Source organism: Microbaculum marinum (assembly GCF_037855135.1).
Classification (GTDB): Bacteria; Pseudomonadota; Alphaproteobacteria; order Rhizobiales; family Tepidamorphaceae; genus Microbaculum; species Microbaculum marinum.
The window spans coordinates 636,304-692,320 of sequence record NZ_JAZHOF010000002.1 but is presented as its reverse complement, the minus strand read 5'-3'; the positions used below and the strand labels follow the sequence as shown (position 1 = coordinate 692,320).

53 protein-coding genes (1 of these 53 cut by a window edge) are annotated in these 56,017 nt (G+C 68.5%); 27 read left to right on the top strand and 26 right to left on the bottom strand.

Annotation, left to right across the window (positions count from 1 at the left end):
- Positions 1-1,337, bottom strand: the 5' portion of a protein-coding gene (locus V3328_RS06785) for a L,D-transpeptidase family protein (protein WP_340328853.1). It extends 343 nt beyond the left edge of the window; only the first 1,337 of its 1,680 coding nucleotides appear in the window; its start codon is at positions 1,335-1,337; its stop codon lies beyond the left edge, outside the window.
- A gap of 149 nt (positions 1,338-1,486) precedes the next feature.
- On the opposite strand from V3328_RS06785, the gene V3328_RS06780 reads away from it, so the two are divergent.
- Complete coding sequence (locus V3328_RS06780) at positions 1,487-2,104, top strand: thioredoxin family protein (protein WP_340328852.1); 618 nt, start codon at positions 1,487-1,489, stop codon at positions 2,102-2,104.
- Entirely contained in the window at positions 2,101-2,730 is a 630-nt protein-coding gene (locus V3328_RS06775; RefSeq protein ID WP_340328851.1) for a hypothetical protein, read from the top strand. The genes V3328_RS06780 and V3328_RS06775 overlap by 4 nt, the downstream gene beginning before the upstream one ends.
- On the opposite strand, the gene V3328_RS06770 is transcribed toward V3328_RS06775, so the two are convergent.
- From V3328_RS06770 to V3328_RS06760, 3 genes are all read right to left on the bottom strand, one after another.
- Positions 2,727-4,823, bottom strand: coding sequence for a putative bifunctional diguanylate cyclase/phosphodiesterase (locus V3328_RS06770; protein ID WP_340328850.1), 2,097 nt, complete (start codon positions 4,821-4,823; stop codon positions 2,727-2,729). The two genes, V3328_RS06775 and V3328_RS06770, sit on opposite strands and share 4 nt — an antisense overlap.
- Positions 4,824-4,931: 108 nt before the next feature.
- Complete coding sequence (locus tag V3328_RS06765; RefSeq protein ID WP_340328849.1) at positions 4,932-5,861, bottom strand: DMT family transporter; 930 nt, start codon at positions 5,859-5,861, stop codon at positions 4,932-4,934.
- A gap of 94 nt (positions 5,862-5,955) precedes the next feature.
- Positions 5,956-6,891, bottom strand: coding sequence for a DMT family transporter (locus V3328_RS06760; RefSeq protein WP_340328848.1), 936 nt, complete (start codon positions 6,889-6,891; stop codon positions 5,956-5,958).
- 111 nt (positions 6,892-7,002) lie between these two features.
- Between V3328_RS06760 and V3328_RS06755 the strand changes: the two genes are divergently transcribed.
- Positions 7,003-7,200, top strand: a complete 198-nt coding sequence (locus tag V3328_RS06755; RefSeq protein ID WP_340328847.1) for a hypothetical protein — start codon at positions 7,003-7,005, stop codon at positions 7,198-7,200.
- A gap of 115 nt (positions 7,201-7,315) precedes the next feature.
- Positions 7,316-8,464 carry an acyl-CoA dehydrogenase family protein gene (locus V3328_RS06750; protein WP_340328846.1) on the top strand — a complete coding sequence of 383 codons (1,149 nt, stop codon included), beginning with the start codon at positions 7,316-7,318 and terminating at the stop codon, positions 8,462-8,464.
- Here the strand turns inward: V3328_RS06750 and V3328_RS06745 are convergent.
- The 3 genes from V3328_RS06745 to V3328_RS06735 all read right to left on the bottom strand — a co-directional run bounded on the left by V3328_RS06745 (position 8,461) and on the right by V3328_RS06735 (position 11,797).
- Entirely contained in the window at positions 8,461-9,180 is a 720-nt protein-coding gene (locus V3328_RS06745) for a polyamine aminopropyltransferase (RefSeq protein ID WP_340328845.1), read from the bottom strand. The genes V3328_RS06750 and V3328_RS06745 overlap by 4 nt on opposite strands.
- Positions 9,181-9,244: 64 nt before the next feature.
- Positions 9,245-10,759, bottom strand: coding sequence for a choline-sulfatase (gene betC / locus V3328_RS06740; RefSeq protein ID WP_340328844.1), 1,515 nt, complete (start codon positions 10,757-10,759; stop codon positions 9,245-9,247).
- A gap of 96 nt (positions 10,760-10,855) precedes the next feature.
- Complete coding sequence (locus V3328_RS06735) at positions 10,856-11,797, bottom strand: choline ABC transporter substrate-binding protein (RefSeq protein WP_340328843.1); 942 nt, start codon at positions 11,795-11,797, stop codon at positions 10,856-10,858.
- A gap of 167 nt (positions 11,798-11,964) precedes the next feature.
- Between V3328_RS06735 and V3328_RS06730 the strand changes: the two genes are divergently transcribed.
- From V3328_RS06730 to V3328_RS06705, 6 genes are all read left to right on the top strand, one after another.
- Positions 11,965-12,897 carry a choline sulfate utilization transcriptional regulator gene (locus V3328_RS06730; RefSeq protein ID WP_340328842.1) on the top strand — a complete coding sequence of 311 codons (933 nt, stop codon included), beginning with the start codon at positions 11,965-11,967 and terminating at the stop codon, positions 12,895-12,897.
- Between the two features lie 68 nt (positions 12,898-12,965).
- Positions 12,966-13,418 (top strand): host attachment protein, encoded by a 453-nt coding sequence (locus V3328_RS06725; protein ID WP_340328841.1) that lies wholly within the window; start codon positions 12,966-12,968, stop codon positions 13,416-13,418.
- Positions 13,419-13,519: 101 nt separating this feature from the next.
- The gene (locus tag V3328_RS06720; RefSeq protein ID WP_340328840.1) at positions 13,520-14,365 is read left to right on the top strand and encodes a universal stress protein; all 846 of its coding nucleotides are present in this window, start codon (positions 13,520-13,522) and stop codon (positions 14,363-14,365) included.
- 150 nt (positions 14,366-14,515) lie between these two features.
- On the top strand, positions 14,516-17,215 hold the full coding sequence (locus V3328_RS06715; RefSeq protein WP_340328839.1) for a bifunctional acetate--CoA ligase family protein/GNAT family N-acetyltransferase: 2,700 nt from the start codon (positions 14,516-14,518) through the stop codon (positions 17,213-17,215).
- 199 nt (positions 17,216-17,414) lie between these two features.
- Positions 17,415-18,158 carry a sulfite exporter TauE/SafE family protein gene (locus V3328_RS06710; protein ID WP_340328838.1) on the top strand — a complete coding sequence of 248 codons (744 nt, stop codon included), beginning with the start codon at positions 17,415-17,417 and terminating at the stop codon, positions 18,156-18,158.
- A 229-nt stretch (positions 18,159-18,387) separates the two neighbouring features.
- The gene (locus V3328_RS06705; protein ID WP_340328899.1) at positions 18,388-19,644 is read left to right on the top strand and encodes a mechanosensitive ion channel family protein; all 1,257 of its coding nucleotides are present in this window, start codon (positions 18,388-18,390) and stop codon (positions 19,642-19,644) included.
- Between the two features lie 45 nt (positions 19,645-19,689).
- Here V3328_RS06705 and V3328_RS06700 read toward each other — a convergent pair whose 3' ends face one another.
- Both V3328_RS06700 and V3328_RS06695 read right to left on the bottom strand, forming a co-directional pair.
- Positions 19,690-21,375: a thiamine pyrophosphate-binding protein gene (locus V3328_RS06700; protein WP_340328837.1), complete on the bottom strand. Its 1,686-nt coding sequence runs from the start codon at positions 21,373-21,375 to the stop codon at positions 19,690-19,692.
- 159 nt (positions 21,376-21,534) lie between these two features.
- Positions 21,535-21,924, bottom strand: coding sequence for a hypothetical protein (locus V3328_RS06695; protein ID WP_340328836.1), 390 nt, complete (start codon positions 21,922-21,924; stop codon positions 21,535-21,537).
- A 175-nt stretch (positions 21,925-22,099) separates the two neighbouring features.
- Between V3328_RS06695 and V3328_RS06690 the strand changes: the two genes are divergently transcribed.
- Together V3328_RS06690 and V3328_RS06685 are read left to right on the top strand one after the other, a co-directional pair.
- A complete protein-coding gene (locus tag V3328_RS06690) occupies positions 22,100-23,722 on the top strand; it encodes a bifunctional aminoglycoside phosphotransferase/ATP-binding protein (RefSeq protein ID WP_340328835.1) in 1,623 nt (540 codons plus the stop codon).
- Between the two features lie 4 nt (positions 23,723-23,726).
- Positions 23,727-24,047, top strand: coding sequence for an MliC family protein (locus V3328_RS06685; RefSeq protein WP_340328834.1), 321 nt, complete (start codon positions 23,727-23,729; stop codon positions 24,045-24,047).
- Between the two features lie 359 nt (positions 24,048-24,406).
- Here the strand turns inward: V3328_RS06685 and V3328_RS06680 are convergent, their stop codons facing one another.
- The 4 genes from V3328_RS06680 to V3328_RS06665 form a co-directional block, all read right to left on the bottom strand.
- The gene (locus tag V3328_RS06680) at positions 24,407-24,865 is read right to left on the bottom strand and encodes a GNAT family N-acetyltransferase (protein ID WP_340328833.1); all 459 of its coding nucleotides are present in this window, start codon (positions 24,863-24,865) and stop codon (positions 24,407-24,409) included.
- Between the two features lie 47 nt (positions 24,866-24,912).
- Positions 24,913-26,145 carry a CaiB/BaiF CoA transferase family protein gene (locus tag V3328_RS06675; RefSeq protein ID WP_340328832.1) on the bottom strand — a complete coding sequence of 411 codons (1,233 nt, stop codon included), beginning with the start codon at positions 26,143-26,145 and terminating at the stop codon, positions 24,913-24,915.
- Position 26,146: 1 nt separating this feature from the next.
- A complete protein-coding gene (locus V3328_RS06670; protein WP_340328831.1) occupies positions 26,147-26,932 on the bottom strand; it encodes an enoyl-CoA hydratase/isomerase family protein in 786 nt (261 codons plus the stop codon).
- 96 nt (positions 26,933-27,028) lie between these two features.
- A complete protein-coding gene (locus tag V3328_RS06665) occupies positions 27,029-28,024 on the bottom strand; it encodes a zinc-dependent alcohol dehydrogenase family protein (RefSeq protein WP_340328898.1) in 996 nt (331 codons plus the stop codon).
- A 197-nt stretch (positions 28,025-28,221) separates the two neighbouring features.
- On the opposite strand from V3328_RS06665, the gene V3328_RS06660 reads away from it, so the two are divergent.
- From V3328_RS06660 to otnI, 3 genes are all read left to right on the top strand, one after another.
- Positions 28,222-28,482, top strand: a complete 261-nt coding sequence (locus tag V3328_RS06660; RefSeq protein ID WP_340328830.1) for a hypothetical protein — start codon at positions 28,222-28,224, stop codon at positions 28,480-28,482.
- Positions 28,483-28,674: 192 nt separating this feature from the next.
- Positions 28,675-29,898 (top strand): APC family permease, encoded by a 1,224-nt coding sequence (locus V3328_RS06655; RefSeq protein ID WP_340328829.1) that lies wholly within the window; start codon positions 28,675-28,677, stop codon positions 29,896-29,898.
- Between the two features lie 74 nt (positions 29,899-29,972).
- Positions 29,973-30,761 (top strand): 2-oxo-tetronate isomerase, encoded by a 789-nt coding sequence (gene otnI, locus V3328_RS06650; protein ID WP_340328828.1) that lies wholly within the window; start codon positions 29,973-29,975, stop codon positions 30,759-30,761.
- 10 nt (positions 30,762-30,771) lie between these two features.
- On the opposite strand, the gene V3328_RS06645 is transcribed toward otnI, so the two are convergent.
- Together V3328_RS06645 and V3328_RS06640 are read right to left on the bottom strand one after the other, a co-directional pair.
- Positions 30,772-31,509, bottom strand: a complete 738-nt coding sequence (locus tag V3328_RS06645) for a hypothetical protein (RefSeq protein WP_340328827.1) — start codon at positions 31,507-31,509, stop codon at positions 30,772-30,774.
- Between the two features lie 659 nt (positions 31,510-32,168).
- Positions 32,169-32,636, bottom strand: a complete 468-nt coding sequence (locus tag V3328_RS06640; protein WP_340328826.1) for an Lrp/AsnC family transcriptional regulator — start codon at positions 32,634-32,636, stop codon at positions 32,169-32,171.
- Positions 32,637-32,766: 130 nt separating this feature from the next.
- Here V3328_RS06640 and hppD point away from each other — a divergent pair, with 130 nt between their 5' ends.
- Positions 32,767-33,885, top strand: coding sequence for a 4-hydroxyphenylpyruvate dioxygenase (hppD, locus tag V3328_RS06635; protein ID WP_340328825.1), 1,119 nt, complete (start codon positions 32,767-32,769; stop codon positions 33,883-33,885).
- A gap of 155 nt (positions 33,886-34,040) precedes the next feature.
- Positions 34,041-34,220 (top strand): hypothetical protein, encoded by a 180-nt coding sequence (locus V3328_RS06630; RefSeq protein WP_340328824.1) that lies wholly within the window; start codon positions 34,041-34,043, stop codon positions 34,218-34,220.
- Here the strand turns inward: V3328_RS06630 and V3328_RS06625 are convergent.
- On the bottom strand, positions 34,217-35,005 hold the full coding sequence (locus V3328_RS06625) for a crotonase/enoyl-CoA hydratase family protein (RefSeq protein ID WP_340328823.1): 789 nt from the start codon (positions 35,003-35,005) through the stop codon (positions 34,217-34,219). The genes V3328_RS06630 and V3328_RS06625 overlap by 4 nt on opposite strands.
- A gap of 94 nt (positions 35,006-35,099) precedes the next feature.
- Between V3328_RS06625 and V3328_RS06620 the strand changes: the two genes are divergently transcribed.
- The 3 genes from V3328_RS06620 to V3328_RS06610 all read left to right on the top strand — a co-directional run bounded on the left by V3328_RS06620 (position 35,100) and on the right by V3328_RS06610 (position 38,520).
- On the top strand, positions 35,100-35,672 hold the full coding sequence (locus V3328_RS06620; protein ID WP_340328822.1) for a TetR/AcrR family transcriptional regulator: 573 nt from the start codon (positions 35,100-35,102) through the stop codon (positions 35,670-35,672).
- A 996-nt stretch (positions 35,673-36,668) separates the two neighbouring features.
- Positions 36,669-38,138, top strand: coding sequence for an aldehyde dehydrogenase family protein (locus tag V3328_RS06615; protein WP_340328821.1), 1,470 nt, complete (start codon positions 36,669-36,671; stop codon positions 38,136-38,138).
- Between the two features lie 16 nt (positions 38,139-38,154).
- Complete coding sequence (locus V3328_RS06610; RefSeq protein ID WP_340328820.1) at positions 38,155-38,520, top strand: hypothetical protein; 366 nt, start codon at positions 38,155-38,157, stop codon at positions 38,518-38,520.
- 55 nt (positions 38,521-38,575) lie between these two features.
- Here the strand turns inward: V3328_RS06610 and V3328_RS06605 are convergent, their stop codons facing one another.
- Positions 38,576-39,319: a YrhK family protein gene (locus tag V3328_RS06605; protein WP_340328819.1), complete on the bottom strand. Its 744-nt coding sequence runs from the start codon at positions 39,317-39,319 to the stop codon at positions 38,576-38,578.
- Between the two features lie 198 nt (positions 39,320-39,517).
- Here V3328_RS06605 and V3328_RS06600 point away from each other — a divergent pair, with 198 nt between their 5' ends.
- On the top strand, positions 39,518-40,129 hold the full coding sequence (locus tag V3328_RS06600; protein ID WP_340328818.1) for a DJ-1/PfpI family protein: 612 nt from the start codon (positions 39,518-39,520) through the stop codon (positions 40,127-40,129).
- 206 nt (positions 40,130-40,335) lie between these two features.
- Here the strand turns inward: V3328_RS06600 and V3328_RS06595 are convergent, their stop codons facing one another.
- From V3328_RS06595 to clpS, 3 genes are all read right to left on the bottom strand, one after another.
- Positions 40,336-41,463: a serine hydrolase domain-containing protein gene (locus tag V3328_RS06595; RefSeq protein ID WP_378758946.1), complete on the bottom strand. Its 1,128-nt coding sequence runs from the start codon at positions 41,461-41,463 to the stop codon at positions 40,336-40,338.
- A gap of 100 nt (positions 41,464-41,563) precedes the next feature.
- Entirely contained in the window at positions 41,564-42,031 is a 468-nt protein-coding gene (locus V3328_RS06590) for a DUF6790 family protein (protein ID WP_340328816.1), read from the bottom strand.
- Positions 42,032-42,164: 133 nt separating this feature from the next.
- A complete protein-coding gene (gene clpS / locus V3328_RS06585) occupies positions 42,165-42,476 on the bottom strand; it encodes an ATP-dependent Clp protease adapter ClpS (RefSeq protein ID WP_340328815.1) in 312 nt (103 codons plus the stop codon).
- 492 nt (positions 42,477-42,968) lie between these two features.
- Between clpS and V3328_RS06580 the strand changes: the two genes are divergently transcribed.
- From V3328_RS06580 to V3328_RS06565, 4 genes are all read left to right on the top strand, one after another.
- Complete coding sequence (locus V3328_RS06580) at positions 42,969-43,445, top strand: mobile mystery protein A (RefSeq protein ID WP_340328814.1); 477 nt, start codon at positions 42,969-42,971, stop codon at positions 43,443-43,445.
- Complete coding sequence (locus V3328_RS06575; RefSeq protein ID WP_340328813.1) at positions 43,442-44,047, top strand: mobile mystery protein B; 606 nt, start codon at positions 43,442-43,444, stop codon at positions 44,045-44,047. The genes V3328_RS06580 and V3328_RS06575 overlap by 4 nt, the downstream gene beginning before the upstream one ends.
- A gap of 884 nt (positions 44,048-44,931) precedes the next feature.
- Positions 44,932-45,411, top strand: a complete 480-nt coding sequence (locus V3328_RS06570) for a pyridoxamine 5'-phosphate oxidase family protein (protein ID WP_340328812.1) — start codon at positions 44,932-44,934, stop codon at positions 45,409-45,411.
- A 111-nt stretch (positions 45,412-45,522) separates the two neighbouring features.
- Positions 45,523-47,283, top strand: coding sequence for an FAD-dependent oxidoreductase (locus tag V3328_RS06565; RefSeq protein ID WP_340328811.1), 1,761 nt, complete (start codon positions 45,523-45,525; stop codon positions 47,281-47,283).
- A gap of 229 nt (positions 47,284-47,512) precedes the next feature.
- Here V3328_RS06565 and V3328_RS06560 read toward each other — a convergent pair whose 3' ends face one another.
- Positions 47,513-48,634 (bottom strand): alkene reductase, encoded by a 1,122-nt coding sequence (locus V3328_RS06560; protein ID WP_340328810.1) that lies wholly within the window; start codon positions 48,632-48,634, stop codon positions 47,513-47,515.
- Between the two features lie 31 nt (positions 48,635-48,665).
- Positions 48,666-49,763 carry an LLM class flavin-dependent oxidoreductase gene (locus tag V3328_RS06555; RefSeq protein ID WP_340328809.1) on the bottom strand — a complete coding sequence of 366 codons (1,098 nt, stop codon included), beginning with the start codon at positions 49,761-49,763 and terminating at the stop codon, positions 48,666-48,668.
- A 115-nt stretch (positions 49,764-49,878) separates the two neighbouring features.
- Between V3328_RS06555 and V3328_RS06550 the strand changes: the two genes are divergently transcribed.
- Positions 49,879-50,451: a winged helix DNA-binding protein gene (locus V3328_RS06550; RefSeq protein WP_340328808.1), complete on the top strand. Its 573-nt coding sequence runs from the start codon at positions 49,879-49,881 to the stop codon at positions 50,449-50,451.
- A gap of 35 nt (positions 50,452-50,486) precedes the next feature.
- On the opposite strand, the gene V3328_RS06545 is transcribed toward V3328_RS06550, so the two are convergent.
- The 3 genes from V3328_RS06545 to V3328_RS06535 form a co-directional block, all read right to left on the bottom strand.
- On the bottom strand, positions 50,487-51,005 hold the full coding sequence (locus tag V3328_RS06545) for a DUF6790 family protein (protein WP_340328807.1): 519 nt from the start codon (positions 51,003-51,005) through the stop codon (positions 50,487-50,489).
- A gap of 891 nt (positions 51,006-51,896) precedes the next feature.
- On the bottom strand, positions 51,897-52,280 hold the full coding sequence (locus V3328_RS06540) for a DUF1428 domain-containing protein (protein ID WP_340328806.1): 384 nt from the start codon (positions 52,278-52,280) through the stop codon (positions 51,897-51,899).
- Positions 52,281-52,304: 24 nt separating this feature from the next.
- On the bottom strand, positions 52,305-52,943 hold the full coding sequence (locus V3328_RS06535) for a TetR/AcrR family transcriptional regulator (RefSeq protein ID WP_340328805.1): 639 nt from the start codon (positions 52,941-52,943) through the stop codon (positions 52,305-52,307).
- A gap of 429 nt (positions 52,944-53,372) precedes the next feature.
- Between V3328_RS06535 and V3328_RS06530 the strand changes: the two genes are divergently transcribed.
- Positions 53,373-54,473, top strand: a complete 1,101-nt coding sequence (locus V3328_RS06530; protein ID WP_340328804.1) for a linear amide C-N hydrolase — start codon at positions 53,373-53,375, stop codon at positions 54,471-54,473.
- 259 nt (positions 54,474-54,732) lie between these two features.
- Here the strand turns inward: V3328_RS06530 and V3328_RS06525 are convergent, their stop codons facing one another.
- Positions 54,733-55,866, bottom strand: coding sequence for an ABC transporter permease (locus tag V3328_RS06525; protein ID WP_340328803.1), 1,134 nt, complete (start codon positions 55,864-55,866; stop codon positions 54,733-54,735).
- Between the last annotated feature and the right edge of the window lie 151 nt (positions 55,867-56,017).

Sequence of the window (56,017 nt, the reverse complement as noted above, 5' to 3'; positions counted from 1 at the left end):
AACATGAACTTGATCTGGCCGAGCGCGTTGCCGGGGCCGGGATCCTGCCGCAGCGTGTAGCGGAAGTTCGACGGGGAGATCGCGTTCCAGTCCACCGAATAGGGATCGATCCGGCCGTTGCCCGCGTAGACGTGGATGTTCTGAGCGGCGAGCGCCCCGGGAGACTTCCTGAGCTTCGGAAGATATTCGTTGCGGGCGATCGAGTTCGGTACCGTCCAGTCGGGGTTGATCACCACGTACTGCATGATCTCGTCGAAGACCGGCGTGCGCGTATAGGGCTTGCCGACCACGGTGCGGGCGGTGTGGATGGTCCGGCCGTTGTCGACGACCTTGAGGACCTGGTCGGCGAGATTGACGAAGACGTAGCGCTCTCCCAGGTCGTCCACCATCCAGCGGCGGCGCTCCATGTTGAGCTCCATCGTCTCGATGCGCTCCTCGATCGGCGTGTTCATTTCCGCCAGCGTCGCCGGGCCCACGGCGCCGTCGACGTCGATGCCGTGACGTTCCTGGAAGCGGTTGACCGACGCCTCCAGTTCCTCGTCGAACAGTGTCGATGGGTCGTCGGGATCGCCGAGATAGTCGCCGACAGCCGAGAGATACTGACGCAGCGCCGGCACGCGCGGATCGTCCATGCCGGGCTTCAGCGTCTCGCCGTCCGGAACGGTTGGCCAGCCGCCGAGCGCCGCCATCTCGCGGTACTCCGCCAGCATCGTCGCCAGCCGCAGGTACTCATCGGTCTGCGGCGCCAGCGTGTGCACGTAGGGGCCGATGTCGTCGGCTCCCTCCGCCCCGTGGATCAGCTTCCCCGCGTCGATCGGGTCGGGATTCATGTGGACTTCCGAATCCACGGAATTCGGCTCGACCCGGCCGGCGCTCAGGTCGCGGCCATAGTCGAGGAAGGCGCGGGTCAGCAGCAGTTCGAGCCGCGCCAGGCTGCGCACGTCCGACTGCTCCATGAGTTCGGAAAGACGGCCGACATGGTAGTCGTTCGGCTCGAGTCCGTCCGCAGAGGCGTTCTGCAGCACCGCCAGCAGTTCCCGGCCCTTGGTCTTCGGGCCGTCGTCGCGCACCCAGATCGGCGTGAACGAGCGTAAGTGATAGTAGGCATAGACTTGGAACAGGCGCTCGTCCTCGAGGTCGGAGCCGAACGGCGCCTCCCCGTCGCGGACGATCTGGGCAATCTCGCGCGCCACCTGCTTGGGTTCCTGGGCGGCGGCGGACTGGATGGCTGCCGGCTGGAGGCCCCACCCGACCCCGAAGGCCATCAGCGCCAGAACCAGAAATCTTCTCGTCGTTGCCATCGTTTCCTGCTCCACCGGAATCAGCGTGCCGTTCACCCTCGCCCTCACTACCGCATTTACGGCACGTAACCCGCGAACTCAACAAACCGTGCGCGACGGAATTCCTCCGCGCTCGCCTTGTGCCCCGACCCGGCAGGGCCCACAATCCGCCCTCCCCCACAAACCGGCCCCCAGGGAGGAGTGCCATGACGATCACGCGCAGGACGGTTCTCGGGGCGGCGGCCATTCAGGGTCTGCTGTGGCTCGCGATGCCGGCAGCGCTTGCCTCCGACGAGCCCGCCGTCGCCGACAACGGACTGTTCACGCAGCCCTTCTTCATCGAGACCTTCCTCGAATTTGCCGACGATCACGCCGAGGCGGCCGCCGAGGGCAAGGGACTCGTCGTCATCTTCGAGCAGCGCGGTTGCCCGTACTGCCGGGAGATGCACCGGGTGAATTTCGCCGATCCGCAGATCGCCGACTTCGTCAGCGACCATTTCAACGTCATCCAGCTCGACATGTGGGGATCGCGCGAGGTCACGGACTTCGACGGCGAGCAGATGGAGGAAAAGGCGCTGGCGCGCAAATGGGGCGTCAACTTCACACCCACGCTGGTGTTCTTCGCAGCCGACGCCGATGTGGCGGGAAAGCCCGGGAACACCGTCGAGTCGGCCCGCCTGCCCGGATATTTCAAGCCGTTCCACTTCCTGTCTATGTTCGAGTTCGTCGACAGCGGCGCCTGGCGGGACGAGCCCTTCCAGCGCTTCCTGCAGCAGAAGGGCGAGCGGCTGCGCGAACAGGGCAAGGAGGTCGATCTCTGGTGAGATCGCCGCTGCAGAACCGGGTGACGCCCTCCGGCGAACTGGTTGCCGCAGACGCGCGCGGAACCGTGTTCGGCAACCGCGGCGGCCGGTTTCACGACCCTGCGACCCGCACCGTCGGCCGTCGCCGCTGGGCGTCGCGACAATGGATCGTCTGCGTGCTCGAGTTCAGGAACCGCCGCCGGGCGGTCTGGGGCGACGGCTATACCGAGCTGTTCTTCCTGGACGAGGTGACGGCCCTGGCAGCCGGCCACCGGCCATGCTTCGAGTGCCGCCGCAGCGACGCCGTGTCCTTCGCGGAAGCCTTCGCCGCGGGCTCCGGCCGCACGATGCGGCTGCGCGCCCCGGAGATGGACGCCGTCCTGCACGCCCAGCGGCTCGACGGTCGCGCCAAGCGGCGTCACGCGGCGGACGTCGCAGCGTTGCCGGCCGGCGCCGTAATCGAGATCGGCGAGCAGGCATTCGCGCTGGGCGAAGACCGGCTGCTGCCGTGGTCGCTCGGGGGATACGGCCCTTCGCTGCCGCGGCCCGCCGGCGGTCCGGCCGTCGTCGTCACCCCGCCTGCGACGATCGCCGCGCTTGCGGCCGGCTACCGCCCGATCTGGCACCCGAGCGCCACGGTTGCCTAGGCCGCGGCGCCGACCATGTCGCCGGAATTGACCAGCAGGGTGCGGATCTCGTCGAGCGGCACCGGCCGGCTGAACAGGAACCCCTGCACCTCGGTGACGCCCTCGTCGATCAGCGCGCGAAGCTGCTCTTTCGTCTCGACGCCTTCCGCGGTCGTATCGATGCCGAGGTCGGTGCCGAGCGAGGATACGGCCCGGATGATCGCGCGGCAGTCGGCCTGCGCCTCGACGCCCTGGATGAAGGAGCGGTCGATCTTGATGCGGTCGAACGGGAAGCGGCGCAGGTAGCTCAGCGAGGAGTAGCCGGTCCCGAAATCGTCCATGGAGATGCGCACCCCGATGTCGCGGAGCTGGTGAAGGGCGTCCAGCGTCTCCTCGCTCTCCAGCAGCAGCACGGATTCGGTGATCTCCAGTTCCAGCCGCGCCGGATCGAGATTGGCATGGCTCAAGGCCTGGGTAACCGTCGAGACGATGCCGTGCTGCTTGAACTGGACCGAAGACAGGTTGATGGCGATACCCAGATGGTCCGACAGCCAGGCGACGTCGCGGCACGCCTGGCGCACGACCCAGTCGCCAAGCGGCACGATCAGGCCGATCTCCTCGCACAGCGGCACGAAGCTGCCCGGCAGCTTCAGCCCCTCGCGCGGATGACGCCAGCGCAACAGGGCCTCCACGCCGCTGATGTGGCCCGTCGCGAGGCTGACGATCGGCTGGTAGAAGATCTCGAATTCGCCCGTCACCATCGCCTGGCGCAGATCGACCTCGAGTTCGCGGCGGTTCCTGAGCCGCGATTCCATCTCGGTCTCGAAGAAGCGGTAGGCCCGGCGGCCTGCGTCCTTGGCGCGGTACAGGGCCAGGTCTGCATGCTTTAGAAGCTGCTCGGCCACCTCGCCGTGATCGGGGGCAAGGGCAATCCCGATGCTGGCGCCGACGAGCACCTGCTGGCCGTCGAGGGTGAAGGCGGCGCTCAGGACCTCGATGATCCGGCGCGCTAGGATGCTGGCCGACTCCGGGCCCTGGCAGCTCGACTGCAGGATCGCGAACTCGTCGCCGCCCAGCCGGGCGATCATGTCGGTGTCGCGGACGCAGACCTGCAGGCGGCGGGTCACCGCCTGCAGCAGCGCGTCGCCGGCCGGATGGCCGAGTGAGTCGTTCACCGCCTTGAAATTGTCGAGGTCCAGGCACAGCAGGGCGAACCCGTCGCCGTCGCGCGCCCGCTCCAGCGCCACCTCGAGCTGCTCGCTGAGCAGCAGCCGGTTCGGCAGCCCTGTCAGGTTGTCGTGACGGGCCATGTGGGCGATCTTCTGCTCCGCGCGGCGCCGGGCGGTTATGTCTTCGTGCGTCGCCACCGAGCCGCCGCTGGGAATTCGCGTGTGCGAGACGCGATAGACGGTGCCGTCGGCGAACTCGTCGATCGACTCCCACCGGTCCCGGCCGACCGCCACCTGCCGTTCGTGCAGAAACCTGTCGGGATCGGTGCCGTGGTACCGGCCGGACGAGACCCGGTACTCGAGAATATCCTCCAGCGCGGTGCCCGGCTGGGTGAGTTCCTCGGGAAGGGCATACATCTCCGCGTAGCGGCGATTGCAGACGATCAGGCGGAAGTTCTCGTCGAACATCGACAGGCCCAGCGACATGTTGTCAATGGCCGTGCCGAAGCGGGTGTTCTGGGCTTCGAGGCGATTGTTGGCCTGGCGCAGGTCCTCGAGCGCCTGGGACAGCTTCTGATGGGCTTCATGCTCGGCGGTGACATCGGCGCCTACGCCGCGATAGCCGCGAAACGTACCGTCCGCCTCGAAGATCGGCTCGCCGCTCACCCGGAACCAGCGGACGGCGCCGTCGTTGCGCTGGAAGGGATATACCAGGTCGCGAAACGGCCGCTTGGCCAGCAGATCATCGATGTGAGCCTGCCAGAATTCGCGGTTCTCGGCATTCAGGGCGATTTCCAGCCGGCTTTTCCCGATCCCCTCGTGCGGCGACACGCCGGTGGCGGTGATCAGGTTTGCCGAGAAATAGGAGAAGCGATAGTCTTGGTCCATTTCCCAGAACCAATCCGACATAAGTTCCGCAAAGTCCTCGAGAAGACGTTCCGGCAAGGCATTCCCTCAGGCAAAGGCACCGGGCCGTCCGCCGCGGCCCGCAAACCATGCTCGAACTATATTGACTAAGTAAAAGCTAATCCAGCGCGTCTGGTTCGATCCTGCTTAGCTGCGGCTTCCCCGCAACCCGCGCCTCAGCATCGCCGCCGGCCGGCCGTCGATCGCCGCCAGCCCCAGCCCGATCAGGCCGGCGCCGGCAAAGACGCGCGGATCGAGCCGCTCGCCGAGCAGCATGTAGCCAAGCACGACGGCCGTCACCGGCAGCAGAAACGTCACCAGCGAAAAGTTCGTGGCGCCGGCGCTGCGCAGGATCCGGAACACCAGCAGGTATCCGAAGGCCGTCGACAGCACGCCCAGGCACAGGATGGCCGCGATCGAGGCCGGGCCGGGAACGGCCTGCGCCCAGGGCGGCGCGAACGCCAGCACGGGCGGCACCATGAGGACCGTCGAGCAGATCATCTGGCCGGCTGCCGAGGCGACCGGCGGCCGATCATGGAAGCGCCGGGCGAAGACGCTGGACATCGCATAGGGGAAGCTCGCCAGCAGCATGGCGACCTGCGCCAGGATCGCCGTTCCCAGCCCCTGCAGCGCGTCCGGGCCGATCAGCACGACGACGCCGGCGATGCCGATGGCAATACCTGCGATCTTGCCGGGCGTGAGCTTCTCGTCGGCGGTGAACCTGTTCGCCAGAACGACGGTGAACAGAGGCGTCGTCGCGTTGAGGATCGCGGCAAGCCCGCTGGCGATTTCGGTCTGCCCCCAGGTGATCAGCGTCCAGGGAACGATGTTGTTGAGGATCGACATCATGAAGAGCGGCCGCCAGTAGGCGACCGTCATCGGCATCCGCACCCCCGCCAGGCGCACCGCGCAGCCCAGCACCAGGGCCCCGATCGCCACCCGGCCGAAGACGATCAGGAACGGATTGATGTCCGCGACCGCCACACCGACGAAGAAGTAGGATCCGCCCCACAGGATCGAGAGCATCACGATGCTCGCCCAGTCGGTCAGCCCCATCTCCCGGGAGATCGTCGTCACGGCCCTGCCCGCAGTCCTGTCGCGCCCACGCACCGGCCAGCCCGATACCCGCATCCGGGTGTGCTGTCCATTGCTCGGGCGCAAATGTCGCCTGTCAGCGCGCCCGGACGCGGCGGCCGGCGGCGACAGCGCGAATGGCGCTGAAAGGGCGGCCATCGATCGCGGCCAGCCCGATGCCGATCAGCACCATTCCCGCAAGGTTCGAGGCCGTGACCGTCTCGCCGAGCAGCAGGGCGCCGAGCGCCAGGGCGCTTACGGGGATCAGGAAGGTCACCAGCGACAGATTGGTGGACCCGGCCGTCTGCAGTATGCGGAAGTAGATCAGGTAGGCGAGTGCGGTGGCGGCCAGCGCCAGCGCCAGGATCGCCCCGGCCGTCGCGGCGGACGGCGCCGAAAGCCGCCACGGCGTATCGACGACGAGGATGATCGGCAGCAGCAGGATGCTCGACGACGTCACCTGTCCCGCGGCGACGACCAGCGGCGGCCGGCCGGACAGGCGCCGGCCCCAGATCGTCGCGAACGCATAGGAAACCGCTGCGCCGACGCAGGCGAGCTGCGCCAGCACGTCGAGGCCTAGTCCGGACAGCGTGTCGAGGCCGATCATGACCGCCACCCCGCCCAGTCCGATCAGCACGCCGGCGAGCTTTTGCGGGGTCATTCTTTCGTCCGCCGTCAGGACATGCGCGCAAAGCACGGTGAAGAGCGGCGTCGTCGCGTTCAGGATCGCCGCCAGGCCGCTCGTCACCTGCGTCATCGCCCAGAACAGCAACCCGAAGGGGATCACGTTGTTGATCGTCCCCATCACCAGGAACGGCAGCCACTCCCGCCCCGACGGCATGCCGAGCCCGCGAATGCGCACGATCGCCACCAGCGTTGCCGCCGCGATCGACACGCGGAGAAACGCCACCGTGAGCGGCGGCAGCTCCCCGACCGCCACCTTGGCGAACAGGAACGAGCCGCCCCACAAGAGAGACAGGACAAGAAGCAGCGCCCATTCGACGGCTCCCATCGGGGCCGAGATTTTGTTCATGCCAGGCGAACCTTATTGGTGAGCGGCGCGTTTCTAGTCGGTTGTGCCGGCGGCACCCACCCGGTTCTTGCGAAACGGTGACTCCGGCACGATGATGCCGGGACGAGGCCGATGAAGGAGACTGACATGAAGGATATCGAGCGCCTGACCAGGAAGAGCGAGAAGGACCGCCTCAAGGACCAGAAGAAGCGAGCGGAAGACCGGGATCTGGACGAGGAACTCGATGATACCTTTCCCGCCAGCGACCCGCCGTCGATCACCCAGCCCGTCCACGAGGACGATGACGAGAAAGACGACGGCAAGAAGTAGCGCTTCGTCGCGCGACGAAGCGCGCAGCATGTGTCGGACGGTTGCCGACGCACCGCTTCCAAACTAGAACGCGGCATCCCGAGACCGGGTACGATCCTTGTACCAGGACGCCGCAATGGACCTGCAACCCACGGAAGACAAGCGCCTGATTCGCGATACGGCGCGCCGTATCGCCGCCGACCGTCTCGCACCGCTGGCGGAGCGGCTCGATCGCGGCGAAGGGCGGAAGGAGTTCCTCTCCAATCTCAAGCTCTTGGCGGAAAACGGCTTCTGCGGCCTGAACGTGCGCGCCGACTACGGCGGCTCGGAGGCCGGTCCGGTCGGCTTCGCACTGGCCATCGAAGCCCTGGCCGAAGGCTGCGCCTCGACGGCGGTGACCCTGTCGGTGACCAACATGGTCGGCGAGATCATCCAGGCCTGCGGCTCCGAGGAACAGCGCGCCGAATACCTGCCGAAGATCTGCGACGGCACCTGGCCCGCGGCGGGATTCTGCCTGACCGAGTCGGGGGCCGGCTCCGATCCCGCCGGCATGCGCACGTCTGCGCGCATGGACGGCAACGGATGGGTGCTGAACGGCTCGAAGCTCTACATAACCAGCGGCGAGATCGCGGGCCTGTTCGTGGTCTGGGCCGTGACCGATCCCGACGCGCCGAAGGGCAAGGGCATTTCCTGCTTTCTGGTTGAGGCGGACACGCCGGGCGTCATCGTCGGCCCCGCCGAAAAGAAGATGGGCCAGACCGGCTCGGCCACCAACGCGGTGACCTTCGAGGACTGTCGCATCCCGGCGTCGGCCATCATGGGAGACGTAAACGACGGCTTCCGCATCGCCGTCGGCGAGCTGGCCGGCGGGCGCATCGGCATCGCCTCGGTGGCGCTCGGCATCGCCCGCGCCGCGATGGATCTGGCCATCGGCTACGTCAGGGAGCGCGAGCAGTTCGGGCGCAAGATCGCCGACATGCAGGGCGTCCAGTGGATGATCGCCGACCGCGAGACCGAACTCGAGGCGGCGCGGCTGCTGATTCTCCAGGCGGCGGCGCTGAAGGCGTCAGGCGCGCCGTTCGCCAAGGCCGCCTCCATGGCGAAGCTCTATGCCACCGAAGCTGCGCAGCGCGCCACCTATACGGCTCTGCAGCTTCACGGCGGCGCCGGATACATCCGCGACTATCCGCTCGAACGCCTCGCCCGCGACGTCCGCATCACCACGATCTACGAGGGCACCTCCGAGATCCAGCGCATGATCATCGCGCGGGAGACGCTTCGCTAGGCCGCGACTGTCGCCAGGTAGACGGTCTGCGTGAACGGCTTGTCCTGCAGCGGATTGTCGAAGGTCACTTCTTCGGCGCGCGCCTCGGCGAAAACCGATGCAAGCTTCGTGCGGAAGGTTTCGTCCGGCCGGTCGTTGGACCAGAGCCCGAATACGCCGCCGGGCTTCAGATGCGCCGCGAGCCGATTTAGCCCTTCCTGCGCGTAGAACCGAGCGTTCTGCGCATCGAGCAGGAACTCCGGCGAATGGTCGATGTCGAGCAGGATCGCATCGAAGACCCGGCCGGGCGACCGGGAATCGAAACCGGCCTCGCCCGTCGCCAGCGCGAAGAAGTCGCCATGGACAAAACGGCACCGCGCATCGCCGGTCAGTTCCGGCCCGAGCGGCACCAGGCCCTCGTTGTGCCAGTCGATCACCGCCTGCAGGTAGTCGACGACCAGCAGCGAGGATACGCGGCCGTCTTCCAGAACGGCCTTGGCGGTATGGCCGAGTCCGAGCCCGCCGACGACCACGTCGAACCCGTCGCCCGAAAGGCCTGCGAGGCCCAGCCGGGCGAGCGCGATCTCCGAGGCCGTAAAGCGGCTCGACATCAGGTACTCGTCGCCGAGCTTGATCTCGAACACGTCGACGCCAAGCTTCGGGTCGCGCCGGCGACGCAGGCTCAGCGCGCCGATCGGCGTCGGCCGGTAGTCGAGTTCCTCGAACAGTGCGCTCATGGCCCCTCTTACCCCCCGTGGAGGACGAAGGCCACGGCAAACGGCGAGAGATCCGTTCGCGCCGCTATTCGCCGCGCGGAAAGCGCTGGGACTCCTCGAGCACGTTCAGGTCCATGTGATTGCGCATGTAGCGCTCCGAGGCGCGGCGCAGCGGCTGGTAGTCCCAGGGATAGTAGGCGCCGTTGCGCAGCGCCTCGTAAACGACGTGCCGGCGGGCCTGGCTGGCGCGGACCTCGCGGTCGAAGCGGGCGAGGTCCCAGCGTTCCAGCGCCGTTGTGGTCATCGAGGCGACCGTTTCGACATGGTCGGGGTCCGCGGCAAGGTTGGTCAGTTCGTCGGGATCGGCGTCGAGGTCGAACAGCTGCGGCGGATCGAGTTCGCACAGCACCAGCTTGAAGCGACCGTCGCGCAGCGCCACCAGCGGTGCCTCGGAACCTTCCGCGGCGTATTCCATCGGCACGACGCCGCGCGACGCGGTCCCGCCGGCCAGGCCGACCACGCTCTCCCCGTCGGTCCAGGGACTGACCTGCCCGAGATCGACGCCGGCCAGTTCGGCGAGCGTCGGCACAACGTCCAGCGTCGACACCGGGTCGGCGATCCGCTTCGCCGGCATGCCGGGCGCGGCGATCATCAGCGGCACGCGCGCGGAGCCCTCGAAGAAGCTCATCTTGAACCACAGCCCGCGGGCGCCGAGCATGTCGCCGTGGTCGGAGGCGAAGACCACGATCGTGTCGTCCTCCATCCGGCAGCGCTTCAGCACGTCGAGGATCTCGCCGATCTTGTCGTCGACATAGGAAATGTTGGCGAAGTAGCCGCGCCGCGCGCGGCGGATGTTCTCCGCGGTGATCTCGAAGGAGGCGTAGTCGCTCGCCCTCATCAGCCGCTGCGAATGCGGGTCCTGGTCGTCGAACGGAATGGCGGGCACGGCCGGCTCGAGGGCGCCGCACTGCTCGTAGAGATCCCAGTAGCGCCGGCGCGCGACGTAGGGATCGTGAGGATGGGTGAAGCTGACGGTCAGGCACCAAGGCCGCTCGTCGTGGCCGCGCGCCAGGTCGTAGAGCTTGTTGACGGCGTTGTAGGCGACCTCGTCGTCGTATTCGAGCTGGTTGGTGATCTCCGCGACCCCCGCGCCGGTGACCGAGCCGAGATTGTGGTACCACCAGTCGATCCGCTCGCCCGGCCGGCCGTAGTCGGGCGTCCAGCCGAAATCTGCCGGATAGATGTCCGTCGTCAGCCGCTCCTCCAGCCCGTGCAGCTGGTCGGGGCCGACGAAATGCATCTTGCCGGACAGGCAGGTGTGATAGCCGGCGCGGCGCAGGTGATGCGCGTAGGTCGGGATGTCGGAGCCGAATTCCGCCGCGTTGTCGTAGACGCGGGTGCGTGACGGCAGCTGGCCCGACATGAACGACGCCCGCCCCGGCGCGCACAGCGGGCTCGCGGTATACGCATTGGCGAACCGCGTCGACCGCTCCGCCAGCGCGGCGAGGTTCGGCGCGTGCAGGAAATCGGCCGGGCCGTCCGGAAACAGGGTTCCGTTGAGCTGGTCGACCATCAGGATGAGGATGTTGGGGCGGGTCACTCTGTGCAGTCCCGTTCAGGCCGAATGTCCGCGGTCCGCGTGTCGGGGAGAGCGGCCGCGACCCCGTCGCGACCGGTCCGTCCCCTTGGAATGGCCCTACAGGCCGAGCGCGTCCTTGACCGCCGGCAGGCCGGGCTGGCCGTCCAGCGTCGTGACGTTCTCGAGCCACGGCTCGATGACCTGCGGATGCGCCTTCAGCCAGTCCCTGGCCGCGGCGTCCGGCTCCTGGCCGTCGTCGAGGATCTTGCCCATGAGTTCGTTCTCCATGGAGACCTCGAACTGGAGGTTCCTGAAGAGCTGCGCGGCGTTCGGGCATTTCTCCGCCCATCCCGTACGCGCCAGCGTGTAGACTTCGGCGCCGCCGTAGTTCGGGCCGAAGTAGTCGTCGCCGCCCGACAGGTACTCGATGTCGAAACGGCTGTTCATCGGGTGCGGTGCCCAGGCCAGGAAGACGATCCACTTCTCGTCGTCCTGGTTGCGCGCCACCTGGGCGAGCATCGCCTGCTCGCCGGATTCCACGACGCTCCAGTCGCCGAGGTCGAAATCGTTGGCGTCGATCATCTTCTGGATGTTGGAGTTGGCCGGCGCCCCGGGCTCGATGCCGTAGATCTCCCTGCCGAACTTGTCGGCATTGGCATTGAGATCCTTGAAGTCCTTGACCCCCGCCTCGGCCACGTAGGACGGCACCGCGAGGGTGAACTTCGCGCCCGTGAGGTTCTTGGCCAGGACGTCGACGGCCTTGGCCTCGTTCAGGTCGTCCATGAACTTCTGCTGCGCCGGCATCCAGTTGCCGAGGAAGACGTCGATGTCGCCGTTCTTCATCGACTGATAGCCAATCGGCACCGACAGCGTCTTGATGTCCGGCTCGTAGCCGAGCGCTTCGAGCAGCACCGTGGCGACGCCGTTGGTGGCATTGATGTCCGTCCAGCCGGGATCGGACATGAGAATGGTCTCGCAGCTGGCATCGTCCGCGGCCAGCACCGGCGTGCTATAGACGGCGGCGATGGCGAGAGCGAATGTAAGGCATGTGCGCTTCATATCGGTGTTCCCCTTGGTCACGGCCGGGCGAGGCGGCGCAGTTTTCCGGTCGGCAGATCTTTTTTTGCGGTATTCTGGGTCTGGTGCCGGGATCCGGTCCTATTGAACGCCGAAATCGGGATGAATTTGCACCCCCTGAATCTGGATCGCTGCCATAGGCACAGTCTATGACGGAAAGGAAGCTGGACCTCGGCTGGCTGCGCACCTTCGAAGCCGTCGGCCGACTCGGCAACCTGACGCGCGCCGCCGGCGAGCTCGGCCTGTCGCAGCCCTCCGTCAGCTACCAGATCCGCCGGCTGGAGGAGGAGATCGGCGCGCCGCTGCTGCGCCGCCTGCACCGTGGCATCGAGCTCACCGAGGAAGGCCGCATCTTCCACGAGGCGGCGGCCGCGGGCGTCTCCCGCGTCGACGAGGCGGCGCGGCGGATCCGGCAGCAGGTCCGCAAGCCGGCGGTCCGCCTCTATACCGATTACGGCTTCGCCTCGTTGTGGCTGATGCCGCGCGTGCCGGAGTTCCGCCGGCTCAACCCTGACATCGAGGTCCATATCGTCGCCTCCCAGGCGCTCGAGAGCGACCTGGAGGGCGTCGCCGACATCGCCGTGATGTTCGGCGAGGCGGGCGACTTCGGCGCCGACGCCCGTCTGCTCATGCCCGAGCGGGTGGTGCCGATCTGCGCGCCGGGCTTCCTGCAGCGGTTCGGGCCGGTGCGGGAGGCCGCCGACATCGCCGCGGCCCCGCTCCTGCACCTGGACACCGAGGCGAAGCCGCGCTGGGTCACCTGGCCGAGCTGGCTCGCCGAGCACGGCATTGCCAGGGATCCCGGACAGGCCGACCTCGGGCTGAACACCTACGAGCTCGTCATCCAGGCGGCGATCGCCGAGCAGGGCATCGCGCTCGGCTGGATCGGCCTCGTGGACGCCTTTCTCGAGCGCGGGACGCTGGTCCCGGTCGCCGCCGAGTTGGAGCGGCCCCGGTGGGGCTACTGGCTGGTGCCGACGACATCGCGGAACCCGGCGATGCGGGCGCTCCACGACTGGCTCCTGTTGCCGGATCGGAACGCGCCCGAAACGGAAACCGGCGGCGGGATGCCGGGGCGTTGACCCCGATCAAGGTTCGGGGGCACTCTCACTGCCATGTTGCGGGGCTCGAAGTTCCAGGGAGAGACCGCATGGTCCGCAAGATCGTGACATGGGTGGTCGTCGCCGACGGTGCCCGCGCCCGGGTGTTCGTCAACGAAGGCGTCGGCAAGGGGGTCCACGAGCTGGAAGACCGCGCCTTCATCGGCGACCGCCGCCAGAACCGGGACATCCAGTCGGACCGGCCCGGCCGCAGCTTCGACAGCGGCGGACAGGGCCGCCACGCCATGGAGCCGCGCACCGACCCCCACAAGCACGAGGAGCACAGGTTCCTCGGGGACGTGGTCGACTGGCTGACCGGGCACGCCCGGCAGGACGAGTTCGAGCGGCTCGTCCTGATCGCGGCGCCGCGCGCGCTCGGCGAGCTCCGTTCGCTCATGTCGAAGCCGCTGGCGGCCAGGGTGGTGGCGGAGATAGACAAGGATCTCACGCAGGCCGGCCCTGCCGAGATCGAATCGCATCTCGGCGACGTGCTCGCTGTCTGATAACACCTTGCCCGGTCGCCGGACTGGCCGGGACTGACCAGATACGGGGCGCGGGCGGATAGCCGGTCGGGCCGACAAGCAGACGCACAATGGAGGTCGTCATGGGGTTGAAGGACATTCTGGTTCACATCGATGCCGAGGAAAGCGGCGCCAACACCAAACGGCGTGACTTTGCCCTGGCGCTGGCGGCCGAGCACGACGCGCACCTGACCGCGATCATTTTCGCCCTGGAGCCGACGATCCCGCCGATGATCATGGGCGAAGTGCCGGGCTCGCTGCTGGAATCGCAGCGCGAGCGTTCGGTTTCGGGCGCCCAGACCGCCGCGGAGGCGTTCACCGCAGCAGCCGATCGCGCCGGCGTCCGCTCCGACGTGCGCGTCATCAACTGCACCGAGGCCGCCGCCGCGCCGACGCTCGCCGTCCACGGGCGCACCGCCGACATGATCGTGGTCGGGCAGGAGGAACCGGACGACGACCTGGCGATCCGTGCGCTGCTGATCGAGGCGGCCCTGTTCGAATCCGGCCGCGCGGTGCTGGTTGTGCCCTATATCGGCATACCGGAGCCGAGGTTCCATCATGTCATGGTCGCCTGGGACGGCCGCCGCGAGGCCAGCCGCGCCGCCAACGAGGCCCTGCCGCTGCTGAAGAACGCGGAAGACGTATCGGTGGTCATCGTCGGCAAGGACGCACCGTCGGCGCACGGCGGAGAGGCCGGCGCCGACCTGGCGCTGCACCTCGCCCGGCACGACCTCGAGGTCAACGTCAAGCGCATCGGCGATTCCGGCATCGACATCGGCAACGCGCTGCTCTCGCACGCGGCCGACACCGAGGCGGACCTTCTGGTCATGGGCGGCTACGGTCACTCCCGCTTCCGCCAGTTCGTCTTCGGCGGCACGACGAGCGACATCCTGTCGAGCATGACGATCCCGGTGCTGATGGCGCACTGACGTCCGGCGCCGTCGGTCCGGCTGCCGCAGCCATCGCGAGAGTGCGCCCCGGGGAACACCACTCCGGGTCGCGGCCGGTCACGGCGGCCCGTCATCGCGTCTTTTCGCCGGTGCGATACATACCCGTGACCCGAGAGTAGCGGCAGTATCATGACCATTCGGAATCTCGAGGCCGCCTTCACGCCCAGGTCGGTGGCGCTGGTGGGGGCCAGTCCGCGACCGGGCTCCGTCAGCCATGTGGTAATGAAGAACCTGCGCGCGGCAGGCTTCTCCGGCCCGATCCGCCTGATCAACCCGAAATACGCCGAGATCGACGGTGAGCCCTGCTATCCCGACGCATCCTCGCTGCCCGGGCCCGTGGACCTCGCCGTCGTCGTCACGCCGCCGCAGACCGTTCCCGGCATCGTCGCCGAACTCGGCGCAAGCGGCACCGGCGCGGCCGTGGTCATCACCGCGGGTCTCGGATCCGGCCCGGGCTCGCTGCGCCAGCAGATGCTGGATGCGGCACGGTCGCATACGCTGCGGGTGTTCGGCCCGAACTGCGTCGGCCTGCTGGTCCCCACCGTCGGCCTGAACGGCAGCTTCGCCCACGCAACGCCTCTGAAGGGCGATCTCGCCCTGATCTCCCAGTCCGGCGCCATCATCACCACCGTCATCGACTGGGCAAACGACCGGAACATCGGCTTCTCGTCGATGGTGTCGCTCGGCGACATGGCCGATGTCGATTTCGGCGACCTGCTCGACTGGTTCGCAGGCGACGTCCACACCCGCGCCATCCTGCTCTATGTGGAGGGCATCACTCATCCCAAGAAGTTCATGTCGGCGGCGCGCGCGGCCGCTCGCGTCAAGCCGGTCGTCGTGATCAAGTCCGGCCGCCACGCCGAGGCCGCGAAGGCTGCCGCCTCGCATACCGGCGCGCTGGCGGGCGTGGACGAGGTCTATGACGCCGCCTTCCGCCGGGCCGGCCTGCTGCGCGTCTTCGACCTCGACGAACTGTTCGACGCCGTGGAGACGCTGAGCCGCGTGAAGCCGTTCCGGGGCCGCGACCTGGCGGTGCTGACCAACGGCGGCGGCCTCGGCGTGCTGGCGGTCGACCGCCTGGTCGACCTTGACGGATCGCTTGCCGACCTCACGCCGGAGACGATCGCCCGGCTCGACGAGGCACTGCCCCCGACCTGGTCGCACGGCAATCCCGTCGACATCATCGGCGATGCCCCGCCGGAGCGCTACGCGGCGGCGCTGGAAGCCCTGCTCGACGACGAGGCCACCGACGCGCTTCTCGTCCTCAACTGCCCGACGGCGCTCTCCTCCAGCGAAGAGGCCGCAGGCGCCGTCGCCGATACCGTGCGCACGCATGTCTCCAGGGTCTGGCCGAAGAAGCCCGTCTTCGCCGCCTGGCTCGGCGGCGCGCAGGCCGAACTCGTCCGCGAGACCTTCGACCCTGCCGGCGTCCCGGTCTTCTCCTCCCTCACCGCCGCGGTCCGCGGCATTACCCATCTCGTCCGCTACTCGGAGGCGCAGAACGCCTTGATGCGGACGCCGCCCAGCCTGCCGGAGGATTTCACCCCCGATGTCGACGCCGCCAGGCAGGTGGTCGCCGAGGCACTGGCCGCCGGGCGCGAGTGGCTGAAGGCGCCGGAAGTGGCGCGGCTGATGAGCGCCTATCAGATACCGATCGCGACCGCCGAACCGGTCGCCGGACCGGAAGAGGCCCGCCAGGTCGCCGAGCGCGTCATTGCCGAGCACGGCGCCTGCGCGATCAAGATCTTCTCGCCCGACATCCAGCACAAGACCGACGTCGGCGGCGTGCGCCTCGACCTGACGTCCCCGGAAGCGGCCGAACAGGCGGCCCGCGAGATCATCGCCTCGGCCCGCAAGGCCCGTCCCGACGCGCGGATCGAGGGCGTTACCGTCGAGCCGATGATCCACAGGCCCGGCGCCCGCGAACTGATCATCGGCCTGATCGACGACCAGATATTCGGTCCCGTCGTCCTGTTCGGCCAGGGCGGAACGGCCGTCGAGGTGATCCGCGACAAGGCGCTGATGCTGCCGCCGCTCGACCTGCATCTGGCCGATCAGCTGATGCGCCGCACCCGCATCAACCGGCTGCTCCAGGCGTTCCGCTCGGAGCCGGAGGCGGACCGGGGCGCGGTCGCGCTCGCCCTCGTCAAGATCGCCCAGATGGCCGCCGACGTGCCCGAGGTCCGCGAACTCGACATCAATCCGCTGCTGGCCGACGACAAGGGCATCGTTTCCGTCGACGCGCGGGTCCGCGTCGCGGCCGAGCCCGAAAAGGATACCCACGGCGTCAATCCGCGGTTTGCGATACGCCCGTATCCGGCGGAGTGGGAGCGTACGCTGGTAACGAAGGGCGGCGACCCGATCTTCGTGCGTCCGGTGCGGCCCGAGGACGAGGCGCTCTACGACGACTTCTTCGCCAGGGTCGAGCCGCAGGACCTGCGCCTGCGCTTCTTCACCCCGAAGCCCGACCTGTCGCACCGCTTTCTCGCGCGGCTGACCCAGATCGACTACGCCCGGGCCATGGCCTTCGTCGCTCTCGAACCGCAGACCGGCGAACTGCTCGGCGTCGTCCGCATCCATTCGGATCCCGACCACGAGAAGGCCGAGTACGCGATCATGGTCCGCTCCGACCTGAAGGGGCGCGGCATCGGCTGGGCGCTGATGGAACTGATCATCGAGTACGCCCGCGCCGACGGCCTCAGGCAGATCCACGGCGAGGTCCTGCGCGGCAACCCGATGATGCTGCAGATGTGCCGCCAGCTGGGTTTCGCGGAGGTCCAGTCCGAAGGCGACCCCGCCGTCGTGACGGTGACGCTGTCGCTGCGGTGAGGCGGCAGCCCCGAGCGGATGTCGCTTGATTGGCGGGACCGGTTCGGCGAACGTTGCGGCGATCACCGAAGGGGGCGTCGCCGCAATGCCTGGTCTGGAGCTTCACTCACCGACGTTCCGGCCCGTCGTCTTGTCGATCGCCTCGAGGCGCTGAGGCGCCGTCTTTTCGCAGATCTCATCCCCGCCAGGCGCACCCGCCATGCCCGACACCTCCCTGCTCGTCTTCGTCGCCCTCGCCTACCTGCTCGCGGGAACCGTCAAGGGGATCATCGGCCTCGGCCTGCCGACGGTGTCGATCGGGCTGCTGAGCCTGGTCATGCCGCCGGCGCAGGCCGCCGCGCTGATGGTGATCCCCTCTTACGCGACCAATACCTGGCAGATGCTGCACGGCCCCTACTTCCTCAGCTGCCTGCGCCGGTTCTGGTCGCTCTATCTGGGATCGGTCGCCGGCGCCTTCACCACGGCGGGCATCCTGACCAACGAACAGTCCGGCACCGCCGCCACCGCGCTCGGCCTGGCGCTGGCGGCCTATGCGGTGTTCGGCCTGTCGGCGGTGCGCTTTCATGTCCCAAGGCGCGCCGAAACCTGGCTGTCGCCGGTCATCGGCGTGGCGACCGGCGCGGTGCTGGGGGCGACCGGCGTGTTCGTGATGCCGGCGATCCCCTATCTGCAGGCGCTGGAACTCGACCGGGACGAATTCGTGCAGGCGATGGGTCTGTCGTTCACCGTCGGGACCGTGATCCTCACCGCCGTCCTGCTGTTCAACGGCGTCTTCGTGCTCGCCGTCGCCGGCCTCTCCGCGTTCGCCGTCCTGCCGGCCGTCGTGGGCATGGTGATCGGGCGGCGGATCCGCGCCCGCGTCGACGCCGCGACCTTCCGCAAGCTGTTCTTCATCGGCATGCTGGTGCTGGGCCTCAACCTCGCCGCCCGCAGCTTCTATTGAGGCCCGGTCCGGGCTCGCCGCCGCGGCGCCAGCCGCCCCTCTCCGGAACCGGCAGGCCCGCGCGTCCGTTAACGGCATTGCCTGGCGCGCGCACCGGCGCGATCATGTCCCGTGGCGTCTTGAACCGGAGGAACTCCTGGACCCGGTCGAACTGACCGTCGAAACCGCTTTCGACTGGATCAACTACGTCGCCGTCCTGATCGCCCGGCCGTCGACGCTGTTGCAGCTCGTGCTCATCGCGCTGGCGCTCGGCGCCGCTTATCTGGGCGAGCGCATATTCGAGCCGAGGATCGAGGCGCGGGTCCGGCAGATCCGCGACCGACGCGACCTCGTCCGCTTCCTCGCCATCCTGATGCGGCGCCTGACCTGGATTTTCTTCCCGATCCTGCTGTGGGCCGAATTCCTGGTGATGCGCGCGCTCACCTGGCCGAGCCGCAGCTACCTGATCGGCATCGCGGCGACGCTGGCGACATCCTGGATCGTGATCGTGATCGTCGGGCGGACGATCCGCAACCGGTTCCTGGCGCGGATCGCCACGGCGTTCGGCATCTTCCTTGCGACGATCGTCATTCTCGGACTGTACGACGAGACCACGGCCACCCTCGGCAGCATCGGCATCTCGATCGGCGCCCTGCGCCTCACCCTGCTGACGCTCATCAAGGCGGCGCTGCTGCTCGGCCTGTTCCTGTGGATCGCCCGGATCGCCAGCGGCAGCGCCGAACGCTGGATCCGCACCAACGAGGACCTGACCCCGTCGCTGCAGGTGCTGCTGTCGAAGCTGGTGCGCATCGCGCTGGTGACGATCGCGCTGTTGGCCGTGCTCACCTCGATCGGCATCGACCTGACGGCGCTGACGGTCTTCTCCGGCGCCGTCGGCGTCGGCATCGGCTTCGGGCTGCAGAAGGTCGTTTCGAACTTCGTCAGCGGCATCATCATCCTGATGGACAAGTCGATCAAACCCGGCGACGTCATCTCGCTGGGCGAGACCTTCGGCTGGATCCGGCTCCTGAAGGGCCGCTACGTGTCCGTCGTCACGCGCGACGGCCGCGAGTACCTGATCCCCAACGACGACTTCATCACCGGCCAGGTGGTCAACTGGTCGTTCACCGACAGGCTGATCCGCCTCGACGTGCCGTTCGGGGTCAGCTACGCCAGCGACCCGCACCAGGTCAGGCGGATCACGGTGGAGGCCTGCGCCGCCGTCGACCGGGTGGCAGGCGAGCCTGCCCCTGTCTGTCACCTCACGGCGTTCGGCGAGTCTTCGCTCGATTTCCTGCTGCGGTTCTGGATCGCCGATCCCGAAAAGGGCCTGACCAACATCCGCGGTGCGGTGATGCTGGCGCTGTGGGATGCCTTCAAGGCGAACGGCATCGACATCCCCTTCCCGCACCGCCAGCTGCTGGTCGACGGCCCGGTGCCGGTCGAGATCCGGGAGGCACGAAAGAAACCTGCTCCGCGCTCGCGGGGCAGGCCCGACGGCGACTGACCCGGTGCGCGGCGGGTTGCCGGCTCGCCGCCGCCGCGGGGCCGCTCAGCGCGCCTTTGCCAGCGCCATTTCGCGCAGCTTCGTCAGGGTCGTCGTCGGCGTGATCGCCTCGGGATCGACCTTCACGTGCACGATCGCCGGCTTGCCCGATGCCGCCGCCCGCTCGAAGGCGGGCGCGAAGTCGGCGGTCGACTCCACCGTTTCGCCGTGGCCGCCGTAGGCGCGCGCCAGCGCGGCGAAATCCGGGTTCTCCAGCCGCGTTGCGGTGACGCGGCCGGGATACTCGCGCTCCTGGTGCATGCGGATGGTGCCGTACATGCCGTTGTCGACGACCACGACGACGATCGGCAGTCCGTACTGGGCGGCGGTGGCGAACTCCTGGCCGTTCATCAGGAAGCAGCCGTCGCCGGCGAAGGCGACGACGGTGCGGTCGGGATGGATCCGCTTGGCGCCGACCGCTGCGGGAATCCCGTAGCCCATCGAGCCCGAAGTCGGCGCGAGCTGGGTGCCGAAGCGGCGGTAGCGCAGGAACCGGTGCAGCCAGATCGAATAGTTGCCCGCGCCGTTGCAGACGATCGCGTCCTCCGGGAGCCAGTCGCGCAGCCAGGCGATGACGGCCGAATAGTCGACCGCGCCGGGCATCGTCGGCGCCACGTCGCTCCAGCCGTGATAGGCCTCGTTCGCCGCGCGCGTCTCGGCGCTCCAGGCGATCGCGGCAGGCGGCGCAAGGGCAGCCGCGGCGGCCGCGAACGACGTCGGGTCGGCGTGGATCGCCAGGGTCGGCGCGTAGACCCGGCCCAGTTCCTCCGCCGAGGGATGGACGTGGACCAGCGGCTGCTTCGGCGTCGGGATGTCGAGCAGCGTGTAGCCCGACGACGGCATCTCGCTCATTCGACCGCCGACCAGCAGGAACAGGTCGGTCTCCTTCAGCCGCTTCGCCAGCTCCGGATTGGGCCCGATGCCGACGTCGCCCGCGTAGTTGGGATGCGTCGAGTCGAACAGCGACTGGCGGCGGAACTGGCAGCCGACCGGCAGGTCGAAGGCCTCCGCGAAGCGGCGGATGTCGGCGACGCCCTGCTCGCTCCAGCGGCTGCCGCCGAGCACCATCACCGGCCGCTTCGCCCCGGCCAGCATCGCCGACAGGCGCGCCATGGAGTCCGCCGGCGGCGCCGTCGGCACGGCCTCCGCATAGGGCGCGTCGAAGGCGACGGCCTCCTGCGTCAGCATGTCCTCCGGCAGCGCCAGCACGACGGGACCGGGGCGGCCGTTCATCGCGGTCATGAAGGCACGGTGGATGTACTCGGGAATGCGGGCCGGATCGTCGATCTCGGTCGCCCACTTGGCGATGGTGCCGAACACTCCCGAATAGTCGAGCTCCTGGAACGCCTCGCGGTCGCGCATGTCGCGGCCGACCTGCCCGACCAGCACGATCATCGGGGTCGAATCCTGGGAGGCGATATGGATGCCGGGCGAGGCGTTGGTGGCGCCGGGGCCGCGCGTCACGAAGCAGATGCCCGGCCGGCCGGTCAGCTTGCCGTAGGCGTCGGCCATCATCGCCGCGCCGCCCTCCTGGCGGCACACGGTGATCTCGACCGCGGCATCGTGAAAGGCGTCCAGCGCGGCGAGGTAGCTTTCTCCCGGGACGCAGAAGACGTGGTCCACGCCCTGGGCGACCAGCGCGTCGACGAGAATTCGGCCGCCGGTGCGGGCGGGTGTGTTGGTGGCTTCCATGCGGCACTCCTTGTACGGCGCCGGCATCATAGCCGCCGCCGCCCGCATGGCCAGCGCAAGAGCGAAGTTTCAACGGCGAAAATCAGACCGTCCGCAACCTGCGCGACGACATGCCGCGTGGCGCGCCGCCGGCGGCCCGGCGACCGCCCGAGCCGGTCGCTACTGCACGGAAACGACCTGAAACGTGTGCATCTCTCCGTCCTCGTCGCGGATCGACACGTATTCGCCGACATTGAAGGCGTGGCTGGCGAACCGGTAGCCGGCCTCGTCGTCCTCGTCGGTGGACTCGTCGTAGTCAAACACCCAGCGGGCATGCTCGGCGCCGCCCGGCTTGTGGACCAGCTTGCCGACCTGGTCCGGCTCGCCCGCCCAGAACCGGCGCACCTGGCACCGCTCGCGCACCTTCTGCCAGGCCTGCGCGTCGATATGGCCGTCCTTGTCCAGGGGCGCGTCGAACTCGTAGCCGTGATTGACGCTGCCGGCGGGAAACTCGGCGCTGCGTCCCAGGATCAGCCGGATGTGCTTCAGATGCACCGTTTCGTCAGACATGGATGATGGCTCCTTGGCGTTTTCCGGGGCCGGCCGTCTTAGGGTCGCGGGCGCCGGGCTGGATCGGATCGGTGCAACATATCGTCGGTCTTCCACTGCCCGACAAGTTGACACCGCGCGTTGATATTCCTCAAGACCGGTATCGGCGTGATTCACGACAGCGGACGGATCCTCGATGAGCACCAACGGCGACGACCGCCACACCCGCCAATCAGACGTCCAGGCGGATGTCGAGGCCTTCCTGTCGGATCCGGCAACCTACGGCGGCCGGGTGGCGGAAGTCGGGCGCATCGACACCCATGCCGCGATCGTCTTCCTGGCCGGCGACGACGTCTACAAGATCAAGCGGGCGGTCCGCTTTCCCTTTCTCGACTTCTCGACCCCGGATAAGCGCCGGCGCGCCTGCGAACGAGAGGTCGAGCTCAACCGGCTGACGGCGCCGGAACTCTATCTCGGCGCCGTGCCGATCGTCCGGTCGCCCGAGGGGCGGCTGTCCTTCAGCGGTCGCGGACCGGTGGTCGAGTGGGCCGTGCACATGCGCCGCTTCGACGAAACGGCGACCTTCGACCGGCTCGCAGGCGAGGGGGCGCTCACGCAGGACCTGCTGGACGAACTCGCCGCCCGGATCGCCGATCTGCACGAGAAGGCCCCCGTCGCCGCCATCGACGACCCGGCAGGCGAGATCGGTCGCGTCGCGCTCGAAAGCTGCGAGGAGCTCGCCGCCAGTCCCGGCCTGTTCCCCGCCGACGAGGTGGAGGAACTGACGGAGCAGACCCGGGCGGCCCTGCAGCGACTTCGGCCGCTGATCGACAGGCGCGCCCGCGACGGGGCGATCCGCCGCTGCCACGGCGACCTGCATCTGGGCAACGTGGCGCTGATCGACGGGGCGCCGGTGATCTTCGACGCTCTGGAATTCGACGAGGCGCTGGCGACCATCGACGTGTTCTACGACCTCGCCTTCCTGCTGATGGACCTCTGGGAGCGCGGGCTGCGGTCCGAGGCCAACCGCGTCCTCAACCGCTGGCTCGTCAGCCGCCGCGATCGCAACGACATTCCGGGCCTGGCGCTGCTGCCGCTGTTCCTGTCGATGCGCGCGGCGATCCGCGCCAAGGTCGGCGCCGCGCGCGCGACGCATCTGGGCGGCGACGCCCGGGAGGCGGCGGTCGGCGAGGCCCGCGGCAAGTTCGCCGCCGCCCGCGCCTTCCTGGCGCCTCGGGCTCCCCGCCTGGTCGCCGTCGGAGGTCTGTCCGGCACCGGCAAGACGACGGTCGCGATGGCGCTCGCCGCCGACATCGGCGCGGCACCGGGCGCCATCGTCGTGCGGTCAGACGTCGTCCGCAAGGTGATGTTCGGCGCCCGCGAAACCGAGAGGCTGCCTCCCGACGCCTATACGCCGGAGGCAGGCCTGGAGGTATACGCGGAGATGGAGACCCAGGCGGCCGCGATCCTCGCCACGGGCCACAGTGCCATTCTCGACGGGGTCCACGCCAGGCCCGAGGAACGCAATGCCGCACGCGGCGTCGCCACCGCCTGCGCCGTGCCCTTCACCGGCATCTGGCTGCGGGCGCCGGAAGACGAACTGGTCGCCCGGGTCGATGCACGCAGCGGCGACGCCTCGGACGCGAACGCCTCGGTGGTCCGCCGGCAGCTCGGCTACGACACCGGCCGGATCGACTGGATTGAGGTCGACGCCGGCGGCGACAGGGATCGCGTCGTCGCCCGCGTCCGCGCCGCGATGGCCGACATCCTGCCGCCACACAACCGGGCCACAAATGGCCCCCGCACGAATGGGAGATGACCACATGCGCGCCTCGACACTTGTCCCAGCACTCGCGACCCTTGCCCTCGCCGTCGGCCTGGCCGGCACCGCACGGGCGGAGGCCATCAACGCCGTGTTCGACTGCGACAACGGCCAGACCCTCGACGTCGTCTTCGACAACGACAAGGACCCCGCGGTCGCGGTGGTGACGATCGAGGGAGAGGAACCGCAGACCCTGCCGATCGCGATGTCGGGTTCGGGCTACTACTACACCAACGGCAAGTACGGCCTGCGCGGCAAGGGCGAGGAGGCGATGTGGGAAGTCGGCCGGATGGCGCCGATCGACTGCAAGCAGGCAGAGTGACGCAGAGCGTTCTGCCCTCTAGTTGCACCTTCGATCCATCACGTTCCGCTCATCCCCGCGAAAGCGCCAGCGAAACGACCCGGCGCGCCAGCGCCCGTCCCGACGGATCGGCGGCAGGTGCGGCAGCCGCGGCGCTGGGTCCCGGGTCAAGCCCGGGGCATAGGCTGAGGTATTGGCAGATGCCGTGCCTCAAACGCAACTTGCGTCCCGGCCTCCGCGCCGGGACCCAGCGGCGGCACGGCAAAGCCTGCGCGTGCTCCGCTCCCGCGCCACGCCCAGCCCGCCCATCCCCCGCGAAGCGGGGATCCAGCGAATCGACCCGGCGCAGCCGCCGCGTCGACGCCGCCCTGCCCTGCTGCCTAAAGGTCGATCTGGTAGGCGATGAACGGCGTCTTGCGGGCCAGCCGGTCATAGAACGACCGGCCACGGTAGTTGTCCTCCGCCGTCAGCCAGCGGATCGCCGCCCAGCCGCGTTCGCGCCCGATCTCGCAGACCGCCTCGATCAGCGCCTCGGCGGCGCCGGAGCCGCGGCTGTCCGGCTCCACGAACAGGTCGTTCAGGAAGCCGGCGACGTTGGCGCCGAGCGGCCGGGAGAACTTCTGGAAGTGGGCGAGCCCTATCGGCCTTCCGTCGGCGTCGAGGGCCACCAGCGCCTCGGACTCGTGGTCGGGGTCGAAGTGCCAGCCCCACACCGTCTCGCGCATCTGCGGCGTCTGTTCGACCTTGTAGAAGGCCGCATAGCCCGCAAAAAGCTCTTCCCACGCCGCCCGGTGCTCGGGCGCGAGCGGCACGACGCGGATCGACGGATTGGCGGTCACGGATATCCTCCCGAATTCTCGTTGTGGTGCCGGCGCGGTCGCGCCGCTCAGGTCTTCCCCGGCTCCAGGTCCGACGTCTCCGGAACGATCGCCGCGCCGTCGCCGACCATCCGCTCGATCTCCGCGTCGGAATAGCCGACCTCGGCCAGGATCTCGCGGGTGTGCTCGCCGTGCAGCGGCGCCGGGCGGCGGATGCTGCCCGGCGTGTCGGAGAACTTCACGGGTAGGCCGAGCGCCTTCGTCGGCCCGGCCTGCGGATGCTCGAGGTCGACGACCATCTGCCGCGCCTGCACGTGCGGGTCGGCATGCATCTGGCCGACCGTGAGCACCGGCCCGCCGGGCAGCCCGGCCTCCTCGAACATCGCCAGCCACTCGGCGCTGGAGCGCTTCCGGAAATACGGCGTCAGTACCTTTTCCAGCTCGGGCAGGTTGGCCATCCGCGCCGAATTCTCTGAGAAGCGCGGGTCCTCGCCCAGTTCGGCGGCATCGAGGATCCTGAGCAGCCGCTGCCAGTTGGCCTGGTTCGCCGCGCCGATGTTGATCCAGCCGTCGGCGGTCTCGAAGGCCTGGTAGGGCGCGCTCAGCGGATGCGCCGAGCCCATCGGCCCCGGGCTGATCCCGGTCGCAAACGCGATCGCCGACTGCCAGTAGGTCTGCGTGATGCCCGCCTCCAGCAGCGAGGAATCGACGATCTGCCCCTCGCCGGTCTTCAGCCGATGGACGTAGGCCGCCAGCACCCCCATCGCGCCGATGATGCCCGCCGTGATGTCGGTGACTGGCGCGCCGACCTTGACGGGCGGGCGGCCCGGGCCCTCGCCGGTGATCGACATGATGCCGGACATGCCCTGGGCGATCAGGTCGAAGCCGCCGCGCGTAGAATAGGGACCGGTGCGCCCGAAGCCCGACAGCGAGCAGTAGATCAGTCCGGGATTTTCCGCCTTCAGCGTCTCGTAGCCGATGCCGAGCTTCTCCATCGTGCCGAGCCGGTAGTTCTCGATCAGCACGTCGCAGGACCTGGCGATCCGGCGCAGCGCCTCCGCGGCGTCGGGCTGCTTCAGGTCGAAGGCGACGCCGCGCTTGTTGCGGTTCATCATCATGAAGGCGGCGCTGACGCCGTTGACGTCGGGCGGCGCGAAGCGCCGCGTGTCGTCGCCGCCCGGGCGCTCGACCTTGATCACGTCGGCGCCCATGTCCGCCAGCATCATGCCGCAGGTCGGCCCGGCCATGATGTGGGACAGCTCGACGACGCGAACGCCGGCCAGCGGGCCTGTCGTGCTCACTCTAGCGTCCCTTCCACTCGGGCTTGCGCTTGCCGAGGAAGGCTTCCATGCCCTCGCGGAAGTCCTCGCTGGTGTAGGCCTCGACGATCAGGTCGCGGCCGTCGGCCCCGGCGCCGTGAACCCGCAGCCGGCGCAGCCCCTCCTTGATGGTGCGCAGCGTGATCGGCGCGTGGCTCGCCATCAGTTCGGTCAGCTCGCCGGCGCGCTCGACCAGGGCCGCATGGTCCGGCACGATCTCGGAGATCAGCCCGATCGCCAGCGCGTCCTCGGCGCCGAGCAGCTTCGCCGTGAAGATCGCCTCCTTGACCCGGCCGGCGCCAATCAGGCTTGCCATGCGCGACAGGTTGTCGATCGACAGTGTGTTGCCGAGCGTGCGGGCGATCGGAAATCCGAACTTCAGGTCGGCCGTGGCGATGCGGATGTCGCAGGTCGCGGCGATCCCCGCGCCGCCGCCGGTGCACGCGCCGGAAATCGCCGCGATCGTCGGCACCGGGCAGGCCTCGATGGTCTGCAAGACCCGGCTCATCCGCTGCTCGTAGTCGATCGCGTCCTGGGCGCTGGAGAAGTCGCGGAACTGGCGCATGTCGGTGCCGGCCGCGAAGGCCTTCTCGCCGGCGCCGGTGATGACGATCGACCTGATCGACCCGTCGTCGGGAATGCTGCCGCAGATCCTGGCCAGCCCCTCGTACATCTCGAAGGTCAGCGCGTTGCGCGCCTGCGGCCGGTTCAGCGTCACCCATCCCGCGCTGCCGCGCTGTTCGTAGAGAAGTTCGTCCGTATCCGTCACGTGAAGCTACCCGACCTGACTGTTGAGATCCGCAAGGCTGCCGACCGTATACCAGAGCTTCCCGCAGCGCACCCCGCCCGATGCGGCAAAGCGGTTTTACCCGCTTCGCCATGGCACCAGCACCGCCGCGCCGGTCAGCCGTCCCTCGCGCAGCCGGTCCAGCGCCTCGTTCGCCTCCTGAAGCGGCACCGCCTCGACCGTCGTCTCGATGCCCGCCCGGGCTGCGAGTTCGAGGAATTCGTCGCCGTCGGCCCGGGTCAGGTTGGCGACCGAGCGGACCACCCGCTCGCCCCACAGGATGTCATAGGGAAACGACGGGATGGCGCTCATGTGGATGCCGGCGCAGACCACCGTGCCGCCCTTGCGCACCGCCCGCAGCGCCGTCGGCACCAGCGAGCCGACCGGGGCAAACAGCACCGCGGCGTCCAGCGCCTCCGGCGGCGGCTCGTCCGAGCCGCCGGCCCATTCCGCGCCGAGCGCCCGCGCGAAGTCCTGCGCCGCCGTGTCGCCCGGACGGCTGAACGCGAAGACCCGCTGGCCGAGGTGGCGGGCGACCTGCGCCATGATGTGGGCGGCCGCCCCGAAGCCGTAGATGCCGATCACCTTCGCATTGCCCGCCATCCGGTGGGCGCGGTGGCCGATCAGGCCGGCGCACAGCAGCGGCGCGGCGTGGAGGTCGTCGAAGGCGTCCGGCAGCGGGAAGCAGTAGCGCGCATCGGCGACCGTATATTCCGCGTAGCCGCCGTCGATCTGGTAGCCGGTGAAGCGCGCCTGGTCGCACAGATTCTCCTGGCCGCTCGTGCAGTACCGGCATGTCCCGCAGGTGTAGCCGAGCCAGGGCACGCCGACCCGGTCGCCGACGCGCAGGCCGCCGACACGCTCACCCAGCGCGGCGATCTCGCCGACGATCTCGTGGCCCGGCACGATCGGGTAGGGAATATCCGGCAGCTCGCCGTCGACGACGTGCAAGTCGGTCCGGCAGACGCCGCAGGCCCGCACCCTGACGAGCACCTGGCCCGGCCCGGGATCGGGCACCGGCCGTTCGCGCAGGACGAGCCGTGTGCCGGGGGCCTCGAGGACCATTGCACGCATCGTGTCGCTCATCGTCACATCACTCCCCGGCAGGCGAGGTGAAACACGTGGCGGCCGAGAGACGTTTACTCTGCGGACCTACGGAGCTTGACCGGTGCATCGAAAAAGCATCGATTAGTCGGATTAGACAAGCTGTCTAACCGTCACATCCGCCCGTTATGGTCGAGGATGTGCCAACCAACCGAGGAAGCCCCCCAATGATTGACATTCGTTCCGCGCTCGTCGCCACCGCGTTTCTCGGACTGACCATGGGCGCCGTCGTGCCCGCAAGCGCGCAGACCGAGGATTGCGACACGATGATCGGCCAGATCAACGAACTCCTGAAGACCGCCGAGCTGACGGACCAGGAAAAGGAGCAGGTCTACCAGCTCCGCGACCAGGGCATGGCCGAAGGCACCCGCGCCGGGGGCGATTGCACCTCGCCGCTGCAGGAGGCGCTGCAGATCCTGCAGCAGTAGCCCCGGGGCGACGTTCGCCGAGCCTGCGGATCGGTAGAAGAGCCGGTCCGCACGACTCGGTCGCCCCGGCTCAGTTGCCCCGGCTAAATCGCGCGGCCCCGGCCGCGATGGTCGAGCCGCGCCGAGCGCTGCCGAACGAGCCGACCCGGCCCTCACCCGGATAGCGCGGCGCCGCATCCGGATACCGCCAGCGTGACACCCCTCCCGGACACGACACGGCCGCAACTCAGACGCACGCTCGGGTTCTGGCTGCTGACGCTGTACGGCCTCGGCGTCGTCGTCGGGGCGGGGATCTACGTGCTGATCGGGGCCATTGCCGGCATCGCCGGCATCTTCGCGCCCTTCTCCTTCGTGATTGCGGCGGCAATCGTCGGCGTCACCTCGTTGTCCTACATGGAGCTTGCAAGCCGGCTTCCGGAAGCCGCCGGCGAGGCTGCCTATGTGGATCAGGGCTTCGGGTCGCCGGCCCTGACCGTCGCGGTCGGGCTCGCACTGGTGGTCGTGGGCACCCTGGCGGCGGCGACGATCGCGCTCGGCGCCGCAGGCTACCTTCACTCTTTGATGGCGGCACCCGTCTGGCTTCTGGCGCTGGCCATCGTCGCCGGCCTCGGCGCCATCGCGCTGTGGGGCATTCTGGAGTCCGCCGTGCTGGCGGCTGCGCTGACGGTGCTGGAGGTCGGCGGCCTGCTGCTGGTTGCGGGCGCCGCCCTGTTCGACGAACCCGCCATCCTGATGCGCGTCGGCGACATCGTGCCGCCGCCGTCCTGGCAGGCGTGGTCGGCGATCGTCTCCGGCAGCGTCATCGCGTTCTTCGCGTTCATCGGCTTCGAGGACATGGTCAACGTTGCCGAGGAGGTGAAGGCGCCCGAACGCACCATGCCCCGCGCCATCGCACTGGTCTTCGTGACGGCCGTGCTGCTCTATCTTGTGGTTGCCACCGTCTGCGTGCTGGCGGTGCCCGTGGAGGACCTCGCCGCATCGTCGGCGCCGCTGGCCCTCGTCGCTGGAAAGCGGTTGCCCGGCGCCGACACCGTCGTGACCCTGATTGCCATCGCCGCGACGCTGAACGGCATCCTCGTGCAGTTCATCATGGCGCCGCGCGTCCTCTACGGGCTGGCCCGGCGCGGTCGCCTGCCGGCCTGGCTCGGCCGCGTCGGCGAACGGCGCGGCACACCGGCGAACGCGACGCTGGTCGTGCTGGCCGGGGTGTTCGCGCTGACGCTGAGCCTGCACATCGGGGACCTCGCCGCGATCAGCTCGCAGCTGATCATGGCGATCTTCGTCATGGTCAACCTCGCGCTTGTCCGCCTCAAGCGCGCCGGCGGCCCGCCGCCGCCCATCTCCGTTCCGCTGATCGCGCCCGTTCTCGGCGCGATCCTGTCCGCCGCGCTGCTGGTCGCGAGTGTGGTGCTTTGACGCCGCGGCCTTGACGCGGCCTGCGTGTTGGTCGCCTATCACCGCAAAACAGACCGCGACCCTGGGAGGAAACGATGCTGCGCTTTGCCGCCAACCTGTCGATGATGTTCACGGAGCTGCCGTTCATGGAACGCTTCGCCGCTGCGCGACAGGCCGGCTTCAACGGCGTGGAGTTCCTGTTCCCGTACGATTTCGACGCCGGCGACCTGGCCGCGCAGCTTGCCGCCTACGACCTGAAGCAGGTGCTCTTCAACCTGTATCCCGGCGACTTTTCCGCCGGCGAGCGGGGGCTCGCCGCGATGCCGGGCCGGGAGGCCGACTTCGAGGCCTCCGTCTCCCAGGCGCTCGCCTATGCGGACGCGCTCGGCTGTTCGCTGCTGCACTGCATGGCCGGCGTGCCGACGCCCTCCGACGACCCGGAACGGGTCAGGGATACCTACATCGGCAACCTCCGCCGGGCGGCGGCGGAAGCAAGCGCGCACGGCGTCACCATCCTGATCGAGCCGATCAACTTGCGCGACAACCCGGGCTATTTCCTGTCGGATCTCGGCGAGGCGCGGCGGATCATCGAGAGCGTGGCGGTCGACAATCTGCGCCTGCAGCTCGACCTCTATCACCGCCAGGTGACGCGCGGCGACCTGATCCACGCCATTCGCGACTATCTCGACATCGCCCGGCACGTCCAGATCGCCAACCCGCCGGACCGCGCCGACCCGGGCACGGGCGAGATCAACTATCCCTTCGTGTTCGCCGAACTGGAGACGCTCGGCTACGACGGCTGGATCGGCTGCGAATACCGGCCGCCGGCGGCCACAACGGACAGCCTGGCGTGGTTCGAGCCCTACATGACCCGCACGCACTGAGCGTCCGGCCCTACCCGATCAGGATCAGCAGCGCCGAATAAAGGGCCGCCCCGGCGGCGAGCGGCAGGAAGCGGCTGTCGCGGTCCTCGGGCAGTTCCTCCTTCAGCGTGTTGAGCACGACGCCGCCGGCGAGGAAGGCGAACAGGAAGCCGATGACGATCGGCGGCACCTCCCGGTCGAGCGCGCCGACGAGCCAGCCCGCCGCGATCCCGGCCGCCAGCACCCAGCGGGTCTCGGCGTCGTAGTCGTCGGCATGCTCCTGGCGCTGGCCAAAGTCGCTGGTCGCCAGGTGCAGCAGCATGGCCGAGGCATAGAACGCCAGCGACCACAGCCCGGTCTGCTCGCGGTGCAGCAGCAGGTATCCGATCAGGAAGTTGAAGAAGAAGAACGAGCCGAGGTGCAGCCACTTCACCTCGCGCTCCAGCCGGCTCTCGCCGGTCGCGGCCAGCCGCCGGCCGCGCGAGGTCTTCGCCGCCCGCTCCAGCCCGAAGAACACCAGCAGGCCCGACAGCGACACCAGGTACACCCAGGCCTCGGCGGCCTCGTCGCTCAGTTCCAGCGCCCTGGCGAACGTCTTCTGGTGGGCGGCCAGTTCCGGCAGCACGTGCAGGAAGATATAGGCGACTGCGACGCCGCCGGCGACCGACAGCAACGCATGCCGCGGCGTGCCTTCGAGAAACCGCAGCCGCCCGATGAACAGGTGAACGGCGATGAAGGCGAGCGCGGCGAGGAGGGTGAGGATCAGCATGGCGATTCGGTCCGGTCCGGCCGATCATAGACGGCAGCGCCGGATTGTGAACGCCGCCGTCCGGACACGGCGTGCCGGACCGTCCGCTGCGGCCCTCGGCTTCGAGCCTCTCGCGTAAGGCACTCGAAACGCTCACGCGTTTCGCCGCTGACGCGGACCGTGCCTTACCCCCCTCTCCAACTCTCCCCCACAAGGGGGGAGAGAGGCGCAAGCCGCCAGTCATTGCAGGTCCCAAATACTCCTGTCGTGCAGCAGGCATCGAAGCATCGACTCACGACGGGCGGATGCCCCAGGGGACCCTCTCCCCCCTTGTGGGGGAGAGTTGGAGAGGGGGGTGAGCCCCGGTGCCGCGCAGCGGCAGCGAAAGCAACGCTTTCGCAGGGGCGAACGCCCGAGGCGCAAAGCCGAGGGCTGGGGCAGCCTGCGACCCGCGCATCCGCAACTCGTCGAGACGCACCGTCGTCCCGCCCCGCCACACGGACGACGGCCGGCACGGACCGCTTTCCCGGCCCTCGGCTTCTGGCCTCGGGCCTTCGTCGCTCCAAACGCGATGCGTTTCGTCCGCTGACGCGGACCGCTCGCCCCAGCCCTCGGCTTCTGGCCTCGGGCGTTCGTCGCTCGAAACGCCATGCGTTTCGTCCGCTGACGCGGACCGCTCCTCACCCCCCGATCGGCAGCGACCTGCGCTCGCTCAGGGTCTCCAGCACCACCTCGGAGCGCACTTGGCTGATGCTTTCGTGCGGCAGCAGGACGTCGTTGACGAAGGCCGACAGGTCCGGCAGCGAGCCGACCACCACCTTGAGCAGGTAGTCCGCCTCGCCGGTCAGCGCATAGGCCTCCTGGATCTCCGGCAGCCGCCGGGCGAGGTCGCGGAAGCGCCGGGCGTTGGCGGCGTTGTGGCGCGCCAGCGTCACGTGGATGAAGACGATGGTGGCGAGCCCCAGCCGCCCGGCGTCGAGCTCGGCCCGGTAGCGGCGGATGATGCCGTCGGCCTCCAGCCGGGCGCGGCGGCGCGAGACCTGCGAGGCCGACAGGTGGACGCGGTCGGCGAGCTGCTGGTTGGTCAGGTCGCCGGCCTCCTGCAGCGCGTCGAGAATCCGCAGGTCCACCGCGTCCAGTGCCGTCATCGTGCGCCTGTTCCGGATATCATGCACAAACCGTGCACATCATGCCGAATTCGGGGCCGCTTCGCAAACACGTCGCATGTTTCGTGCGCGACAATGATCCCAATATCGAACACATCCGCAGGAGGATCTGATGGGACCGTTTCCGCACGACGCCCCGCCGGCCAAAATCGACGACACCAATCCGATGGGCACCGACGGCTTCGAGTTCGTCGAGTTCGCCCATCCCGATGCCGCGGTGCTGAAGGACCTGTTCGCGCGCATGGGCTTCACGCCGGTGGCGAAGCACAGGTCGCGCGACATCTGGGTCTACCGGCAGGGCGACATCAACTACGTCGTCAATGCCGACGCTGGCTCGTTCGCCGCCGGTTTCGTCAGGCATCACGGCCCCTGCGCCCCCTCGATGTGCTGGCGCGTGGTCGACGCCGACCATACGTTCAGGCGCGCGGTCGAGCTCGGCGCCACCCCCTACGAGGGCGAGGACGGCGAGAAGACCCTGTCCGTTCCGGCGATCCGCGGCATCGGCGACAGCCTGATCTATTTCGTCGACCGCTACGGCGACAAGGGCTCGCCCTATGCCGACGAGTTCGACTGGCTCGGCGAGGCGGATCCGAAGCCGGAGGGCGTCGGCTTCTACTATCTCGACCACCTGACCCACAACGTGCGCCGCGGCAACATGGACACCTGGTTCGACTTCTATGCCGACCTGTTCAACTTCCGCCAGATCCGCTTCTTCGACATCGAGGGCCGGCTGACGGGCCTGTTCTCGCGCGCCCTGACCAGCCCCTGCGGCAAGATCCGCATCCCGATCAACGAGTCGGCCGACGAGAACTCGCAGATCGAGGAATACCTGAAGGACTACAAGGGCGAAGGCATCCAGCACATCGCGATCGCCACCGAGGACATCTATTCGGCGACCGACAGGCTCGCCGACAATGGCGTGACCTTCATGCCCGGCCCGCCGGAAACCTATTACGAGAAAAGCCACGAGCGGGTCGCCGGCCACCAGGAGCCGATCGACAGGCTCAGGAAGCACGGCATCCTGATCGACGGCGAAGGCGTCGTCGACGGCCGCGAGACGAAGATCCTTCTGCAGATCTTCTCCAAGACCGTGATCGGCCCGATCTTCTTCGAGTTCATCCAGCGCAAGGGCGACGACGGCTTCGGCGAGGGCAACTTCCGCGCGCTGTTCGAATCGATCGAGGAGGACCAGATCCGCCGCGGCGTGCTCAAGGCCGACGCGGCGGAGTGATCGTCCGGCAGGCAATGCACGAGCGGGCCGGTCGTCGCGCATTGCCGGGCGCAGGGCGTGGCTGAAACCAAGTCGGCCCGTTGCGGACACGGTTTTGAAACATATTCGCGGTAACCGGGTTCTCCATCGCGAGTAGAGTGCGATGGAGACCTTCCGTGTCCAGTGATCGACCCGCCAGCCTCGTCACCCGCTGGCTTTCCGTGATTGCAGGCGTCGCCGCGCTGGTCGGCGTCGTTCTCGGCCTGGGCGGCGGCGTCCGGGCCGCCGGTCCGTCCGCGGTATCGAACGCACTCGGAGCCGCCGTCACCGTCCAGACCGACCTCCGGAGCCGCTAGCGGCCGGCATATGCCGGCGGCCGACGCCCGATCCACGCGGCCAGTCCCTCCCGCGCGTCCGCGCATGCCGACATCCGCGCGAACTGCTCGCGTTCGATCAGCAGGCCCTCGTCGATCGTGACATTGAGCCCGCGCGTCACCGCCGTGAGGATCCGTGCGGCGGCAAGCGGGGAGTGGCGCAGGATGCGCCCGGCCAGGTCGAACGCCGCAGGCAGCAGGTCGTCGTGCGGCACGACGCGGTTGACCAGCCCCAGGTCGAGGGCGCGCGCCGGGGTGAACGGGTCGCCGGTCAGCAGCAGTTCCAGTGCGCGCTTGCGCCCGGCCAGCCGCGGCAGACGCTGCGTGCCGCCGAAGGTCGGCGGGATGCCGATGTTGATTTCCGGCTTGGCGAACAGCGCACGCTCGCTCGCCACCGCCAGATGCACGGCTTCGGTGATCTCGCAGCCGCCGCCATAGGCGATGCCGTTGACGGCGGCGATCACCGGCTTCGGGAACGCTTCCAGCCGCGCCGTCATCGCCTGGCCGCGCCGGCAGAAGTCGCGCACCGCCTCGTCGACGCCGCGCGCCATGCTCGCGGTGAACTCGGGAATGTCGCCGCCGGCCGAGAAGGCCCGTCCCGCGCCGGTCAGGACGACCGCTCGGACCGCCGGGTCGCGCTCGATCCCGTCGAGGCGGGCCATCAGAAGGTCGATCGTGGCATAGTTCAGTGCATTGAGCTTGTCGGGCCTGTTCAGGGTCAGGAGAGCGAGTTCGCCGCGCTGCTCGACCGTCACCGGTTCGGACATGTCCACCTCCATGTGCTCGCGTCCGTCTTCAAGGTTGCCGCGAGACTGACGGCCGTGTACGGTCCTGTAAACTCACTGGTTGGTATACATCAAGATGCCCCGCACCCGCACCGATACGAAGCACCGCATCCTGACCGCGGCGAACCGTCTGTTCTATGCCGAGGGCATCCGCGCGGTGAGCGTGGATGCGGTGGCCGAGAAGGCGAAGATCACCAAGAAGACGCTCTACTATCACTTCCGGAGCAAGGACGACCTGGTCACCGAGTACCTGAAATCCCGCGACCAGCCGAACCTCGACGCCTTCCGGACGTGGTTCGACGCGGCCGACGGCGGGCTGACCGACCAGGTCTACGCGATCTTCGAGGGCGTCGCCCGCGGCGCCAAGCATCCCAAGTGGCGCGGCTGCGGCTTCCTGCGCACCGCCGGCGAGCTCGCCAGCACCCCCGGCCATCCCGCGGTCAAGGCCGGCGCCGCCCACAAGAAGCGCTTCGAGAAATGGCTCGAGGAGACCTTCGCCGCCGCCGGCGCCGCCGCCCCGGCGACGCTGGCCCGGCGCGTGACGCTGCTGCTCGAAGGCGCCTTCGCCGCCTCGCTGATCCACCGCGACGCCACCTACATCCTCGAGGCCGGCGAGGCCGCCAGGGACATGGTCGCCCTGAGCACCTAGTGGTCCGATTCCGACATTGGCATCCCGCCGATGCAGGCCCGGGAGCAGACGTCGGAATCCAAAGACCCACTAGCCGCGAACTGCGTTTGCATCGGCGCGCCATGTAGCCTCCTTCCGCTCGCCCCCGTGAAAACGGGGACCCGGCGCCACACGCCGGCGAAGCCGCCGCTGCTGGAGCGTCTCCCCGACCCACAAAAGGAGCCCTCATGGTGAGGAGCCTTGCGTCAGCAAGGCGTCTCGAACCACGAGGGCGGCCCGCACAAGAGCACCCGCCGCGAAAATTGCGCCTTCGGCCTCTCCTCACGCGGGGCCCCGGATCAGGTCGGGGCGTATGTCCGTCGTATGTCGAGGCCGTGGATCGACCGCGGCCTGCGTCCAGGCCGCCGCGCCGGGGCCAGCGCGACACGCCGGCGAAGCCGCCGCTGTCGTGCTGCATGTCCGCACGGCACGCCCCAAGCCCTCATGGTGAGGAGCGGGCAAAGCCCGCGTCTCGAACCACGAGGGCGGCCCGTGCAAGAGCACCCGCCGCGAATATTGCGCCTTCGGCGGCTCGTCACGCTGGATTCCGGCTCACCGTCCGCTCACGGCCGTTCGCTCCCGGCGTCCGGAACGATCCGATGATCGAGCGTCCCGATTCAACCCGCAAGCAGGTTTCTCCAGCCGCCGCCCCCGCGCCGCCACCGGAAATCCGCTGCCCCACGGTTGCCTTAAGGCCGCGTTAACGCTAGAGGCATACCATCGATTTCGAAGTCCGATTAAGTTCGGGGCCAGCTCGGTTCGGGACGGGGACGCCGGAACACGGCGACGGAGGCGGCGCTTGGGGAAGCGCCGCCTTTTTCATGCGCCGGCCCCCTGACGGTCATCCCACGCTGTCGATCCTCCCACGCTGACGATCGCTACCGCCGGCGCACCGCGCGGGCGATGGCGCGCTTGAGGCGGCTCCGCGTCCGCCCTACTGTGCCGGCCACAGGATCGCCTCCCTCGAAAGGACAGGTCATGACGGCGGCAGCCCAGTTGCACCCCGCACTCGAGACACACCGCAACATCATCGCCGGGCGCAGCGTTGCGGCCGCCGACGGCCGCACCCTCGACGTACTCTGCCCCTCCGACGGCGCCGTCTTCGCGGCGATCGCCCGCTCCGGCGCGGCCGACGTCGATGCAGCCGTCGCCGCCGGGCGGGCCGCCTTCGAGGGGGCCTGGGGCCGCATGGCGCCGCACGAGCGCGGCCGCCTGCTGACCAGGCTCGGCCAGGCGATCCTCGACAATTTCGACGAGCTGGCGGAGCTCGAATCGCGCGACACCGGCAAGCCGGCCCGGCAGGGCAAGGCCGACATCACCTCGGCGGCGCGCTATTTCGAGTTCTACGGCGGGGCCTGCGACAAGCTCTCCGGCGACACCCTGCCCTTCCTGCCGGATCACATGGCCCTGACGCTGCGCGAGCCGCACGGCGTCACCGGCCACATCATCCCGTGGAACTACCCGGCCCAGATGTACGGCCGCTCGGTCGGCGGCGCGCTGGCGATGGGCAACGCGGTGGTGCTCAAGCCGGCCGAGGAGGCCTGCCTGACGCCGCTGCGCATCACCGGGCTCGCCCTCGAAGTGGGCTTCCCGGCCGGCGCCATCAACATCGTCACCGGCACCGGCGAGGAGGCCGGCGCGGCCCTGTCGGGCCATCCCGGCATCGACTTCATCTCGTTCACCGGCTCGCCGGAGGTTGGCACGCTGGTGCAGGCGGCGGCCGCCCGCAACCATATCGGCGCCACGCTGGAGCTCGGCGGCAAGTCGCCGCAGATCCTGTTCGCCGACGCCGACCTCGAGGCGGCGCTACCGGTCGTCGTCAACGCCATCATCCAGAACGGCGGCCAGACCTGCTCGGCCGGCAGCCGCGTGCTGATCGAGGAATCGATCTGCGAGGAGGTGATGAAGGACCTCGCGCAGCGCTTCGCCGGGCTCGTCGCCGGACCGCACCAGGACGACCGGGACGTCGGGCCGCTGATCAGCGCCCGCCAGCGCGACAGGGTCTCGGGCTTTCTCGCCCGGGCGAAGGACGAGGGCGTGCCGTTGCTCGCCGAGGGCACCATCGCCGACGGCGCGCCGGCCGGCGGCTTCTATGCTGCGCCCGCCCTGTTCGGCCCGGTGCCGCGCGACAACGCGCTCGCCTGCGACGAGGTGTTCGGCCCCGTCCTGTCGGCGATCCCGTTCGCCGACGAGGCCGACGCCGTCAGGGTCGCCAATGCCTCCGACTACGGTCTCGTCGCCGGCGTCTGGACCGCCGACGGCGCCCGCCAGATGCGCGTCGCCAGGGCGCTGCAGGTCGGCCAGGTCTTCGTCAACTGCTACGGCGCCGGCGGCGGCGTCGAGCTGCCCTTCGGCGGCCGCAAGAAGTCCGGCCACGGCCGCGAGAAGGGCTTCGACGCGCTCTACGAGTTCTCGACCAGTAAGACGGTGGTCTTCAGGCACGGCTGAGCGCGAGGTTGCGGACATGGCGACGGCCCCCGAATCCCTCGTCGGCAAGAGCATCGAATGGACCGGCGTGCACCATTCCGGGCACGGCGACTTCACCGACATCTCCACCCACACGGTGACCTACGAGACCGGCACGCACTGCTACATCACCGCCGGCGGCAGGCTGGTCGGCGAGTCGGACTATGTCTACACGCGTCTTGACGACCGCATGGCGATCGTCATCTACCGGCCGCAGGGCTATCAGGGCCGCGACGACGTCGTGCTCAACGCCATGTTCGACTTCGTGGAGGGCAAGGACCGCGCCGTCATAACCGCGGGCGGCGCGCCGTTCGCGGTCGCTGACGGCGACATGCGCGAAGTGCCGCACGTGCCGCGCCCTTGAGCGTCGGTGCCGACGCCTCGGACCGGCTGCGCAGCCGCTCTCGTGATCGCCACCGTCACCCCGCCTGCGCGTGGCTCGGCCGCCGCCGGATCACCAGCCAGGCGCGCCGGTAGTTGAACAGGCCGCCGACCAGGAACAGCACGCTGCCGAGCACGAACTGCGCCGCCAGATAGCTCAGCAGCACGCGCCGGTCTTGAGAACTGTCGAAGGTCCACAGGTACGGCACCGAGGCGACGGCGAAGAGCACCGAGCCGATCACGTAGGACACCGCGGTGAGGTTCATGAGCTGCATCGTCACCAGCGTCTCGGCCTGGACGATCTGCAGGATGTTCACCGAGGCGCCGACGACGAACAGCACGGAACCGACCATGAAGCACCAGGCTCCGCCGGCGACCCAGTCGATCTCGGAAAGGAAGAACAGGCTGCCGACGATGAACAGCACCGAGCCCGACAGGTAGACGCCGACGGCGAGGCTTTCGAGCCGCAGCTTGGCGACGCGCAGGTTGAGCCCGGTGCGCACCGGATGGTGGCCGGCCTCCCGGCGGTGCCGGATCACCTCCAGCAGATCGTGGAGGTTGACCGCGAGATACATGATCGACCCGATCACGAACAGCCAGGCGCCGAGATCCGACCAGGCCTCCAGCGCCGGGAAGAACAGGATGCTGCCGACGACGAACACGACGCCGCCGAGCTTGTACGTCATCGCATTGATCGTCTCCCAGCGGAACTGGCCGCGCGCGTCGGGCCCCTCCTTCGCGAGGCTGTAGAGCCGCGGCCGGTTGGCGATGAGATGAGGCATGTCGTGTCCGGAGGATGGTGGGGAACGGGCGGGGCGGTCTCCTCAGGCTAGCGCGCATGGCGCCTCCCGGCAAAATCCGGCCAGCGGGATCGACGGCCGCCATTGCCCGGACGCCCGGGAACGCTACCCTTGCGTCCGCACACGCCGAGTCGGGCGGGACGCGGGTCCCGGCGACGAGGTCTAGCCAGAGGATCTGCCATGAGCACGTCTCCGCGCGTCGTCGGCGCCGTCGTCTTCCCCGGCTTCGAGCTGCTCGATCTCTACGGGCCGCTGGAGATCTACGCGATGATGTCCGACCGCTTCGAGATCCGCATGATCGGCGAGACCGGCGCGCCGGTCGCCGCGCGTGGCGGACCGGCGACGCTCGTCGACGACGCCATCGCGACGGGAGCGGCCGACCGTGCCTACGACATCCTGCTCGTCCCCGGCGGCTTCGGCACGCGCCGGGAGGTCGACAACCCCGTCCTGACCGGCTGGCTTGCGGAGGCCGCCGCAAGGGCCGAGCTCGTCACCAGCGTCTGCACCGGGGCGGCGCTGCTGGCCCGCGCCGGCCTGCTCGACGGCCGCGGCGCCACCACCAACAAGATGTCGTGGGACTGGGCGACGGCGCACGGTCCGGCGGCGCGCTGGCAGCGCCAGGCGCGCTGGGTCGAGGACGGCAACGTGATCACCTCGGCGGGCGTGTCGGCCGGCATCGACATGACGCTCGCCGTCATCGCCCGCCTGATCGACCGGGAGACGGCCGAAGCGGTGGCCAGGGCGGCCGAATACGTGTGGTGGCGCGAGGCCGACCGCGACGCCTTCGGGTAGGGCCCGCGCCAGGGACCCGGCGGGCAGGCTGCCGCAGGCAACGCCGCGCCTTTCCTGCCGCACTCACCGGGCTGGGCCCGGATCGGGGTCCGGGGCGCAGGCTTGTCGTCTGGCGAGGCAGTCGCGCCTGCCCGCAGCTTACGTCCCGGCCCCCGCGCCGGGACCCAGCGCAGAGGCCGCGGCAGCATCCGCAGCCGGCCGCCGCCTCATCCCGCCCCGCCGTCCTCGTCCTCCTCCCCGGCCCCGTTCTCCCCCTCGACCACCCCGATGATCTGCGCCAGGAGCGCGTGCAGGTCGTCGCGGTGGCCGGAGCGGGCCGATGACTCCTCCTGGCTGGAGGTCATCGCCACGGTCAGGTCGAGCGAGGGCACGACGTACAGCATCTGCCCGCCGTAGCCCCAGGCGAAGCGCACCGGATGGCCGGCGATGTCGCGCATGAACCAGGCATAGCCGTAGTCGTCGCCGGAGAAGACCGACGCCGTGCGCGGCGTCCAGGACTGCGCGATCCAGTCCTCCGACACCAGCCGCTCGCCCCCCGATGTTTCAGTGGCCGGCGTCACCCCGCCGCGCCGGTAGAGCTCGCCGAAGGCGACGAGCGAGCGCGGCGTCATCGCCATCTGGTTGCCGCCGAGATAGATGCCCTGCGGATCGCGCTCCCAGCTGCCGATGTGGAAGCCCTCGAGCGGCCCCAGCCAGTCGCGGGCGAGTTCGAGCGTCGGCCGGCCTGACGCCTTCGTCAGGATCGCCGAGAGTAGGTGCGTGGAGCCGGTCGAATAGAGCATGCCGCCGCCGGGATCGTCGACGAAGGGGCGGGCCAGCGCGTCGCGCACCCAGTTCGGGCTGGCGATCCAGCCGCCGTAGTTGGCCCCGGAGGTGCGTTCGAGCCCGGCCTGCATCGACAGCAGGTTGCCGATGGTGATGTCGTGGATGCGCGGGTCGGGGTCGTCCGGCAGGTCGGCCTCCAGGATCGGCGCGATCGGCTGGTCGGCGCCCTCCAGGATGCCCTTGTCGATGGCGATGCCGACCAGCGCCGAGACGATCGACTTCGACGCCGACTTGATGTTGGTCGAGGCGGTGGTGGAATGGCCGCGATAGCCGCGCTCGGCGACGATCCCCCCGTCGACGGCGACGACCACGGTCTGCAGCGGCCGGAGCGCCTCGGCTGCCTCGAGGACGGGAGCGAGCCGGTCGGCGAGCGGCGCGGTGGTGGACGGCGCTGAGGCGGGCGGCGCTGAGGCGGGTGGCGGCTCCTGCGCGCGGCCGGGACCGGTATGGACCGCGAGACCCGTCAGCGCGGCGGAGAGGACTGAGAGCACGAAGAGGATCTGACGCATTGTCACCGTTGACTGGCTGCGCCCCCCAGGCCGGCACAGGCACGCCGGAGATAGGGCGGCATCGGCGCGCGCCCACCCCTGCTACTGCCCGCCGCGCCGCTCAGGCGCCGGCCAGCGCCGCGATGACGAACAGTCCCAGCACCAGCGCCACGGCGAGATCCGACACCATGGCGACCGTCTCGTTGCCGGTGTGCGACCCTCGCCGCAGGTGCTTGATGCCGGCCAGGCCGAGGAACACCGCGGCGATGAAGGCGACCGGCACCACCCAGCCGGTGAGGACCAGCGAGGCGATTCCCGCCGCCCCGGTGGCCAGGTTGGCGAAGCCCAGTTCCTGGATCGCCACCAGCGCGGCGGGGTCCTTGATGCCGAGGATCTTCTCGGCGGTGAATTCCGGCTTCGTCGTCTGCCTCAGGCCGGCCAGGAACAGCCGGATGCCCCCCGCCCAGAACACGAACCAGCGTCCGACCAGGTCGACGAACCCCGCCGCATCGGGCCTCAGCAGGGGTTCGAGCACGATCGAGAGGACCGGCAGGACGCCCATCATCAGGACGATCAACCAGACATACATGCGGAGCGCCTTTCGGTGTTGGGGGGCTGTCGTTCGGGTCTTGATTTTCCGGGTCTTTTTCTTTCGGGATCCTGGCCTTTTGAGGCTTGGCCTTACGGGCTCCCGGCCGGAGGGGGAGCCGGCCGACCGGGCCCTATTCCTCGGGTTCCGTGGTGAACATCAGCGGGTAGCCGGCCTCGCGGCCGAGGTCCGTCGCCTCGCTCGCCTTGGTCTCGGCGACGTCCTTCTGGAACACCGCGACCACGCAGACGCCCTGCTGGTGGGCGGTCATCATGACGCGGGCGGCCTGCGCCTCGTCCATGCGGAACACGGCCTGCAGCACGATCACCACGAACTCGCGGGGCGTGAAGTCGTCGTTGACCAGGAGAACCTTGTGCAGGCGCGGCCGTTCGGTCTTCGAAACGGTCCTGGTCTTGCCGCGCGGCTTCAGATCGGTATCGGCCATGGTCCCCTCCTCCGCCCCGGGGGTCGCCGGCGCCGGTCGGAGGGCTCGCGGCAACGGGGCGATCGGCTGCTCGGGTTCGCCACACTAGATAGCAGATCGCGCCGAGAAGTCAGCCCTGCCGGGTGCTGGTGGGCGGTTTGGGAACGCGGGCATCCTGCGGGAACGGCAAGAGCCGGCAGGCGGCTGTCGGCCGCGGGAGTGAGCAGTGATTGTCCGCGCGCCCTTGCCCGGCGGCGCGGTCACCTCGAATTGGCCGGCCATCCCGCCGAAGTCTGGCGGCGTGCAAGGCGCGGGGCGCCTCGATATCAACCCATTGAAATATTTTTATTTTCAATGCCGTTCGTTGAGCCAACGCTTGGCGAACCGGTCGGAAATGTCAACTCATATGGCGACAAATCCCCAATGATCGTAAATATATATATTTACGCCAGCGTATCGTTTGTCTATATATTTATGGACAAACTACCTCCATATGTCAAGTGATATATAGACATGAGTGTCAAGCAAACCGCCCTGCGGCAATATCGGAAGCTCGTCGACACAGCCGCGCGCCAGGTCTCCGGGCTATCCGTCCCGGCCGAAGGCTGGATCGCGACGGTGCGCAGGAGCCTCGCAATGTCGGGTGCCCAGCTCGGTCGGCGGGCCGGGCTGTCGCGCGCCCGGATTTCACAGGTGGAGCAGGCCGAGCTCTCCGGCGGCACGACACTCAGGACCATGCACGCGCTCGCCGCGGCAATGGGCTGCCGCTTCGTCTATGCCATCGTGCCGGACGGCGGCGCCAACCCGACGGTCGAGGACCTCATCGCAGCGCAGGCGCGGCGCAAGGCGCACGCGCTTGTCGAGACGACGAGTAAACACATGGCCCTCGAGAAACAGGGGCTGCCCCCTGATGCCCTCAGGCAGGAGATCGAGCGCATTGCCGATGAGATGGTGCGCGACATGCCGCCCGACTTCTGGGAGTACCCATGAGCGATGTGCCCGATGAAACGCCGGAGGGCGCAACGCCGCTCGATCCCGACGAAGCGCAGGGGCTGCGCTTCGGGCACGTGCGAACGCAGGGCGAGCTCAACGAGCTCGAGCAGGCGAACATACAAAGTGGCCTGCAATGGCTGGCGCGGCAGCGAAAGCCCGACATCCTCTCGGATAATTTTGTCCGCAACCTGCACGACCGCCTGTTCGGCGAGGTGTGGCGCTGGGCCGGAGCGTACCGGCTGACAGAGAAGAACATCGGCGTCGATCCCGTTACGATCAGCGTCGAGGTGCGCAACCTGCTGGATGATGCCCGCTACTGGGCTGAACACGGCACGTTCGATCCGGTCGAGCAGGCCGTGCGGCTCCACCACCGGCTCGTATTCGTCCATCCGTTTCCGAACGGCAACGGCCGCCACGCCCGGATATTCGCCGATGCCTTCCTCGCTCACGTCCATGGTGAAGACGCGATCGACTGGGCTGGCGGGTATGATCTTCGCAGCGTCAGCGACGAGCGGCGGCAGCAATACCTCGCCGCCCTGCGTGCGGCCGACCGCGGCGACATCGGACCGCTGCTGGACTTTGCCGGGCACGGGAGATGACTACACGTGACGAGTTTTCGGTGGAGGCCATGCAGAATAGAGGAGAAACCCCCTTCATCGCGTCGTGAAAAGTCTTCAGCCGCGCCTCGAAAAGCTTTAAAAAAATCCGAAAACCGGACACCAAAGCTAATCTTTACCGCGTTTCTTCTTAGTCTTACGCATCATACAATTAGGTAGCTTGACCCAGTGAAGGGTGCGACTTGGACCGCATTGCGGTGTGCGGATGGGATGGTCTGCGTCCCTGGCCCCCTCGCTGCCTAGGTGCCTATAATTTCGAACGTCAAGATTACCAACAGTTGGTGCCTCGATAGCTGGCATGTCTCCACTTGCAGTAAACCCGTCAATGAGAACATCCAACTCTTCGTTCTCAATGAGGATGCCGGCGCGCTTGAAGCCACTCACGCCAACGTTCCGGAATACGGTACGGGAATCCTCAGGTCTTCTTTTGGGCATTGATTTCGCGAATCCTCTTTGCAGTAAGTTCGCCAACCTCGCCAATCTCCGAATGAGGTCTATTATCGGCGTATTCGTGATCCTCGAATATTACACGATTCGCCTTTCCGATTTTAAATACGGGTTGGCTATGCTCCGGTTTCACCTCACTCGTGGACGTATAATACTCCATAATGAGCCAAAACGCACCTCCGGCAGCAACTATCGCTCCCACCCCAAAGCTGACAGTAAAATTTGAACCCTCGGCCAACATCGTTGTAACACCCGCGCCCAAGAGTGCCACTGCTACGCCTATTCGTATCTTTTTTTGCATGCACAACCATTAGCAAGCGAATCGGGTTTGTTGAATAAATAAGTTCCCCCATCCCCACCACCGGAACGATCCGCCCCGCGACCCGTTCTCCCGGTCGAAGCAGTTACGGGAGTACACCATGTCCGACCACGAAACCGTCGATCGCGTCTGGAAGCTGATGGAGAAGATCGGCTTCTGCATGCTGGCCAGCCGCGACGGCGACGACATCCGCTCGCGGCCGATGGCCGCCCATGTCGCCCGCGACGAGCACGCCGTCTACTTCCTCACCGACGTGCACGGCCACAAGGACGAGGAGATCCGGCAGAGCCCGCATGTCTGCCTCGCCTTCGCCGATCCCGACGACCAGGACTACGTCTCGGTCAGCGGCACGGCGATCGTCTCCAACGACCGGGAGAAGATCAAGACGCTGTGGTCGACGCCGGCCAAGGCCTGGTGGGACGATCCGGAGGATCCCTCCATCCGCATCCTCAAGGTGACGCCGAACGACGCCCAGTACTGGGACGGCCCCGGCACGATCGCCGCCTACGCCCGCATGATCGCCGCCGCCGTCTCCGGCGACCGCCCCGACATGGGCGATCAGGCCAAGGTGCGGATGTAGCGCCACGCGTTTACCCTGCGGCAAATCCGGCGGGCGGCCCGCATTGCCGCCTGTCGCGAAACCCCTAGACTGCGGCCCCTGATCGTCCGCACGTCACGCCGGGGTTTCGCCATGTCCATTTCCAGACGCACCTTCCTCCACGGCGCGGTTGCCGCCTCGGGCGTGTCCGCGCTCGGCCTGCCGGCCGCCGGTGCCTCGCCTGCCGTCGCGGTGCCGGGCGCGGCGTGGCCAAGCGCCGATGCCTGGGCCGCGCTGCGCGCCAGGCTCGGCGACCGTCTGGTCGCCGTCACCTCGCCGCTCGCCCCGTGCGCGGCGGACGCCCCGGGTGCGGCCTGCTCGGCGGCGCTGAAGGACATGGCCAACCCGTTCTTCATCCAGGACCATCCAGGCGCCCAGCAGACCAACGGCTGGCTCGACGCCTGGACATTCGAGCCGAGCCCCTATGCGGTCGCCGCCGAGAGCGCCGACGACGTCGCCGCCGCAGTCTCGTTCGCCCGCGAGCACGGCGTCCGGCTGGCGATCAAGGGCGCCGGCCACGACTATCTCGGCCGCAACTGCGCGCCGGACTCGCTGCTGGTCTGGACCGGGCGGATGCGCGGCGTGCGCTACGAGCCCGAGTTCAGGATCGCCGGGGCGGCGGACTCTGACGCAGGCGTTCCCGCCGTGGTGGCGCAGGCCGGCGCGCGCTGGATCGAGGTCTACACGGCGGCCACGCAGGCCGGCCGCTACGTGCAGGGCGGCGGCTGCACCAGCGTCGGCGCCGCCGGCGGCTTCCTCCAGGGCGGCGGCTACGGCAGCTTCTCCAAGCGCTTCGGCAGCGGCGCCGGCGGCGTGCTCGAGTTCGAGGTGGTCACCGCCGACGGCAGCGTCCTCGTCGCCAACAAGGCGCAGAACGCCGACCTGTTCTGGGCGCTGCGCGGCGGCGGCGGCGGCACCTTCGGCATCGTCACCAGGGTGGCGCTGCGCGCCCACGAGCCGCCGCAGACGATCGGCCTGGCGCACGGCACCATACAGGCGCCCGACGAGGCGACCTTCCGCGAACTCCTGTCGCGGTTCGTCGCCTTCTATCCGGGCGCGCTGAACAACCCGCACTGGGGCGAACAGCTGTCGGTGCGCGGCGACAATTCGCTTCAGGTCTACATGACCTTCCTCGACCTCGACGAGGCCGCGGCGAAGGCGGTCTGGCAGCCGCTGCTCGACGACCTGCCGGCCGGCGCCCGGGCCGACCTGGCCTTCGACGTCTTCCGGTTCTCCGACCTGTGGGACCTGTCGGCCTGGCAGGAGACCGACCCGGACTTCGTCCGCGTCGACACCCGCCCCGAGGCGCTGCCGAACCACTACTGGTGGGCGTCCAACCAGGGCGAGGTGTCGCAGTTCCTCAACACCTACCAGTCGCGCTGGCTGCCGCTGTCGCTGTTTGCGCCGGACAGGGCCGGTACGCTCGCGCGGGCGCTGTTTCAGGCCTCGCGGCACGCGCCGGTGTCGATGCACTTCAACAAGGGCCTGTCGGGCGCGCCGGCAGACGTGCTCGCCCGCGAGGCGGAGGAGACCAGCATCAATCCGCTGGTGCGCGAGGCGGCGACGCTGGTCATCATCGCGTCGAACCAGGCGCCGGTGTTTCCCGGCATCCCCGGCCACGAGCCCGACCTCGCCCGCGGCCGCGCCGCGCGCGGGCGCATCCAGGCGGCGATCGACATCCTGCGCGAGGCGACGCCGGGCGGCGGCACCTATGCCAACGAGGCCGACTATTTCGAGCCGGACTGGCAGCGCTCGTTCTACGGCGAGCACTACGACCGCCTGCTTGAGATCAAGCGCAAATACGACCCCGGCAACCTGTTCCGCGTCCACCACGGCGTCGGCAGCGACGGCTAGACAGCCGCCGTGCCGTACCGCCCCTGGATCCCGGCCCGACGGCCGGCGCGGGGGCCGGGATGTATGCCGTTTGTAGGGCATGGCCCGTGCCACACGACAGGACTACGCCCCGGACCTGATCCGGGGCCGAGCGCGGCGGTTGCGACGCCTTCGGTCCCCTCGAAGCCCTCGTCGTGAGAACGGCGGTGTCGCCGCCCGCCTCAAACCATGCGGGCGGGCCGCTCGGCACTCACCCGGCCGGCGGGTAGTCCGTATAGCCCTTCGCCCCGCCGCCGTAGATCGTCGCCTTGTCGGGTTCGGCGAGCGGCAGTCCGGCGCGCAGCCTGGCCGGCAGGTCGGGATTGGCGATGTACCACCTGGCGAACGACACCGCGTCCGCCGCCCCCGCGGCGACCGCGCGCGCGGCGCTGGCGCCGTCATGGCCGCCGTTGACGATAAGCGGCGCGCCGGCCGCAGCCGATATCCGCCGGGCGATCGGCGTGCCCGCGTCGGCCGGCTCGATGACGTGCACGTAGGCCAGCCCGAACCCGGCGACCGCCCCGCCGAACCGCGGGAACGCCGCGGCCGGATCGCTGTCGGCCATGTCGTTGTAGCCGTTCCACGGCGACAACCGCACGCCGATCCTGTCGCCGCCGCCCCACGCCGCCGTCACCGCCTCGAGGATCTCCACCAGGAACCGGGCGCGGTTCTCCGGCGGCCCGCCATAGCCGTCGCTCCGCCGGTTGGTGCCGTCGCGCAGGAACTGGTCGACCAGGTAGCCGTTGCCGGCATGGATCTCGACGCCGTCGAAGCCGGCCGCCCTGGCGTTCGCGGCCGCCGCGCCGAACTGCCGGACGATCCGGTCGATGCCCCCCCGGTCGAGCTCGGCCGGCGTCTCGTAGGGGATCTTGGTCCAGTCCGGCCCGTAGCAGCTGCCCGCCGGCCGGATCGGCGACGGCGCGACCGGCAGGCGGCGCTCCGGCTGGAACAGCGGATGCGAGATCCGGCCGACATGGAACAGCTGCGCGACGATCGGGGCGCCGGCCTCGTGCACGGCGTCGACGACGCGCCGCCAGCCATCCGTCTGCTCCGTCGAGTGCAGCCCCGGCGTGTCGGGATAGCCCTGGCCCTCCGGGGCGACCTGCGTCGCCTCGGTGATGACGAGGCCGGCCGAGGCGCGTTGGGCATAGTAGGTCGCCGCCAGCGGCCCGGGCACGTTGCCCGGCCCGGCGCGGTTGCGGGTCATCGGCGCCATGACGATGCGGCTCTTGAGCGCGAGCGTGCCGAGGTCGACCGGGTCGAAGAGGGTCAGGGTCCTGCTCCCGTTGCGTTGGCGTCTCCCCGCAATAGACAGGCGGCCGCCCCGATGCAAACGCGGCCCCGATGCAAACGCGGCCGCCAGGCTAGCGGATGCCGCGCTCCTCCAGGATCGGCAGCACGTTGTCGCGGAAGTACGGGAACTCCTCGACATAGTCGACGAAGGACAGCGTGGTGCCGCCGAAGCCCGCCCCGTGCAGCTGCATGATGCCGTCGGCGACCTGCTCCGGCGTGCCGATCAGCGGGAAGCCGCCGTGGCCCATCGCGAACCGGTCGCGGATCAGCGCCATCAGGTCGTGCGGGAACGACTGGGCGTGCGCGAACTGCAGGTTGATCAGGTTGTCGACCGCCTCCCAGTCGGCATTCTCGCGGGCGAAGTATTCCAGGTAGTCCTGCGCCTCCTTCTCGGTCGGCCGGCAGACGACGTGGGCGAAGGTGAGCACGTCGACCTCGCGGCCCTGCGCCCTGGCCTGGGTCTTCAGCTCCCTGATCTCGTCGACCGAGCGCGACAGGTCGATCGCCGGGGTGAACAGGAAGTTGGCGTTCTTCGTGGCGAACTCGCGGCCCTGCGGCGAGCCCGCCGCATTGATGATCGGCGGCCGGCCGGCGACCGGGCGCGGATCGCCCTTCACGCCCTTCAGCTTGAAATAGGTGCCGTCCCAGTCGAAATGCTCGGTCGACGTCCACAGCTTCTGGACGATGTCGAACCACTCCTGCGCGTAGCCGTAGCGGGTCTCGTGGTCGTCGGGCAGGGTCAGTCCGAGCGCCTCGTATTCCGGCTTGTTCCAGCCGGCCACGATATTGAGGCCGGAGCGGCCGTTGCTCATCTCGTCGATGGTGGCGATCTGCTTGGCCACCACCACCGGGTTGTTGGCGGCGGTATGGATCGTCGCGAACACGCAGATGTTCCTGGTCTGGGCGAGCAGGCCGGTCGCCCAGGTGACCGTCTCCAGCACGCCGCCGTGGAAATCGGTCTCGCCGCCGTAGCCGATCCAGCGGGCGATCGGCAGCATGAAGTCGATGCCCGCGTCGTCGAGCAGCCTGGCGAGCTTCACGTTGTTGTCGAAGGAGTTGTTCCAGCGCTCCGGCACCTTGGTGACCGTCATCCCGCTGGAGCAGTTCGACGAGAAGGTGCCGAGGAGGAAGCGGTTCCCGGCAAACATCGGATTGGCACTGGTCGTCATTGAGTTCCCCTTCTGTGACGCGGCTTATTTTAAATAGACTTTTTATTTGAAATTCTATTTTGACGCAAGGTGAGGCGTCGCTATCGTCGGGTCCCGCCATGACCGGAGGAAACCGATGGCGCGCAGGCGCACGAAAGACACGCAGGAATCAGCCTCGGACACGTTCGACCGCCGCTGGCATCTGGCGGAAACGTCGGCGGAGGTCGACACCACGGAACTCGAGTTCGCCATCCAGCGGACCTTCGAATCCTTCGGCCGCTGGCAGTCGGAATGCCTCGCCGCGGTGATCGACTTCGCCGCCAGCGGCCCCGAGAACGCGCTGCTGCACGTGATCCGGATGAACGACCGGCCGAAGAGCGTCAAGGAACTGGCGCGGCTGATGAACCGGGACGACATCCCCAACATCCAGTACAGCCTGCGCAAGCTGATCGCCGGCGGCTTCGTCGAGCGCTCCGGCTCGGCGCGCTCGGGCGTCACCTATTCGGTCACGAAGCTCGGCCATGAGGTGACGGAGAAATACGCCGACATTCGCCGGGCGCTGCTGATCGCCGCCGTCGAGAGCGTGCCGGGCTATCCGGAACGGATGGCCGAGGCGACCAGGACGCTCAACCTGCTCGCCGGCATCTACGAGGAGATCTCCCGCGCCGCGGCGACCCACCGCCGCCCGCAGAAGCGCCCGCAGGGCTGACGCCGCCCGGTCGCCTTGGCCGGGTCAGTCGCCGATCACGCCCGCGCCGGCTTGCCCAGCCGCCACTGCAGGAAGAGCAGCACGAAGCCGAACAGCGGGATCAGCATGTCGGTCCAGAAGATGATGCCGGCGTTGCCCGGCGCATAGTTGTGGGCAACGATCATCTGGTGGACGTGCCCGGCCGCCGCGCCGAGCGTGAAGATCGACGGGCCGAGGATCGCCGCGAGCCGCAGCTCGAAACTGGCGAACGCGGCGATGAACGCGACCACGGCGAAGCCGAGGCTCGCGGTGCCGACCTCGAACTGGAACGGGCTGTCCGCCCAGCCGATGAAGGCCGCCGCCATCTTCCCGAAGAAGACGTGCATGACGAAATTGTAGAGGAACGCCGCGCCGATCGCGAAGAAGACATGCCAGGAGATCAGCTTCTCGACGATCACGGCCGAACTCACCGGCTTCGGCGCGCGGGCGACGGCGACTAGCGAGAACACCAGCCCGACGACCAGGAAGGTCAGCGTGAAGTTCGACAGGACGAATGTGATGACTGCTGCGATCATGTGGTGCCCCCCGGCGACAGGATACTCCGCCCGCTCCGGCGCCCGGACGAGCCCGGCACCATACCCCAGGACGCCCCGCCGCGCGACAGCGCGGCGAGGGGCCGGCGTGAGATCCTGGCCGGACGGCCTGTGCCGGCGGCGTGCGCCCACCTCCCCTCGACGGGAGGCGCCGGTCTGATATTCCGGAAGTGCTGCAGGCGCATAGCCCTTCCCATCGATGGAAGGGTTGGCGCCGGCGCGTACCGCGCTTGAACTGACCCGCCAGGTGAGCCGCCTGCCGCTCGTCCCCGTGGAAACGGGGACCCGGCGCAACGATCCGGCTTAGCCGCCGCCGTCCATGGGTTTCCCCACCCACGGAAACAGCCCTCATGGCGAGCCACAGAAGCAGCCCTCATGGTGAGCCGCCTGCCGCTCGTCCCCGTGGAGACGGGGACCCGGCGCCATGATCCGGCGCAACGATCCGGCGCAGCCGCCGCCGTCCATGGGTTTCCCCGCCCACGGAAACAGCCCTCATGGTGAGCCACAGAAAGAGCCCTCATGGTGAGCCGCCTGCCGCTCGTCCCCGTGGAAACGGGACCCGGGCCATGATCCGGCGCAACGATCCGGCGCAGCCGCCGCCGTCCATGGGTTTCCCCACCCACGGAAACAGCCCTCATGGCGAGCCACAGAAAGAGCCCTCATGGTGAGGAGCGGGCAAAGCCCGCGTCTCGAACCACGAGGGCGGCCATCACGATCGCCCACCGCGGAAAACATTGCGCCTTCGGCGCACCGTCACGCGGGGTTACGGCTCACCTTGCGCTCACTGCCGCTCGCTCCCGGCATCCGGAACCGGCGGACGATCGAGCCTCCCGATTCAACCGGAAACCTGGCAGCCCTGGCCGCCGTCGGCGGTCACTTGTGCAGGTCGACCACCGGCTCGAAGCCGCCGAAGATCATCCGCTTGCCGTCGAACGGCATCGGGTTCTTCTGCGGATCCATCCGTTCGTCGAGCTTGGAGGGGTCGGACATCATCTCGGTCATCTTCGCCATGGCCGCGTCGCGCGTGGCCTTGTCGGGCCATTCGACCCACGAAAAGGCGACGGTCTCGTCCTCGGTCGCCTGCACCGCCTTGCGGAAGTCGGTGACCTTGCCCTCGGGAACGTCGTCCCCCCAGCACTCCAGGATCCGGGTTGCCCCGAGGTCGAGGAACACGCCGTTGCCGCGTTTGGCGTGGTCGATGAACTTCTGTCTGTTGGCGGTCGGAACCGCGATCACGAAACCGTCGATGTAGGGCATTGGGTTACTCCGTTTTCCCTGGGCTCATTGGCTGTGGGCCCGTGCGGACGCGGACGGCGCGCGCGCCGGACGGCCGAACAGCAGGCTCACGTAGCGATGCAGATGATCGAGATTGTCGGTGACGACCCCGGCGCCCTTTCCCGACTTGGCGAAGATGAAAGACCCCTGGAGCACCGACTGGATCAGCACCGACAGGCTTTCCGCCGTCCAGTCGGGCTCGAGCCCGTATTGCGCGACGGCCTCGGCGATGTCCTGTTCGACCGTGGCGACATGCCCGTCCAGGCCACGCGCGCACGACTCGCGGAGGCTCGGATCGGTGTCGTGGATCTCCTGCACCATCGTGCCGAGGAGACAGGTGAATTCGGGGACGTCGCCCTCCAGAAGTTCCTTACGATAGGCGATGTAGCCCAGCACCCGGTCGAGCGGATCGTCGGCCTCGTGGTACGGCGCCCGGGCGAAGAGGTCGGACGTGAACGCGTTCCAGTGCGCCACGGCGCCGAGGCCCAGATCCTCCTTGCTCTTGAAGTGGTGGAAGAAGCTGCCCTTGGTGACGCCGGCTTCCGCGCAGATGTCCTCCACGCGGGTCGCATTGTAGCCCTTCGTCCGGACCACCTTCACGGCCGCCTCCAGCAGTCGCGTCTTCGAACTGTGCTGGGATGTCATGTCGCTTCCTGTCGCATCGTGATTTCCATACCGACTGGTAGGTACTTAGTCAAGTCCCGATCGTGGCTTGGCGGCGCGTCAGCGTCTGCCGTTGCTTGTGGTAGCGCGCCATGGTGCTCTCGGCAGGGCCGAACTGCCGCCCTCATCCGCGCTCGACCCTCGACCGCGCTGAGCGAAACTTACCTTAGGGAAGAAAATCCGAAAGTTATTTCGCACATATGCAGACACCTTGCATGTTAGCGGTATGACAGCCGCGTTTTTTTGATGATTATCGGCCCCATGACATGGGTCGTTTCAAGGTCATTTCTTCATGACAACCTCATCCTCATCGAAGTTTTTTTCATATTGTACAAATCCCCGCAAAGTGCCATGTCGTTTCGACTTTCAACCGGCGCCACCAAAGCGCCTTTTCGGATGCGAGCGGACCTGATGCAGATCTCCAGACTGAAATCCCTTTCGTGGGTGGCGCTGACCCTGTTCTCGACGGCGACGGTCGTGCCGTCGGTCGCGCAGGCCTGCACCCGCACCCTCTATACCGGCTCGGACGGCACGGTGATGACCGGCCGCAGCATGGACTGGATGCAGGACATGCAGACGGACCTGTGGGCGTTTCCCGCCGGCATGGCGCGCGACGGCTCGGCAGGTCCGGACTCGCCGAAATGGGTGTCGAAGTACGGCAGCGTCATCGCCTCGGGCTACAACATCGCCAGCGCCGACGGCATGAACGACCAGGGCCTCGTGGCCAACATGCTCTATCTGGCGGAGGCGAACTACGGCGGGCTCGACGACAAGCCGCCGATGTCGATCGGCCTGTGGGCGCAATACGTCCTCGACAACTACGCCACCGTGGCCGAGGCCGTCGACGGCCTCCAGGCCCAGCCATTCCGCATCGTCGCGCCCAGGCTGCCGAACGGCTCGGCCGCCACGCTGCATCTGTCGATCTCCGATCCGACGGGCGATTCGGCGATCTTCGAGTACATCGACGGCGATCTGGTCGTCCACCACGGCAAGCAGTACGTCGTGATGACCAATTCGCCGACCTACGACCAGCAGCTTGCACTGAACAGCTACTGGGAAAAGATCGGCGGCCTGACCTTTCTGCCCGGCACCAACTCGGCCGCCGACCGCTTCGCCCGCGCCTCCTTCCTGATCGGCGCGGTCCCCGGCAAGACCGATCCGAACTTCATCTCGGCGGTTCCCGATCAGACCTATGCCCACCAGGCGGTCGCCGAGGTGATGTCCGTGATGCGCGCCGTCAGCGTCCCGCTCGGCATCACCACGCCGAACGAACCCAATATCGCCTCGACCCTGTGGCGCACGGTCTCCGACCAGAAGAACAAGGTCTACTATTTCGACTCCTCGACGACGCCGAACACGTTCTGGGTCGATCTGGGCGATCTCGACCTGTCTGCGGGCGCGCCGGCCATGAAACTTCCGATCGCCGGCGGCAGGTACTATTCCGGCAACGCCGCGAAGCACTTCGTGGAGGAGACGCCGTTCCAGTGGCTGCAGGCCGACCCGACCCAATGACAACGGGCGTTCGGGCTTCGGGCATTCGGACGTCGGGCGTTCGGACTTCGGGCGGTCGGGCCTCGGCCAGCGCCTGACCTTGACGACACGGCGCCCGTCCGGGCGCCGTGATGTATCGGCCCCGGGAACGTACAGCGTTTGCACTATTGTGCCTTCGGATCGTCACGCTGGGTTCCGGCTCACCGTCCGCTCACTGCCGTTCGCTCCCGGGGTCCGGAACGAGCGGCTGAGGATGGAGCAGCCTCACGGCAGGCTGACCTCAGTCCAGCGTGCGCCGATACCTGAGCAGCGCCACCGTCGCGACGGCGGCGAAGAAGCCTGCGATCGCCCAGAGTTCGGGCGTGATGTCGGCGAGCGTGTTTCCCTTCAGCACGATGCCGCGGACGATGCGCAGGAAATGGGTCAGCGGCAGCGCCTCGCCGATCCATTGCGCCCATACCGGCATCCCGCGGAACGGGAACATGAAGCCGGACAGCAGGATCGACGGCAGGAAGAAGAAGAACGTCATCTGCATCGCCTGCATCTGGGTGCGCGCCAGCGTCGAGAAGGTGTAGCCGAGCGTCACGTTGGCGGCGATGAAGACCAGCAGCGCGAATAGCAGCAGGCCGAGCGACCCCAGCATCGGCACGGTGAAGATCGCGAAGGCGGCGACCAGGATCACGCCGACCTGGATGAAGCCGAGGCCGATATAGGGCAGGATCTTGCCGATCATGATCTCGACCGGCCTGGCCGGCATCGCCAGCAGGTTCTCCATGGTGCCGCGTTCCAGCTCGCGGGTCAGCGCCATCGCCGTCATCAGGATCGTCGTCATGGTCAGGACCACGCCGAGCAGCCCCGGCACGATGTTGTACTGGGTGATGCCCTCCGGATTGTAGAGCCGGTGCACCACCACCTCGACCGGCGGCGAGCCGGCCTTGAGGCTTTCCAGCGGCCCGCGCAGGTCGTGGCTGAGGCCCGAGCGGACGATCTCGGAAATCGCCCCGACCGCGTTCGAGGCGGCGGCCGGATCCGTCGCGTCGGCCTCCAGCAGCAGCGTCGGCTGGAGGCCGCGAACCAGGTCCCGGCCGAAGTCGAGCGGAACCGTCACGACGAACGAGACCTCGCCGCGCGCCAGCATGTCCCGCGCCTGCGTCTCGCCGTCGGCCGTGGTGACGAAGTCGAAGTAGCGCGAATTGGTCATCGCCGCGAACACGGCGCGGCCGAAGCGGCTGGAATCCTCGATCACGGCGGCGGCCGGCAGGTGCTTGGGATCGGTATTGATGGCGAAGCCGAACAGGATCAGCTGCACGATCGGGATGCCGACCATCATCGCGAAGGTCAGCCGGTCGCGGCGCATCTGGATCAGTTCCTTCACCAGGATCGCCGTGACGCGGGTGAGCGAGATGGCGCTCACGGGGCGGCTCCCGGAGCTCGCGACTGCCCCCGCATGTCAACGGGCGCCCGGCTGCCGGCGTGCCGGTGCGCCGGCACGGACTGGCTGTGGACCTGCGGGGAGAGCCGCTTGCGATCCGCTTCGATCCGGCCCGGTGCGCCGCACCGGGCGC

Bases quoted from the DNA above. Each gene is read 5' to 3' on its own strand.
- V3328_RS06645 (WP_340328827.1), bottom strand. From the start codon at position 31,509: ATGCTGATCCTCACCCTCCTCGCCGCGCTCGCCTTCATCGCCGTTCAC.
- V3328_RS06540 (WP_340328806.1), bottom strand. From the start codon at position 52,280: ATGCCCTACATCGACGGTTTCGTGATCGCGGTTCCGACCGCCAACAGA.
- V3328_RS06575 (WP_340328813.1), top strand. From the start codon at position 43,442: ATGAGCGATGTGCCCGATGAAACGCCGGAGGGCGCAACGCCGCTCGAT.
- V3328_RS06660 (WP_340328830.1), top strand. From the start codon at position 28,222: ATGATTGACATTCGTTCCGCGCTCGTCGCCACCGCGTTTCTCGGACTG.
- V3328_RS06605 (WP_340328819.1), bottom strand. From the start codon at position 39,319: ATGCCTCATCTCATCGCCAACCGGCCGCGGCTCTACAGCCTCGCGAAG.
- V3328_RS06570 (WP_340328812.1), top strand. From the start codon at position 44,932: ATGTCCGACCACGAAACCGTCGATCGCGTCTGGAAGCTGATGGAGAAG.
- V3328_RS06760 (WP_340328848.1), bottom strand. From the start codon at position 6,891: ATGAACAAAATCTCGGCCCCGATGGGAGCCGTCGAATGGGCGCTGCTT.
- V3328_RS06625 (WP_340328823.1), bottom strand. From the start codon at position 35,005: ATGTCCGAACCGGTGACGGTCGAGCAGCGCGGCGAACTCGCTCTCCTG.
- V3328_RS06720 (WP_340328840.1), top strand. From the start codon at position 13,520: ATGGGGTTGAAGGACATTCTGGTTCACATCGATGCCGAGGAAAGCGGC.
- V3328_RS06550 (WP_340328808.1), top strand. From the start codon at position 49,879: ATGGCGCGCAGGCGCACGAAAGACACGCAGGAATCAGCCTCGGACACG.
- V3328_RS06700 (WP_340328837.1), bottom strand. From the start codon at position 21,375: ATGGAAGCCACCAACACACCCGCCCGCACCGGCGGCCGAATTCTCGTC.
- V3328_RS06555 (WP_340328809.1), bottom strand. From the start codon at position 49,763: ATGACGACCAGTGCCAATCCGATGTTTGCCGGGAACCGCTTCCTCCTC.
- V3328_RS06665 (WP_340328898.1), bottom strand. From the start codon at position 28,024: ATGCGTGCAATGGTCCTCGAGGCCCCCGGCACACGGCTCGTCCTGCGC.
- V3328_RS06530 (WP_340328804.1), top strand. From the start codon at position 53,373: ATGCAGATCTCCAGACTGAAATCCCTTTCGTGGGTGGCGCTGACCCTG.
- V3328_RS06750 (WP_340328846.1), top strand. From the start codon at position 7,316: ATGGACCTGCAACCCACGGAAGACAAGCGCCTGATTCGCGATACGGCG.
- V3328_RS06685 (WP_340328834.1), top strand. From the start codon at position 23,727: ATGCGCGCCTCGACACTTGTCCCAGCACTCGCGACCCTTGCCCTCGCC.
- clpS (WP_340328815.1), bottom strand. From the start codon at position 42,476: ATGGCCGATACCGATCTGAAGCCGCGCGGCAAGACCAGGACCGTTTCG.
- V3328_RS06745 (WP_340328845.1), bottom strand. From the start codon at position 9,180: ATGAGCGCACTGTTCGAGGAACTCGACTACCGGCCGACGCCGATCGGC.
- V3328_RS06565 (WP_340328811.1), top strand. From the start codon at position 45,523: ATGTCCATTTCCAGACGCACCTTCCTCCACGGCGCGGTTGCCGCCTCG.
- hppD (WP_340328825.1), top strand. From the start codon at position 32,767: ATGGGACCGTTTCCGCACGACGCCCCGCCGGCCAAAATCGACGACACC.
- V3328_RS06640 (WP_340328826.1), bottom strand. From the start codon at position 32,636: ATGACGGCACTGGACGCGGTGGACCTGCGGATTCTCGACGCGCTGCAG.
- V3328_RS06610 (WP_340328820.1), top strand. From the start codon at position 38,155: ATGGCGACGGCCCCCGAATCCCTCGTCGGCAAGAGCATCGAATGGACC.
- V3328_RS06580 (WP_340328814.1), top strand. From the start codon at position 42,969: ATGAGTGTCAAGCAAACCGCCCTGCGGCAATATCGGAAGCTCGTCGAC.
- V3328_RS06615 (WP_340328821.1), top strand. From the start codon at position 36,669: ATGACGGCGGCAGCCCAGTTGCACCCCGCACTCGAGACACACCGCAAC.
- V3328_RS06600 (WP_340328818.1), top strand. From the start codon at position 39,518: ATGAGCACGTCTCCGCGCGTCGTCGGCGCCGTCGTCTTCCCCGGCTTC.
- V3328_RS06695 (WP_340328836.1), bottom strand. From the start codon at position 21,924: ATGTCTGACGAAACGGTGCATCTGAAGCACATCCGGCTGATCCTGGGA.
- V3328_RS06730 (WP_340328842.1), top strand. From the start codon at position 11,965: ATGACGGAAAGGAAGCTGGACCTCGGCTGGCTGCGCACCTTCGAAGCC.
- otnI (WP_340328828.1), top strand. From the start codon at position 29,973: ATGCTGCGCTTTGCCGCCAACCTGTCGATGATGTTCACGGAGCTGCCG.
- V3328_RS06590 (WP_340328816.1), bottom strand. From the start codon at position 42,031: ATGTATGTCTGGTTGATCGTCCTGATGATGGGCGTCCTGCCGGTCCTC.
- V3328_RS06690 (WP_340328835.1), top strand. From the start codon at position 22,100: ATGAGCACCAACGGCGACGACCGCCACACCCGCCAATCAGACGTCCAG.
- V3328_RS06535 (WP_340328805.1), bottom strand. From the start codon at position 52,943: ATGACATCCCAGCACAGTTCGAAGACGCGACTGCTGGAGGCGGCCGTG.
- V3328_RS06595 (WP_378758946.1), bottom strand. From the start codon at position 41,463: ATGCGTCAGATCCTCTTCGTGCTCTCAGTCCTCTCCGCCGCGCTGACG.
- V3328_RS06545 (WP_340328807.1), bottom strand. From the start codon at position 51,005: ATGATCGCAGCAGTCATCACATTCGTCCTGTCGAACTTCACGCTGACC.
- V3328_RS06735 (WP_340328843.1), bottom strand. From the start codon at position 11,797: ATGAAGCGCACATGCCTTACATTCGCTCTCGCCATCGCCGCCGTCTAT.
- V3328_RS06715 (WP_340328839.1), top strand. From the start codon at position 14,516: ATGACCATTCGGAATCTCGAGGCCGCCTTCACGCCCAGGTCGGTGGCG.
- V3328_RS06780 (WP_340328852.1), top strand. From the start codon at position 1,487: ATGACGATCACGCGCAGGACGGTTCTCGGGGCGGCGGCCATTCAGGGT.
- V3328_RS06725 (WP_340328841.1), top strand. From the start codon at position 12,966: ATGGTCCGCAAGATCGTGACATGGGTGGTCGTCGCCGACGGTGCCCGC.
- V3328_RS06755 (WP_340328847.1), top strand. From the start codon at position 7,003: ATGAAGGAGACTGACATGAAGGATATCGAGCGCCTGACCAGGAAGAGC.
- V3328_RS06710 (WP_340328838.1), top strand. From the start codon at position 17,415: ATGCCCGACACCTCCCTGCTCGTCTTCGTCGCCCTCGCCTACCTGCTC.
- V3328_RS06620 (WP_340328822.1), top strand. From the start codon at position 35,100: ATGCCCCGCACCCGCACCGATACGAAGCACCGCATCCTGACCGCGGCG.